The sequence below is a fragment of the Brevibacterium sp. CSND-B09 genome, from assembly GCF_052906525.1.
Genome location: NZ_JBREGI010000001.1, coordinates 3,960,593 through 4,018,263 on the forward strand (window position 1 = coordinate 3,960,593; position 57,671 = coordinate 4,018,263).

The following is a 57,671-nucleotide window of genomic DNA, read 5'->3' on the forward strand; positions in this document are numbered from 1 at the left end:
ATCAAGGCCGTGGGCGAGCCGGTCGAAGGCTCCTATGTGTCGACGACGAAGGCCGGCCATCCGCTCGAACGCGTCGCCGTCCACGGCCTGGGCATCCGTACTACCGGGGAACTCGTCGTCACCGACGGGGGAGTGATCATGGACCTGGCCGGACGAGAGGACTTCCTCATCCCGCGCCGCGACATCGTCTCCGTGGACACCACGAACGGGATGATCGGGAAATTCGTCGAACGCGGAGGCATCATCCGCATCACCTGGCACCTGGGCGACACCCTCGTCGACACGGGCTTCCGCGCCCGCTACGCCGCATCCACCACCCCCACCGTCGACCGCATCCGCGAAATGATCGAAGAGGCACAATGAGCTTTTCCACCACCCCCGCCGTCCTCGTCCTCGAAGACGGCCGGACCTTCCACGGATCCGCCTACGGACACATCGGCGAAACCACCGGTGAGGCCGTGTTCGTCACCGCCATGTCCGGCTACCAGGAGACGCTGACAGACCCGTCCTACCACCGACAGATCATCATCCAGGCCGCTCCGCACATCGGCAACACCGGAGTCAACCGCACCGATGACGAATCCGCCCAGATCTGGGCCGCCGGCTACGTCGTCCGCGATGCCTCCCGGATCTCATCGAACTGGCGCTCCGAAGGCGACCTGGCCGACTGGTTGACCGAGTCCGGGATCGTCGGCATCTCCGACGTCGACACCCGAGCCCTGACCCGCCACCTGCGCGACAAGGGAGCCATGCGCGTGGGCATCTTCTCCGGACCCGCCGCCGAGGCGCCCGAATCCGAACTCCTCGCCCGTGTCCAGGCGTCTCCGCAGATGGCCGGAGCCAACCTCGTCGACGAGGTCTCGATCACCGAACCCCGACTCATCCCCGCCCGCGGGGAGAAGCGCTTCAGCGTCGCCGCCGTCGACCTCGGCATCAAATCGATGACCCCCGAACGACTGAGCGAACGCGGAATCGACGTGCACCTGCTGCCGTCGACGATCAGCTTCGACGAGATCCGGGCCCTGGGCGTCGACGGAGTCTTCTTCTCGAACGGCCCCGGCGACCCCGCCACCGCAGACGACCAAGTCGAACTGCTGCGCGCCGTGCTCGACGCCCGAATCCCGTTCTTCGGCATCTGCTTCGGCAACCAGCTGCTCGGTCGCGCCCTGGGCTTCGGCACCTATAAGCTGCCCTTCGGCCACCGCGGGATCAACGTGCCCGTGATGGACCGGACCACGGAGAAGGTCGAGATCACCTCGCAGAACCACGGCTTCGCCGTCGACGCTCCGCTGACAGGCGAGACCACCGCCCCGCACAAGGCTGACTACGGCCGGGTGACCGTCTCCCATGTGTGCCTCAACGACGACGTCGTCGAGGGACTCGCCTGCCTCGACATTCCCGCCTTCTCCGTCCAATTCCACCCCGAGGCTGCGGCCGGCCCGCACGATTCGAGCTACCTGTTCGATCGCTTCGTCGACCTCATGTCCGCTTCCCAGGCCGATTCGGCTGCCCAGGCCTAAGGAGAACCCCCAATGCCATTGAGACACGACCTCAAATCCGTCCTCGTCATCGGCTCCGGCCCCATCGTCATCGGCCAGGCCTGCGAATTCGACTACTCCGGCACCCAGGCCTGCCGCGTGCTGCGCTCCGAGGGCCTGCGCGTCATCCTCATCAATTCGAACCCGGCGACGATCATGACCGACCCGGACATCGCCGACGCCACCTACGTCGAACCGATCGATCCGGACGTCATCGAGACGATCATCGAGAAGGAACGCCCCGACGCGCTCCTGCCCACCCTGGGCGGACAGACCGCACTCAACGCGGCCATCGCCCTCCACGACGCCGGAGTGCTCGAGAAGTACGGCGTCGAACTCATCGGTGCCGACGTCGACGCCATCCAGCGCGGCGAGGACCGCCAGAAGTTCAAAGACATCGCCGAGGCCTGCGGCGCCGAAGTGGCCAGATCCGCCATCTGCCACACCCTCGACGAAGCCCTTGCCGCCGCCGAGGAGCTCAACTACCCGGTCGTCGTCCGCCCCTCGTTCACCATGGGCGGCCTCGGCTCGGGTATGGCCTATGACGAAGCCGATCTGCGCCGCATCGCCGGCGCCGGCCTGTCCGATTCCATCACCCACGAGGTGCTGCTCGAGGAATCGATCCTCGGGTGGAAGGAATACGAGCTCGAGCTCATGCGCGACAACAAGGACAACGTCGTCGTCGTGTGCTCGATCGAAAACGTCGACCCCGTCGGCGTGCACACCGGCGACTCGATCACAGTGGCCCCGGCCCTGACGCTGACCGACCGGGAATACCAGTCGATGCGCGATATCGGCATCGCCATCATCCGGGCCGTCGGCGTGGACACCGGCGGCTGCAACATCCAGTTCGCCGTCGACCCCAAGACCGGACGCATCATCACCATCGAGATGAACCCACGCGTCTCCCGGTCCTCGGCGCTGGCATCGAAGGCCACCGGCTTCCCGATCGCGAAGATGGCCGCGAAGCTCGCCGTCGGCTACTCGCTCGACGAGATCCCCAACGACATCACGAAGGTCACTCCGGCCAGCTTCGAACCGACCCTGGACTATGTGGTCGTGAAGATCCCGCGCTTCACCTTCGAGAAGTTCCCGGCCGCGGATCCGACCCTGACGACGACGATGAAATCCGTCGGTGAGGTCATGGCCCTGGGCCGCAATTTCACCACCGCGCTGCAGAAGGCGATGCGTTCACTCGAGCAGAAGGACTCCGCGTTCAGCTGGACCGACCTGCCCGACGTCTCCGACGACGACGTCCGCGAATCCGTCCTCGAAGCGATCTCGCACGCCACTGCCGACCGCATCCACTCGGTCCAGCGCGGACTCGCCGCCGGCCTGAGCGCCGAAGAGGTCTTCGACGCCTGCGAGATCGACCCCTGGTATCTCGACCAGATCCAGCTCATCAACGAGGTGGCCGCCTATGTCCGCGACGCCGACGAACTGGACGAGCAGGTCCTGCGGGTCGCGAAGAACCACGGTTTCTCCGACGAGCAGATCGCGGGACTGCGCAGCCTCGACACGAGTGTCGTCACCGGCATCCGCCATGCGCTGCGCGTGCGCCCGGTGTTCAAGACGGTCGACACCTGCGCCGGAGAATTCGAAGCGAAGACTCCCTACCACTACTCGAGCTACGACTCCGAGACCGAGGTCATGCCGCGCGAACGCCCGGCAGTGATCATCCTCGGTTCGGGACCGAACCGCATCGGCCAGGGCATCGAGTTCGACTACTCGTGCGTGCACGCGACCATGGCGATCGGGTCGGCCGACTACGAGACGATCATGGTCAACTGCAACCCGGAGACCGTGTCGACCGACTACGACACCGCCGATCGCCTGTACTTCGAACCCCTGACGTTCGAAGACGTCATGGAGGTTTACCACGCCGAACTCGCCGCCGGCGAGGTCCTCGGCGTCGTGTGCACTCTCGGTGGACAGACCCCGCTGGGCCTGGCCGACAAGCTCAAGGCCGCGGGTGTGCCGGTGCTCGGCACCCAGCCCGAAGCCATCGATCTGGCCGAGGACCGCGGAGAGTTCGGCGCCGTGCTGGAGAGGGCCGGACTCACCGCGCCCAAGCACGGCACCGCAGTGACCGCAGCGGAAGCCGCAGCGATCGCGGAGAACATCGGCTACCCGGTGCTCGTGCGGCCCTCCTACGTCCTCGGCGGACGCGGAATGCAGATCGTCTACGATCGCACCCAGCTGCTCGACTACATGGCCAGCGCCACCGAGATCTCGACCGATCGTCCGGTCCTCGTCGACCGGTTCCTCGAAGACGCCATCGAGATCGACGTCGACGCCCTCTACGACGGCAACGAGGTCTACATCGGCGGAATCATGGAGCACATCGAGGAAGCCGGAATCCACTCCGGTGACTCCGCCTGCGTACTGCCCTCGCTGACTCTGGGCGAGGACGTGCTCGAGCGCGTCCGCCAGGGCACGAAGGCCATCGCCGAAGGTGTGGGCGTACGCGGACTGCTCAATATCCAGTTCGCGATCGCCGCGGATGTCCTCCACGTCATCGAAGCCAACCCCCGTGCCTCGCGGACCGTGCCCTTCGTCTCGAAGGCGACCTCGACCCAGCTGGCCAAGGCCGCGGCGCTCATCGCCGTGGGCCGCACGATCGAGGATCTGCGCGGAGATCTGCTGGCAGCGGCCGGCGACGGCTCGACCCTGCCGCTCGACCATCCGATCGCCGTCAAGGAGGCAGTCCTGCCGTTCCGACGGTTCACCACCGTCGAAGGCAAGATCGTCGACTCGATCCTTGGCCCCGAGATGCGCTCGACCGGTGAGGTCATGGGCATCGACCACAACTTCCCGACCGCCTTCGCGAAGGGACTGCTCGGGGCATCTGTGAAGCTGCCGACCTCGGGCACCGTGTTCGTGTCGGTGGCCGATCGGGACAAGCGCGCCATGGTGCTGCCGGTCAAGGAGCTCGTCGATATGGGCTTCGACGTCGTCGCGACCACCGGCACCGCGGCCGTGCTCTCCCGCTACGGAATCAAGACCACACAGGTGCACAAGCACTTCGAGGCCGATGCCGAAGACCGCACGGTCATCGACTACCTCACCGCGGGCACCATCGACATGGTCATCAACGTGCCGTCGGGTCGGCAGGAACGCGCCGACGGCTATGAGATCCGAGCCGCGGCGACCGCGAACTCCGTGCCGCTGATCACGACGCTGGCCGAATTCGCCGCCGCCGTGACCTCCCTCGAGGTCATCCGCGACTCGAAGTTCGACGTGCGCAGCCTGCAGGATTGGAACGCCTGATGTTCGGCGCCCGACTGGCAGCCGCCATGGACGAGCACGGGCCGCTGTGTGTGGGCATCGACCCGCACGAGCATCTTCTCGCCTCCTGGGGGCTGCCCGCCAGCGCCGCAGGCGTACGGGAGTTCGCCCTCCGCACGGTCTCCGAGCTCAAGGGCTCGGTGGCCGCCGTCAAACCGCAGTCCGCGTTCTTCGAACAGTACGGCTCCGCCGGAGTCGCTGCTCTCGAAGAGACACTGGCCGCGGCCAGGGACGCCGGACTGCTCACCGTCCTCGACATCAAACGCGGTGACATCGGGTCGACCATGGGTGCCTACGCGAAGGCCTACCTCGACCCCGCCTCGGCGCTGGCCGCGGACTCGATCACGGTCTCGCCCTACCTCGGATTCGGCGCTCTGGAGCCGGCCTTCGAACTCGCTGCCGCTCACGGCAAGGGCGTGTTCGTCCTGGCACTGACCTCGAATCCGGAAGGGGCAGAAGTCCAGCATGCCGTGAGAGACCGCGAATCGGTGGCCGGATCGATCGTGTCCCGAGTCCGGCAGCGCAATGCTCAGGCACTGGGGACACCCGACGAGCTCGGTCCCTTCGGACTCGTCGTCGGCGCGACCATCGGCACCGCAGCGCGCGATCTGGGTTTCGATCCCAGTGACTGCGGGGGACCGATCCTCGCTCCGGGCGTCGGTGCACAGGGTGCGGGCCTGACCGAGCTGCGGGCGGTCTTCGGCGGCCGGGCGCTGGAATCGGGACAGGTGCTCGCCACCGCCTCCCGGGCGGTGCTCGGTGCCGGACCCGACGGTCTGGCCGAAACCGCCGCCGCGCTCAATCGTGCGCTGACGGTCGCCGACTGAACAGCGGTGTTCGGATCGCGGGGGCGGTCCGAACACCGGTTTCGGTGTTCCGTCGACGGGCGGATTCCGGCTCGCCACGACACAAATTTCTGCTCATATCGCCTCTCGGCAGGGATTTTGTCTTAGACTGAGACAACTTCCCTACCTGCCCGTTCATGGTGACAGAGGAGACAAAGTGGCACTCGAACCGTTGACCCCGCAACAGCGTTCCGCTGCGTTGGACAAAGCGTTCAAGGCACGTCAGGCACGAGCCGAAGTGAAGTCGGCGCTGAAGACCGGCGATACCGATCTCGCGGCCGTGCTCAAGAAGGCAGCAGACGACGAAGCACTGGCGAAGATGCGTGTGCTCGATCTGCTCAGAGCTCTGCCCGGAGTCGGCGACCGGCGCGCCGAAGCCGCCATGGAAGAGGTCGGCATCGCCACCTCCCGTCGGATCAAAGGTCTGGGCGTCCACCAGAAGTCCGCCCTGTTGGAGAAATATTCCTGAGTGTGACAACCTCAGATCTGTGAATAATCGACTCACCGTCCTCGCGGGTCCGACCGCCGTCGGAAAAGGCACCATCAGCACCTATATTCGGCAGAACCACCCCGAGGTCTGGTTCTCCGTGTCGGCCACGACCCGACCCAGACGCCCCGGTGAGATCGATGGTGTCCATTATCACTTCCTCACCGACGACGCCTTCGACACCCTCATCGCCGAGGATCGCCTGCTCGAATACGCCGTCGTCCACGGACGCCACCGCTACGGCACGCCTTCGGCCCCGGTGGAGGAGAAGCTCGACCAGGGGATTCCCGCGCTGCTGGAGATCGATCTGCAGGGAGCCCGCCAAGTCAAAGAGAAGATGCCCGATGCCCGCTTCGTCTTCCTCGCCCCGCCCAGCTGGGACGAACTCGTCTCCCGACTGACCGGTCGAGGCACCGAAACGGAGGAGGAGCAGGAACGACGACTGGCCACCGCGAAACGCGAATTGGCCGCCGAATCGGAGTTCGACGTGACCATTGTGAACGACCACGTTCGCACTGCGGCCGAAGAACTCCTATCATTGATGGGTATATCCACTTCCGATTAGATGGGAATCTCCTTGCCCGCACAGCCTGAAGGCATCACCAACCCTCCGATCGACGATCTGCTCAACGTCACCGGTTCGAAGTACGAACTGGTCTCGATCGCGGCAAAGCGCGCCCGTCAGATCAACTCGTACTACGCCCAGCTGCAGGAGGGACTGCTCGAGAACGTCGGTCCGCTCGTCACGCCGGGCACCAACGAGAAGCCTCTGTCGATCGCTCTGCGTGAGGTCAACGAGTCGAAGATCGTCGCCCGCGAGGTCTCCGAAGCCGACTTCATCCAGGCCGCACCCGAGGCCGAAGCCACCGCTCCTGTGAGCAACGACGGCGCGATCGACTTCAGCGACCAGTGAGAATCGTACTCGGCGTCGCCGGTGGGATCGCCGCCTACAAAGCGGCACACATCATCCGGCGACTCCGGGAACTCGACCACAGCGTCAAGGTCGTTCCGACGGCCAACGCACTGAAATTCATCGGTGCCCCCACTCTCGAGGCACTGTCCGGCCAGACCGTGACCACCGATGTCTTCGACGAGATCGACACCGTCAATCACGTTCGCATCGGACAGGAAGCCGAACTCGTCATCATCGCCCCGGCGACCGCCGATCTGATCGCGAAGATCGCCGCCGGACGAGCCGATGATCTGCTCACCGCCTCCGTGCTCACCACCACCGCCGAGGTGGTCGTGGCCCCGGCCATGCACACGGAGATGTGGCTCAACCCCGCCACAGTCGCCAACATCGCGACCCTGCGCTCCCGCGGCGTCCATGTCCTCGACCCTGCTGTCGGACGCCTCACCGGCCCCGATTCCGGTCCCGGACGACTGCCCGAACCCGAAGCGATCGTCGACTTCGCGCTCTCGGTCAAGGACGGCACCGCCGGCGACTCGGCAGATGCGTCCACTGACCCCAGCGGTGCTCTGTCCGGTCGTCGCATCGTGATCAGCGCCGGCGGCACGCGGGAAGCACTCGACCCCGTGCGCTTCCTCGGCAACCGCTCCTCAGGCAAACAGGGCATCGCGCTGGCCAAGGCCGCCCATGCCGCGGGCGCATCAGTCGAACTCGTCGCCGCGAACATCGACACCGGTCTGCTGACGGGACTGCCTGCGGGCATCACGATCACTCCGGTCGAATCCACTCTTGAGCTGCAGTCGGCGATGCATTCGGCCCAGGTGTGGGCTGATGCCATCATCATGGCCGCTGCCGTCGCCGACTACCGGCCGGCCGAGTCGACGGACTCGAAGATGAAGAAGTCCGGAGACGACGGTCTGACTCTGCGTCTCGTGCAGAACCCGGACATCCTCCGCGGACTCGTCGACGAGCGCAGCCGTCAGTCCAGCCTCCGCCATCAGATCATCGTCGGATTCGCCGCCGAGACCGGGGACGCCGCCACCGCAGCCCTCGACTACGCTCGAGCCAAGTTCCAGCGCAAGGGCGTCGACCTTCTCGTATTCAACGACGTCTCCGACGACCGCGCCTTCGGCCACGATAAGACCATGGTCCAGATCATCTCCGCCGACCGCGGCGAGATCGTCGTCGGTGAGGAATTCCACGGGTCGAAGGACCATGTTTCACAAAAGGTCATCGCGGCCGTCTCCGACCAAATCACCCACGTAGAATCGACAACGTGACACACACAAATCTGCGTTTCTTCTCATCCGAGTCCGTCACCGAGGGACATCCCGACAAGATCTGCGACCAGATCAGCGATGCGGTGCTCGACGACCTGCTCCGGCAGGACCCCAACGCCAAAGTGGCCGTGGAGACCATGGTCACCACCGGTCTCGTCCACGTCGCCGGTGAGGTGAATACGGCCGCCTACGCCGACGTCGCCGGAATCGTGCGCAGCCTCATCACGGGCATCGGCTACGACTCCTCGGACACCGGCTTCGACGGACACTCCTGCGGAGTCTCAGTGTCCATCGGAAGCCAGTCCACGGACATCCACTCCGGTGTGACGAATCCGCTGGACTTCCGCGAGGCCGTCGAATCTTCCGACCACGGCACCAGCCTCGGCGCCGGAGATCAGGGACTGATGTTCGGCTATGCCGACAACTCCACCGATGTGCTCATGCCGCTGCCCATCCACTTGGCCTCCCGGATGGCCGAGCAGCTCTCCGCGGTGCGCAAGTCCGGTCGGCTCGAATACCTGCGCCCCGATGGGAAGACCCAGCTGACGCTGGGCTATGACGGCGATGAGGCAGTGTCGATCGAGAACGTCGTCGTCTCCACCCAGCACTCGGCGGAGACCAGCCAGTCTCAGCTGCACACGGAGATCAAGGAACTCGTCATCGATCCGGTGATCGCCGATTCCGGTCTCGACACCTCGGGCGCGAACATCCACATCAACCCTGCCGGCCCCTTCGTGACGGGCGGGCCGATGGGCGATGCCGGTCTGACCGGACGGAAGATCATCGTCGACACCTACGGCGGGTTCTCCCGTCACGGTGGCGGTGCGTTCTCCGGCAAGGACCCATCGAAGGTCGACCGTTCGGCGGCCTACGCTATGCGCTGGGTGGCGAAGAACGTCGTCGCCGCCGGTCTGGCAGACCGTGCCGAGGTGCAGGTGTCCTATGCGATCGGCCGAGTCGATCCGATGGGGCTCTACGTCGAGACCTTCGGGACGGAGAAGGCGGACCCGGCGGCCATCTCGGCTGCCATCCGCGAGGTCTTCGACCTCCGCCCTGCGATGATCATCCAGGAACTCGACCTGCTGCGCCCGATCTACTCGCAGACCTCGACCTACGGCCACTTCGGCCGTGAGCTGCCCGATTTCACCTGGGAGGTCACGGACCGCGCCGAGGATCTGCTGCGCGCCGTGTCCTCCAGCTAGTCTGCCGTCGGCGTGGACGAACCCCTCCCGATCGACACCGGCACCTCGGCCGAGGGCCAGGTTCCCCTGGCCCCGATCGAACCGGTCGCCCGAGTGCTCATCGACCATCCCGTCCCGCACCTGGCGCGGACCTTCGACTACGCGGTGCCGGAGAAGCTCGCCGAGGCTGCCCTGCCCGGAGTGCGGGTGCGGGTGAAGTTCGCTGGAAAGCTGCGCGACGGCTATCTGCTCGAACGTGTCGAGAGCTCGGACCACTTCGGTCCGCTGGCGACGATCCAACGCATCAGCGGTCCCATTCAGGTGCTGAGTGCGGATCTGCTCGCCTTGAGCGAAGCCGTCGCCCGTCGCTACGGCGGCACCCTCGCCGATGTGCTGCGCCTGGCCATCCCACCGCGTCATGCCCGTGGCGAGAAAGCAGTGCTCAAGGCGGAGAAGGCGGGTCAGTCGGCCGCACAGGCCGATGCGGACGCCGCGGACCCAGCGACCGGACCGAACGACGGGCCGGCGGATGATCCGCAGCTGCTCGGCCGCCTCGGCGAATGGGTTCTCGCAGCGGGGACGGAACCCACGGTCGACAACGTCTCGGGCCCGCCTCGGCGCAGAGCCGTGGCGTGCACACCCGGGCCGACGCCGGGTCTCAGCTGGATCCGTGCCGGCCTCGATGCCGCACGGGCGAGTCTCGAAGCCGGCCGGTCCGTGCTCTGGCTTGTGCCCGATCATCGTGAACTCGCCGTGCTCCATTCGACTCTCACCCACGCTGGGATCGCGGAGGTCTCGGTGCTCAGTGCCGACCAGTCACCGGAGCTGCGGTGGCAGGCCTGGCTGCGCGGGCTGCTCGGACACACGCGGATCACGATCGGCACGCGGGCGGCGGCCTTCGCCCCCGTCGCGGACCTCGGACTCATCATCTGCACCGATGACGCGAACCTCAACTACCTCGATCAGCACGCCCCGTACCCGCACGCCCGAGAGGTCTGCCTGCTGCGGTCGACGATCGAGGACACCGAGCTGCTCTTCGTCTCCACCGACCGCAGCGCCGAAGTGCAGCGCCTCGTCGAGATCGGCTGGCTGGCCGACGTCACACCGGTCGGACCCGCCAGGCGGCATGCCGCCCCCGTCGTCTTCGTCCCCGATGAGGACCGGGACCCCTTCGCCTGGCAGCGCATTCCCAGCCGCGCCTGGCAGATCATGCGAACGGCGCTGCGTCCGCGTCCCCGGGACGGCGGAGTGCCCGGTCCGGTGCTCGTGCAGGTGCCGCGCTCCGGCTACTATCCTGTCTTTGCCTGTGCCCGCTGCCAGGAAGTCGCCCGCTGCCCGCAATGTCAGGCGACGCTGACCACACAGTCGGAAGTCGGTCCCTTCGCCTGCCGGTCCTGCGGCTTCCACTCGGAGACGTTCAGCTGCCTGCGCTGCCGGTCGAACCGTGTGCGATCGATCGTGCGCGGCCGGGCCCGCACCGTCGAAGAGCTTGCCCGGGCGCTGCCCGATATCGAGATCGTCGAATCCGGAGGCGACCACATCTCCACTGCCCTCGACGAGACCCCGCGACTCGTGGTCGCCACCACCGGAGCCGAACCCTATGTGCTCGGCGGTTACGCCGCGGCGATCCTCTTGGACTCGCTATGGCCGGGACCCTGGATGCGCTCGATCGACGAAAGCGTGGCACGTCGACTGCGAGCCGCCTCACTCGTGCGTTCCCGCGATGACGGAGGAGCCGTCTACCTCGGCGACGAAGACGAACTCATCCGGCAGACCCTGACCGCCTTCGACCCCACGACCTTCATGTCACGACAGCTGAGCGACCGGAAGGCACTCGGCTTCCCGCCCTACCGACGGATCCTCGAACTCACGGGAGCAGGCGCCGACATCGACGAGGTGCTCGAACTGATCGGCGAGGTCGAGGAACTCCTGCGTGAGGACGCCGAGGACGGACAGCGCAGCGTCAGCGCCTACCCGTTCTCCGCCGGAGACCGCGTCGGAACGAGAGCGGCCGAGATCATTGCCTCCCGGTCCGCCAAGAAGCAACGGCAGGTGCGTGTGCGCATCGACGATCCCCGGTCGCTGTGACGGCGCGGCGAACCAGTAGAATCCAAGTCGTGGATATCGTCTTCGCCGGCACCCCTGATGTCGCAGTTCCCGCCCTCGAGGCCTTTGCCGAATCGAGCCACCGCATCCGTGCGGTGCTCACCCGACCTGATGCGCCCGTCGGACGGAAGAGAGTCCTCACCCCGTCACCGGTGAAGACCCGCGCTCTCGAACTCGGACTGCCCGTCATCGAAGCCGGTCGTCTGCGCGGCGATGTCATCTCACAGCTGCAGGCACTCGATGTCGACGCCGTCGCCGTCGTCGCCTTCGGCGCCATCGCCGGACCCGCCGCACTGGCCACCGCCCGACTCGGCTGGTTCAACCTCCATTTCTCACTGCTGCCGGCCTACCGCGGAGCCGCCCCCGTCCAACGCGCACTCATCGGCGGTGAGACCACGAGTGGGATCAGTGTGTTCCGCATCGACGAGGGCATGGACACCGGCCCCGTGCTGCGCCGACTCGAACTGCCGCTCGACCACGCGGACGTCGCCGAGGCACTTGAGGACTATGCACGCCGCGGGGCACCCGAACTCGTCGCCGCCTTCGACGATCTCGCCGCCGGCACCGCCGCCCCGACCCCGCAGACCGGCGAGTCCAGCCATGCGGAGAAGATCACCGTCACCGACGCCCACCTCGACCTGTCCGCTCCGGCCGCCCGGGTCATCGACAGGGCCCGCGGAACCAGTCCCGCACCGGGACCATGGGTGGAACTCGACGGAAAGAGGACGAAGCTCTTCGGACTCTCACCCGCATCCGAAGTGACAACACCTGGGGCCGTCGGCGAATTGACCACCTGGCAGCAGCAACCGGTGCTGCGCTGCGGTGACGGCTGGGTCCGGGTCGAGCAGATCCAGCCCTTCGGCAAGGCCCGGATGGCCACGGCCGACTTCCTGCGCGGCCGCGGAGACGTGACCTTCGACCCCTATACCGAGAGGCAAGCATAAGAGCCATGGCTGAGTCAGCAGGCAGAGACCGCCGAGGCGGCCCCCGAGACACCGACCGACGCGCCGGCCACGGCCGCGGACGCAGCGATCACGGTCGTCAGGGTCGCGACCGCCCACGTCAGGACCGCGGAGCATCGCAGGGCGAACGAGCGGGTAAGAACCTGCCGCGGCGCATCGCCTGGGAAGTCCTCCTCGACGTGGCGACGAAAGACGCCTACGCGAACCTGCTGCTGCCGGCCAAACTCTCCCGCACCCATATGGGCGCTCAGGACGCTGCCTTCACCACCGAGCTCACCTACGGAACCCTGCGTCGGCAGAAGTTCTACGATGCGGTCATCGAAATCGCCTCGTCCCGAGCCGTCGACAAGATCGATCCCGAACCCCTGGCCGCAATGCGGCTCGGCGCCCACCAGCTGCTGTCGATGCGGGTGCCCAACCATGCTGCACTGTCCGAAACCGTGGCCGTGGTCAAACGATCGGCGGCGAAGACCGCCGGATTCGTCAATGCCGTGCTCCGCCGTATCTCGGAAGCCGAACCCACCGAGTGGCTCGACCGCGTCACCGCCGAGGCCGACGAGACCACCCGACTGGCGATCGAACACTCCCATCCCGAATGGGTCGTCCGGGCATTGAACCAGGCGCTCAAGGGACATGGCCGCGACGCCGCCGAGCTCGAAGCTCTCCTCGAAGCCGACAACGCACCCGCAAAGGTCGGAGTGACCGCCCTGCCCGGACTCATCGACCGCACCGAACTGCCGGGGGAACCCACCCCGCTGTCACCGATCGGCGTCACCCTGGAGACCGCGGTTCCCCGGGACGTGGCAGCTGTGGCCGACGGACGTGCCCGCGTCCAGGACGAAGGTTCCGCGCTTGTGGCCCTCGCTTTGGCCGATATCGACGCACCCACCGGAACCTGGGCCGACCTGTGCGCCGGACCCGGCGGCAAGGCCGCCGTCCTCGCAGCCAGAGCCGCCGGCGAATCGACGACATTGGAGGCCTTCGACTCCAGCGAGCACCGTGTCGACCTCGTCCGCGACTCCACCAAGGCGCTGACCAACGTCATCGCCGCCGTCCGCGACGGACGCGACGCCCGCGGACCCTACTCGAAGATCCTCGTCGACGTACCCTGCTCCGGACTCGGTGCCCTGCGCCGCCGCCCCGAAGCCCGCTACCGCAGACGGCCCGAAGACATCACCTCCCTGACCGGACTGCAGCGCGAACTGCTCGCCGCTGCCCTCGATGCCTGCGCGCCCGGGGGAGTGGTCGCCTACTCGACGTGCTCACCGCACTACGCCGAAACCGTGCTCATCGTCGACGAGGTTCTGCGCCTGCGAGCCAAGTCGGGAAGCGCGGACATCGAGGTCCTCGACACCCCGGCCGCGCTGTCGGCGATCACCGGCACCGAGGCGGAGTCGTTCGCGTCGGTGACCCGGGAAGGCGGGCGATACGCCCAGCTCTGGCCCCATGTCCACAACAGCGACGGAATGTTCCTGGCTCTCCTGCGAAAGGCGAAATGACCCATGTCGATCGACATCAACCCCTCCATCCTGTCCTCGGACTTCTCCGATCTGCGCGGTGAGCTTACGAAGATCAGCACCGCCGATATGGCCCATATCGACGTCATGGACAACCATTTCGTGCCGAACCTCACCTTCGGCCCGCCCGTCGTCGAACGCATCCAGGCGATCTCACCGATCCCGCTCGACGCCCACCTCATGATCGCCGACGCCGACCGCAACGCTCCCGTGTACGCGGAGATCGGCTGCGCCTCGGTGACCTTCCACGCCGAGGCGGCTGCCGCCCCGGTCCGTCTCGCCCGGGAACTGCGCCGTCTCGGGGCCAAGGCCAGCCTCGCCCTCAAACCGGCCACCCCGATCGAACCCTTCATCGACCTCCTCGGCGAATTCGACCAGATCCTCATCATGACCGTCGAACCCGGATTCGGCGGTCAGAAGTTCCTCGACGTGTGCCTGCCGAAGATCACGCGGACCCGCGAAGCGATCTCTGCTTCCGGACTCGAGATCAAGCTGCAGGTCGACGGGGGAGTCTCCGCGGCGACGATCGACCGTGTCGTCGACGCCGGCGCCGACGTCCTCGTCGCCGGCTCCGCCGTCTACGGAGCCGACGATGCGGCAGCCGCCATCAGCGAACTGCGCACCCTCGCCGCCGCACACACCCACTGACCGAACCGGGCCGAACTATGCTTACGGCCCACACCTGAAGAGAGCCTGCGATGGACCTGTTCGACTGGTTGAACACCCCGGCATTCGAACTGCTGGGAAAGCCTGTGCCGTACTCCGACCTGTTCGGCAACATCTGTGCGCTGGCCACGGTCGTCCTGGCGCTGCGCCGGAACATCCTGTCCTGGCCGGTGCAGATCCTCGGCTCCATCCTCCTCTTCTCCGCAAGCCTCTCCGCCGGCCTCGGCGGCAACGCCTCTCGGCAGGTCGTCATCATCGTCGCCGCGGTCTGGGGATGGACGCAATGGAAGAAGTCCAAGGCCGCCGCCGGTGAAGTCCTCGTCCGCTGGGCGAGCTGGAAGGAACGGGCGATCCTGCTCGGAGCTCTCGTCATCGGCACCGGAGTCTTCGGCTGGGTCCTCGCCCTGGGCGGATGGTCCTGGAACCCCTACCCCGACGCCTATATCTTCATCGGTTCGATCGTGGCCATGTACGCCCAGGGCCGAGCCATCGTCGAATTCTGGTTCGTCTGGCTCGCCGTCGACCTCGTCGGCATCCCGCTGGCGATCTCCGGCGGACTCGTCTTCTCCGGAGCCGTGTACCTGTTCTTCCTCGTCATGGTCATCCTCGGACTCATCGACTGGTCGAAACGGTCACGCCAGACGATCTCTGCGCCTCACCGTCCGGCCACCGACATCGGCCGCGACCCCGAGGACTGAGGTCAGCCGACGGCAGCACCAGTGAGACCCGGCCCGCCGCGTTCTAGAACATGAGACCCCGAATGCTGCGGCCGATGCAGATGCATTAGGCTGGAGAAGTGAAGACCTTTGAGACTCTCTACGCCGAACTCCAGCAGAAATCCCTCGATCGCCCCACCGGTTCGAAGACCGTGGCCGAACTCGACGCCGGAGTCCATGCGATCGGCAAGAAGGTCGTGGAAGAGGCCGCCGAAGTATGGATGGCCGCCGAATACGAAACCAAGGAAGAGCTCGCCGAGGAGATCTCGCAGCTGCTCTACCACGTACAGGTGATGATGATCGCCAAGGGACTGACCCTCGACGACGTCAACACCCACCTGTAAGACCCTCCCACGAACCTGACCGACCCGACGCCATCGAACTCCAAAGGGACCCCATGCTGCGTGTAGCCGTGCCCAACAAGGGCGCACTGTCCGAAGCCGCCTCCGACATGCTCAGCGAGGCCGGATACTCCACTCGACGCGGAACCAAGACCCTGGTCCATCAGGACGAGGTCAACGGAGTCGAATTCTTCTACCTGCGTCCCCGCGACATCGCCATCTACGTCGGCTCCGGAATCCTCGACGCCGGAATCACCGGCCGTGACCTGCTGCTGGAGTCACAGGCCGAAGCCGAAGAGGTGCTCGGACTCGGATTCGGTGCCTCGCGCTTCTTCTACGCCGGCACCGCCGGCTCGTTCACCTCGGCCGAGCAGCTGGCCGGTGCCCGCATCGCCACGAGCTTCCCGAACCTCGTGGATGCCGACCTGCAGCGACGCGGAATCGCGGCAACCACGGTGCAGCTCGACGGGGCGATCGAGGTCTCCATCCAGCTCGGAGTCGCCGACGCCATCGCCGATGTCGTCGAGACCGGCTCCACGCTGCGCGCCGCGGGACTCGAAACCTTCGGTGAGCCGCTGCTCGAATCAGAAGGTGTGCTCATCCAGCGCGCCGGAGCCGAATCCCGCATCGGCGTGCTCAAACGCCGCCTCGAATCGGTCATGGTCGCCCGCCAGTATGTGCTCGTCGACTACAACATCGAACAGCGCCTGGTTCCCGAGGCGATCTCGCTGACCCCGGGGCTCGAATCCCCGACCGTGTCCCCGCTGCAGGAGACCGGGTGGGTCGCTGTGCGCGTCATGGTCGAAGCGAAGGAAGTCAACAACGTCATGGACCGGCTCTACGGAGTCGGGGCGCGTGCGATTCTGGTGACGAACATTGGCGCCTGCCGAATCTGATCTGGCCGTGTTCCGGCCCCGACAGGTGCGCGTCGTCAGCATCGTCGGTGCCGTTGCCGTGACCGCTGGGTTCGCGGTCCTGTCCGTGGCGCTGTTCGTCGTGGACTGGGAACCGTGGACAGTGCTCGACATGATATGGATGAACCTGCTGGGCATTCTCTTCGGAGCCGCCCTGCTGCGCATCTCCGATATCCAGGCCCGGCCCACCGAGGACGGTCTGGTGGTCAAGAACATGGTGCGCACCCGTCGGCTCGACTGGGGACAGATCCTCGGTGTGACGTTCTCACCCGAGGGCGATGATCCGTGGCCCCTGTTGGACCTCACGGACGGCACCACCTGCGCGGTGATGGCGATCCAGCACGCAGACGGTCGCCGCGCCCATGCGGAGGTCGCACGATTGCGTATGCTCATCAAGAGACGCACCCACTTCAAGGAGGATTAGGAATGGCGAACGAGACACCCGAGGCAGGCCCCCTGACCGGATACACCGTCGTCGATCTCTCTCGTGCCCTGGCCGGCCCTCATGCGGGAATGATGTTCGGCGATCTCGGCGCGCGGGTGATCAAGGTCGAGAACCCCGGCAAGGGCGATGATTCGCGGTCGTGGGGACCTCCCTTCGTCGGGCCTGCGGACAATCCTCAGGCCACCTACTTCTTCTCGTGCAACCGCAACAAGGAATCCATCGCCCTCGACCTCAAATCCGACACGGGCAAGGACACCCTGACCGGACTCATCGCACGCGCCGATGTTCTCATCGAGAACTTCCGCTCCGGTGTCCTCGACCGACTCGGCTTCTCCACCGCCCGCTGCATGGAGATCAACCCGCGCCTGGTCATCCTGTCCATCACCGGATTCGGCCACGACGGTCCGGAAGCCTCCCGCGCCGGCTATGACCAGATCGCCCAGGGCGAAGCCGGGCTGATGTCGCTGACCGGCTCGGGACCCGATGATATGCAGCGCGTGGGCGTGCCGATCGCTGACCTGCTGGCCGGAATCTACGGCTCATACGGCGTGCTGGCGGCCCTGCTCGAACGCGAACGCACCGGCAAGGGCAAGGTCGTGCGCACCTCGCTCATCGCGGGAATGGTCGGCGTCCACGCCTTCCAGGGCACCCGGGCCACGGTCGCCGGTCAGGAACCGCAGCCCGGCGGCAACCACCACCCTTCGCTGTCGCCCTACGGACTCTTCAACTGCCGCGACGGCGCCGTGCAGATCTCCGTGGGCAACGAGAACCTGTGGCAGAAGTTCTGCACTGCCTTCGACATCGATCCCGCCACCGAGGGCATGGCCGTCAACTCCGAGCGCGTGGACAACCGCGCCGCCGTCATCGAACTCATCGAAGACCGCTTCTCTGCCTACGACGCAGCCGATCTGCTGAACAGGCTCACCGAGGCGGGAATCCCGTCCGGCACGGTGCGCACCCTGCCCGAGGTCTACCAGTGGGAGCAGGCACTCAGCCAGGGACTCAAGGTCTCCGTCGACCACCCCGTGCTCGGCGACATCGACCTGCCCGGACCGCCGCTGCGCTTCTTCGACTCCGATTCCTCCGGTGAGGTCGAAACCACCCGCACCGCTCACGATGCCCCGCCGCTGCTCGACGAAGACGCGGAATCCATCGTGGCGTGGCTCGCCGACGGAAACTGAACGGAATCGCCATGACGCGTCTCAACGCTCTCGAGCTCGTCGACATCGTCCTCGACGAAGGATCCTATCTGTCCTGGGACACCACTCCCGTCCAGCCCGCCGGCGGGATCTCTGACGCCTACGCTGCTGAACTAGAAGCCGCGGCGCAGAAGTCCGGAGTCGACGAATCCATCATCACCGGCGAAGGCACCATCGCCGGCCGTCGCGTGGCCGTGATCGCCGGCGAATTCCGCTTCCTCGCCGGGTCGATCGGCGTGGCCGCGGCCGAACGCCTCGTCGATGCCATCGAACGTGCGACCCTCGAAGGGCTGCCCCTGCTGGCCGGTCCCGCCTCGGGCGGCACCCGCATGCAGGAGGGCACCATCGCCTTCCTGTCGATGGTGAAGATCACGAACGCCGTCATCGCCCATCGCAAGGCCGGACTGCCCTACCTCGTCTACCTGCGCCATCCCACCACCGGAGGAGTCTTCGCCTCCTGGGGATCGCTGGGGCACGTCACAGTGGCCGAACCCGGATCCCTCATCGGGTTCCTGGGCCCTCGAGTATTCGAGGCCATCTACGGAGAGAAGTTTCCGGAGAACGTGCAGACCGGGGAGAACCTGCACAAGATGGGCATCGTCGACGCCGTCATCGGACCCGAACGCATCGCCGGTACGGTCTCCCGCGTCCTCGACGTGCTCATGGGCGCCAAGGAGGTTCCCAGCTCGGTGCCGGACCCGGACACGGCCCCGGACAGCGTCGACCCGAACTCCGATGCCTGGGCCGCGATCACCAGCTCGCGTCGCCCCGAACGACCCGGGGTCCGTGATCTGCTGCGCACCGCAGCGAACACCGTGCTGCCGCTCAACGGCACCGGCGAAGGGGAGAAGGACCCCGGACTGCTGCTGGCCCTGGCGAAGTTCGGTTCCGCACCGTGCATCGTCCTCGGCCAGGACCGATTCCGGCAGGACTCCCGCGAACCGATGGGCCCGGCGGCCCTGCGTGAGGCCAGACGCGGAATGCGATTGGCCGCGGAGCTGCACCTGCCGCTCGTGACCGTCATCGACACCCCCGGCGCGGCTCTGTCGAAGGAAGCCGAAGAAGGCGGCATCGCCGGCGAGATCGCGCGCAGCCTCGCCGACCTCGCCAACCTCGACGCTCCGTCCGTCTCGCTCATCCTCGGTGAGGGATCCGGGGGCGGAGCACTGGCCCTCATCCCGACCGATCGGGTGCTCAGCGCCGAACACGGCTGGCTCTCGCCCCTGCCACCCGAAGGCGCCTCGGCGATCGTGCACCGCACGACCGAGAGAGCCGCCGAGATGGCTCAGAGCCAGGGCGTGCACGCTCCCATGCTGCAGGCCAACGGAGTCGTCGACCGAATCATCGCCGAACATTCCGACGCCAGCGACGAACCGCTCGACTTCGTCGCCAGGGTCGGTGAGACACTCGAATACGAACTCATCTCGCTCATGCGCGAACCTTCGGCCAGGCGCCTGGCCCGCCGAATGGATCGCTACCGGGGCCTGGGAATCTAGGAGGACTGCGTGGTAGCTGTCAGAGTCATCCCCTGTCTGGACGTGGACGGCGGACGCGTCGTCAAGGGAGTGAAGTTCGCCGACCTCAGGGACGCCGGCGACCCCGTCGAGCTCGCCCGCCGCTACGGCGAGTCCGGAGCCGACGAACTCACTTTCCTCGACGTCACGGCCAGCAGCGGTGACCGGGAGACCGTCCACGACGTCGTCCGCGCCTGCGCCGAAGAGGTCTTCATCCCGCTCACCGTCGGCGGCGGGATCCGCAGCGTCGACGACGTCGACCGGCTGCTGCGCGACGGAGCCGACAAGGTCTCGGTCAACACCTCGGCGGTGAAGAACCCGGAACTCATCAGCGAGATCTCCCGACACTTCGGCAACCAGGTCCTCGTCCTCTCCCTCGACGCACGGCGCGCACAGGGCGCGAGCACGGAATCCGGCTTCGAGGTCACCACTCGCGGCGGCCGCGAAGGCACCGGCCGCTGCGCCATCGACTGGATCCGGGAAGCCGCCGACCGCGGGGTCGGCGAGATCCTGCTCAACTCCATCGACGCCGATGGCACACGTGAGGGGTTCGACCTCGAACTCATCCGCGCCGCCCGCGCCGCCGTCGACGTACCGCTCATCGCCTCGGGCGGCGCCGGAAAGGTCGAACACTTCGCTCCGGCAGTGGAAGCCGGAGCCGACGCCCTGTTGGCTGCCAGCGTCTTCCACTTCGGCACCCTGAGCATCGCCGAGGTCAAGGACGCCCTGCGCGCGGAGGGAATCGACGTCCGATGAGCAGGGACATCGACGCGACTCCGGAGAACTGGCGGGAGATCATCCGAACGAACGACGACGGGCTCATCCCTGTCATCGTCCAAGAGGCCACGAGCGCAGAGGTGCTCATGCTCGCGTGGATGGACGTCGAAGCCGTCTCCCGCACACTGGAGACGAAGCGGGCCACCTACTGGTCCCGATCCCGGCAGGAATACTGGGTGAAGGGGGAGACCTCGGGTCATGTCCAGCACGTCCGCTCGCTCAGCCTCGACTGTGATGCCGACGCCCTGCTCATGCTCGTCGACCAGACCGGACCCGCCTGCCATACGAACACCCCGACCTGCTTCACCGGAAGGACCATCAGTGTCGACTGACCCAGCGGCGAACCCCACCGACCTGCCGATTCGACCCAGCCTCGACGAGTTCCGCGCCCTCGGCGCCGAGCATCGTCTGGTGCCGGTCCACACCCAGGTGCTCGCGGACTCGGAGACCCCGCTGAGCCTCTACCGCAAACTCACCGACGGCGGGCCGGGCAGCTTCCTCTTCGAATCCGCCGTCGCCGGATCCTGGGCCAGGTACTCCTTCATCGGCTCGGCGCCCGTGGCCACCCTCATCTCGACCGCAGAGGGATTCCACTGGACCGGCACGCCTCCGGTCGGCGTCCCCACCGACGGCGACGTCCTCGACGCGGTCACCGCCACCCTCGACCTCCTCGCCGTGGCCGAAGCGGAATCGGAGCTGCCGCCCATGGTCTCGAGCTTCGTCGGCTACTTCGGATGGGACATCGTCCGTCGCTTCGAGAGGCTCGGGCCGCCGCGGCCCAACGAACACCACCTGCCGACCGTGCAGTTGATGATCCCCGGCGATATCGCCGTCTTCGACCACTATTCGGGAATGGTCACCCTCGTGGCCAACGTATTCAACGTCAACGGCACCGATACCGGCATCGACGACGCCCACGCCTCGGGAGTCGCCCGCATCGCCGCGATGTGCGAGCGTCTGCAGCAGCCCAGCCCGGCAGATGTCCTGCGCCCCCGGAAGGCCGACCCCGAGGTGTCCACCCGCACCCAGCCGCAGGTGTACCTCGACGGTGTGGAGACGGCGAAGCAGAAGATCGTCGACGGTGAGATCTTCCAGGTCGTCATCGGCCAGCGCTTCGACACACCGTGCGAGGCCGATGCGCTGAGCGTGTACCGGATGCTGCGGCATGCGAACCCGAGCCCCTTCATGTACCTGCTCAACCTCCATGACGACGGAGGGGAACCGGTGAGCATCATCGGCTCCTCACCCGAAGCACTCGTGACCGTCCGGTCGGGAGAGGTGGTCACCCACCCGATCGCCGGTTCCCGCCCCCGCGGGACTACACCGGAAGCCGATGACTCTTTGGCCCGAGAGCTCCTGGCCGATGAGAAGGAACGAGCCGAGCACCTCATGCTCGTCGACCTCGCCCGCAACGACCTGGCGAAGGTCTGCGCGGCCGGAACCATCGACGTCAGCGAGTTCATGGACATCGTCCGCTACAGCCACATCATGCACATCAGCTCGACCGTGCGCGGCGAACTCGAACCCGGAACCACCGCCATCGATGTGCTGCGGGCGACGTTCCCCGCCGGCACGCTGTCGGGTGCGCCCAAACCCCGGGCGCTGCAGATCATCGACGAACTCGAACCCGTCGGACGCGGAATCTACGGGGGAGTGGTCGGCTATATGTCCTTCACCGGCGACCTCGACCTCGCCATCGCCATCCGCACCGGGGTGCTCCGGAACGGCACGATGAGCGTCTACGCCGGAGGCGGACTCGTCGCCGACTCCGTGCCCGAGACCGAGTACCAGGAATCCGAGAACAAGGCCGCAGCGGTGCTGCGTGCCGCCGCCGCAGCCGACGCATTGGATGCGGCGGAGGGAAGTCAGAGGTGAGGCCATGACGAAATCACGTGGAGTCCTCATCATCCTCGTCATCGCCGCTGCCCTGTGGGCGCTGACGATCTCCGCCTGGCAGGCCGGTGCCGGAGGCGACACGCTCGGACCCAGCGGAGTGGCGAAGGTCACCGAGGATCCGAGCTCCCAGACCTCACCCGTGGCCACCGCGTGTGTGGCGATCATCGCGGTCTCGGGACTGCTCGCCGCAATGCTCGGACGGATCGGCCGCTTCGTCGTCCTGGGACTGGCCGGCATCGCCGGAATCGGCTACGGGATCACTGCACTGAGCGCCGCCTCGGCGCCGGGAGCCACTTCCTGGGCGATCATCGCCGCAGTGGCCGCAGGCATCGGCGTCATCGGCATCGTCTGGGTCGCCGTCGCCTCGAACGGGTGGACGAACTCCAACCGCTACGCCCGCACCGCCGAATCCGCTTCCGGGGAATTCGATTCCGCCGCGACCTGGGACGCACTGTCCCGCGGAGAAGACGTCGAAGACGCACCCGACGACGAAACGTCGACCGACCCGGATTCGAAATGACCTTGTGACCGGGTCGGTGTCCGGTCAGCCGAAGAAGCGTGACACAATGGAGGAAAGTTTCCACACGCGTGTCACGCACTCACACAAAGGAGCGCCATGTCGCAGTCCCTCGCCCGCAACGGAGCCGCAGATCTCGACAAATCCACGATCGACTACGCAGCGATCGCCGATCCCGGTCACGGCAACTCGGTGGCGGGATGGACCGGAGTCGTCATCATGCTCATCGGCGTCACGGTCGGCTGTGTGGGATTCACGATCCACAACCCCACGATCACCTACATCTCCATCGGCATCGTCGCCCTCGGCGTCGTCGTCGGCCTGATCCTGCGCGCCATCGGACTGGGCAACAAGCCGAAGAAGAAATGACAGTCCTCATCGACATCATCTCCGGCGTGCGGGAAGATCTGCAGGCACGCCGGAACGAGGTACCGCTGAGCGAGATCACCGCGCGGGCCGCTGCGGCCGAACCGGTCCGCCCCTTCGACCTGTCCTCCGACTTCGGCGTCATCGCCGAGGTCAAGCGGAAGTCACCCTCCCGCGGTGACCTCGCCGAGATCCCCGACCCGGGCACGCTCGCCGGTCTGTACGCCGCCGGGGGAGCCCGGGCCATCAGCGTGCTCACGGAATCCCGCCGCTTCAACGGCAGTCTCGCCGACCTCGACTCGGTGCGCGCGGCCGTGGACATCCCGGTCCTGCGCAAGGACTTCATGGTCGACGAATATCAGTTCCACGAGGCCCGCGCTCATGGCGCGGACATCGTTCTGCTCATCGTCGCAGCACTCGATCCCGTGCAGCTGGGCGAGTTCCATGCCCTGGCCACGGAACTGGGGATGACGGCGCTCGTCGAGACCCACAATCGCGAAGAGCTGGAGACCGCGACGGAACTCGGTGCCGAACTCATCGGCGTGAACACCCGCAACCTCAAGGATCTCAGCGTCGACACCGACCGGTTCGCGCCCCTGGCCGAACTCGCTCCCGCCGGCTGCACCCTCGTGGCCGAGTCCGGCGTTGCCGGAGCCGCCGAGGTGTCGAAGTACGCGGACTCCGGAGCCGATCTCGTGCTCGTCGGCGAAGCCCTCGTCACCGGCGGCCGTCCGCAGGCCGCAGTCGAGGAGTACACCGCACTCGGCCGGGAACGCCGCTCCCTGTCCGTATCCTGAACCCTGCCCGCGTCGGCCGCTGCACGTGGCCGACGATGGGCTGACACTGCACCCATTCCGGCGTCCGGTGAGGCGGAGTCTCTCCGCCCCACAGGCCGGCGCCACGAGGAGATCGAGAAGGACCGCAATGACCGATTTGAGCGAGGAGACCGGACCGTACTTCGGCGAGTTCGGAGGCAGGTTCATCCCCGAAGCGCTGATCCCGGCACTCGACGAGATCGAAGAGACCTGGCGCAAATCCCAGGTGGATCCGGCCTTCACCGACGAACTCCTCACTCTGCAGCGCAGCTACATCGGCCGGCCCTCTCTGCTCACTGAGGCCACTCGCTTCGCCGAGCACTGCGGCGGTGCTCGAGTGTTCCTCAAACGCGAAGACCTCAACCACACGGGCAGCCACAAGATCAACAACGCCCTGGCGCAGGCTCTGCTGGCCAAGCGGATGGGCAAGACCCGTCTCATCGCCGAGACCGGAGCCGGACAGCACGGAGTCGCCACGGCGACCGCCGCGGCCCTGCTCGACATGTCCTGCGTGGTCTACATGGGCGAGGAGGACACTCAGCGCCAGGCCCTCAATGTCGCACGCATGCGTCTGCTCGGAGCCACGGTCAACGCCGTGACCAACGGCACCCGCACTCTCAAGGACGCGATGAACGAAGCCATGCGCGACTGGGTGGCCAACGTCGATGACACCCACTATGTCATCGGCACGGTCGCCGGTCCTCACCCGTTCCCGGCGATGGTCCGCTCCTTCCAGAACGTCATCGGGGTCGAAGCCCGCGAACAGATCCAGGACATGGCCGGTCGCCTGCCCGACGCCGTCTGCGCCTGCGTCGGCGGCGGATCGAACGCGATGGGACTCTTCGCCGCTTTCCTCGGCGATGCGGACGTGAAGATCTTCGGCTTCGAAGCCGGCGGCGAAGGAGTCGACTCCGGCAATCACGCCGCCCGGTTCTCCGGCGGACGCCCCGGTGTCCTCCACGGCTCCGCCACCTACATCCTCCAGGATGCCGACGGTCAGACGCAGGCCTCCCACTCGGTCTCCGCCGGACTCGACTACCCATCGGTCGGCCCCGAACACTCCCACCTCCACGACACCGGGCGCGTGACGTACGAACCCGTCGTCGATGAGGAGGCGATGGAGGCCATGCGACTGCTCTCCCGCACGGAGGGCATCATCCCCGCCATCGAATCCGCTCACGCCCTGGCCGGAGCCATGCGCATCGGCCGTGAACTCGGACCCGACGCGGTCCTGCTGGTCAATCTCTCCGGCCGCGGCGACAAGGATATGACGACCGCCGCGAAATGGTTCGACTACATCGACGAAGGAGCGGTGCAGGTATGACGCACTCAGGTCCACGCACAGGAACCACCCTCGACGCCGTCGCCGAGGCGGGCCGCAAGGCCGCACTCATCGCCTACCTGCCCGTCGGCTTCCCGACCGTGGCCGGTTCGACAGAGGCGATGGTCGAACTCGTCCGCAACGGCGTCGACATCATCGAGGTCGGTCTGCCGTACTCCGACCCCGGAATGGACGGCCCCGTCATCCAGCGCGCCGGTGAGGCTGCATTGGACAACGGTGTGCGCACCTCCGATGTCTTCACCGCAGTCGAAGCCATCGCCGACGCCGGCGGCACCGCCGTCGTCATGAGCTACTGGAACCTCGTGCTCCAGTACGGCATCGACAGCTTCGCCCGCGACCTGGCCTCGGCCGGAGGCGGCGGAATCGTTACCCCCGACCTCATCCCCGATGAGGCGGCACCGTGGCTGGCAGCCTCGGAGAAGCACGACCTCGACCGCATCTTCCTCGCCGCACCCTCGTCGACACCCGAGCGCCTGGCCCGAATCGTCGAGCACAGCTCCGGATTCGTCTACGCCGCCTCGACCATGGGCGTCACCGGCGTCCGCTCCGAAGTCGACAACCATGCCCGCGATCTCGTCGCCCGGCTGAAGGAAGCCGGAGCCGAACGCGCCTGCGTCGGCCTCGGCGTGTCGAACCGCGAACAGGCGGCCGAGGTCGCCGAATACGCCGACGGCGTCATCGTCGGCTCCGCCCTCGTTCGGGCGCTGGACTCCGAAGGAGTCGCCGGAGTCGGTCGACTCGCCGCCGAGCTCGCAGAAGGGTGTGCATGAGCTTCAGCCCGGCATGGGTCGTCTTCACCGTCCTCGGCATCGGACTCGCGCTGTGGATGACAGGCATCCAATGGCGCGCCCGCGGCGGCCATAAGGGAGACCTGTGGGCCATCACGGTCGTCGGTCTGCCTGCAGCAATCATCGGCGGACGCCTCGGACATCTGCTCTCGGCGCCGGACACCTACTTTGGCCCCGACGGCAGCCCGCTGCGGGCGCTGGCGGTCTGGGACGGCGGATTCAGCTTCTGGGGCGCCACCATCCTCGGCTTCCTCTCCGTCTGGGTGCTCACTCGCATCCAAGGCATCAGGTTCCGACCACTGCTCGACTCGGTCGCACCGGGGCTCATCCTCGGCCACGTCGCCGGAGCCTTCAGCGACTGGTTCGATGGTCGCCTCGAACTGGTCACGGTGCTCACCGAATCGGCGTGGAACCTCATCGCCTGTGTTGTGCTCATCATCGTGTCCAAACGCCTCCGGCTCGGCTACGGACAGGTCTTCGCCCTGTATCTGTGCCTGTTCGGCCTCGGCCGCATTCTGCTCGAGGCCCTGCGGATCGGCACCCCCGCCGCCGAGGACGCGCGCCTGCTGTTCGGACTGCCGTTCAACGTGTGGACGGCCATCCTCGCTCTGCTCATCGGCCTCGGCTGGCTCATCGTCTCCCGACTGCGTCACCGCACCTATGAGACCGGTGTCTACATGCACGGGTCCCGGACTCTGCTGCGCCGCCATCGCCGCGGAAAGCACACCTTTGAGATCAATGCACCCAATATCGCCGAGGCGGCCGCCGCCTCCGGAGCCCCGTTGCCTTCGGTAGCGCGGGTGGCCGATCCGGACGATCAGCACGGTCACGACGGAGGCGGGGCACCGACATCACGGCGCTCGACCGTGACAGCGTCCCCCACCTCGGCTTCCGACTTGACTGCCGATGCTTCTGCGCGCCGTGCAGACGTCGACGATGCGGCGTCTGCGACAGGGGACAGCACCACGACTGGCGCCGACCCGGACGACTCGGAGCCCGAGGACGAATCCGGAATCGATCTCAGCGGTCGCCACAGCTTCGGATTCTTCGGGGCGGTCACCTCGGCGATCTCGATCGTGCCGGATGTGCGCGGGAAGTCAGCCCCCGCAGCGCACGATGTAGAGCCTCGAACGTCCGATACTCAAGACAAATAGGTTCGCACTTCGTTCCTTTTTCTGCTTTTTCTCAAATTGCACATGGTGTAAGTTGATACTCCGGCTGTGAGAGTCATCTCACAGCCGGGTCCGGGGACACCCTTTCCGGACTCGTCCAAACCGCAGAGGACAGCGCCGTCTTTTCGGGAAGCACTCAACACCGAGAAGGCAGTATATGAACCACAGCGCTCAGTCGACCCCCAAGACCACGGCCCCACCTGGCCGCATCGGGCTCTACGATCCGGCGCTCGAACACGACAACTGCGGTCTGGCCCTCATCGCCCGTTACAGGGGCGGAGCCGACCACACGGTCATCACGCAGGCCCTCGACGCTCTGCGCAGGCTCGAACACCGCGGCGGAATCGGTTCCGACGATGGGACCGGAGACGGTGCCGGACTGACCATCCAGATCCCGCACGACTATTTCGCCGCCGTTCTCGGCGAATCCGGAATCTCTCTTCCGGCGCCGGGCAGCTATGCCATGGGCATCGGCTTCTTCGCTCAGGACTACGCCGCCGATCTCAACGCCGCCACCGCTCCGCTGACCAAGGAGACGCAGCCCGATTTCAGCGTCGACGCCGCAGGCGTCGACCAGGACGCACTCGTGTCCAGGATCGCCGCGGAAGAAGGACTGCAGGTCCTCCACGTGGAATCCGCGGCCGTCGACCCCGGAGTGCTCGGTCGGATCGCCGCCGAGACCATGCCGGCCATGCGCTACGTGTTCTTCGGCTGTGATGAGAACCATCCGGCCCGTGATGAGAACGATCTCGCTCGCCGGGCGTTCATCGTGCGGAAGCGACTCGACAACGCCGGCCTCTACTTCCCGTCGCTGTCGCCGACGACGCTGACGTTCAAAGGAATGCTCTCCACCGCCCAGCTCGACCGCTTCTTCACCGAACTCGGTGACGAACGCCTCACCTCGGCGATCGCTCTCGTCCACTCCCGGTTCTCCACGAACACCTTTCCCTCCTGGCAGCTGGCACAGCCGTTCGGCACGATCGCCCACAACGGCGAGATCAACACGGTGCGCGGCAACCGGAACTGGATGCAGGCACGCGAATCCGCCCTGGCCAGCGACCTCCTCGAATCTCCGGTCGCAGGGACGTCCAAGGGACTCGAGCGGATCTTCCCGATCATTCCTGCCGGAGCCTCGGACTCCGCCTCTTTCAACTCGGTCCTCGAACTCATGGTCGCCTCCGGCCGGTCGCTGCCGCAGGCCATGCTGATGATGATTCCCGAAGCCTGGGAGAACAACCCGGCCATGTCCGAGGAGCGGCGGGCCTTCTACGAATACCACTCGCTGCTCATGGAGCCCTGGGACGGGCCGGCCTGCGTCGCCTTCACCGACGGCCGACTCGCCGGAGCCGTGCTCGACCGCAACGGCCTGCGCCCGGCCCGGTACATCATGACCGAGGACACCGTCGTGCTCGCCAGCGAAGCCGGAGTCGTCGACCTGCCCGAAGCCGAAGTCACCGCCCGCGGACGACTGACCCCCGGCAGGATGTTCCTCGTCGATGTGGAGGCCGGACGCATCATCTCCGACACGGAGATCAAGAACAGCCTCGCCACCGAACATCCCTACCGGGAATGGGTCGACGCCTCGGCCACCCGACTGGCTGAACTGCCCACCCGAGTCCACGTCAGCCACCCCGGCGCCTCGGTTCGGAGACGACAGCGGACCTTCGGATACACGGAGGAAGAGCTGCGTGTGCTCATCGCCCCGATGGCCGAAACCGGGGCCGAGCCGCTGGGCGCGATGGGCAGCGACACCGCGATCGCGGCGCTGAGCACCCGCCCCCGGCTGCTCTTCGACCACTTCCACCAGAACTTCGCCCAAGTGACGAACCCGCCGCTGGACTCCATCCGCGAGGACATCGTCACGAGCATGTCGGCCGGAATCGGCCGCGAAGGCAACCTGCTGTGCTCCACCGGGCCGGACTCCGCCCATATCCTGCTCGAGCGGCCGGTGATCGACAACGACGAGCTCACGGCGATCGCGCACCTGTCCGGCAGCCACCTCGGCGAGGGAATCACCCGCCCCTCGGTGACGCTGTCGGGGCTGTACCCTGTCGGCGCCGGTGAGGACGCGATGGCTTCTCGCCTCGCCGATCTCTGCGCGGAGGCGAGCGCCGCGGTCGCCGAGGGCGCAGTGTTCCTCATCCTCACGGACCGGGAGTCGAACTCGGAATACGCGCCGATCCCGTCGCTGCTTCTCACCTCCGCCCTGCACCACCACCTCGTCCGCGAGCGCAGCCGCACGCAGGTGAGCATCATCGTCGAGGCCGGAGATGTTCGCGAGGTCCACCATGCGGCCACGCTCGTGTCCTTCGGCGCCTCGGCGGTCAACCCGTATCTGCTCATGGAATCGGCCGAGGATCTTGTCACGTCCGAACGGATCCGAGGCATCAGTGCCGAGGCGGCCGTGGCCAATGTGCTCACGGCGCTGAACAAGGGCCTGCTGAAGATCATGTCGAAGATGGGCATCTCGACCGTCCAGTCCTACCACGGGGCGCAGACCTTCGAGGCTCTCGGACTGGCGGATTCGGTCATCGAAAAGCACTTCACCTCGACCCCCCATCAGCTCGGCGGTAAGACGCTGGACGACATCGCGGCCGAGACGACGGCGCGGCACGCCGACGCCTATCGTGAGGACCATCCGCGTCCGGCTCACCGGAACCTGCTCGTCGGCGGAGAATTCCAGTGGCGGAGGGAAGGCCCGGGGCACCTGTTCAACCCGGAGACGATCTTCAAACTGCAGCACTCGACGGCCACCGGTCGTTTTGACATCTTCCGGCAGTACACGCGTGCCGTCGACGAACAGTCCGCCGAGCTGATGACTCTGCGCGGGCTCTTCGACCTGGTCCCGACCGAATCGGGTCCGATCGACATCTCCGAGGTCGAACCCGCCGAAGCCATCATGCGCCGGTTCTCCACCGGGGCCATGAGCTACGGCTCGCTGTCGGCCGAAGCGCACGAGACGCTGGCGATCGCGATGAACCGGATCGGCGGAAAGTCGAATACGGGCGAGGGCGGCGAGGACACCGAGCGCCTGCTCGACCCGGAGCGTCGGTCGGCGATCAAGCAGATCGCCTCCGGTCGGTTCGGCGTCACCAGCCACTACCTCACCGCCGCCGACGACCTGCAGATCAAGATGGCCCAAGGTGCCAAACCCGGCGAAGGCGGTCAGCTGCCGGGGGAGAAGGTGTACCCGTGGATCGCGAAGACCCGCCACGCCACTCCCGGAGTCGGTCTCATCTCGCCGCCTCCGCATCACGACATCTATTCCATCGAAGACCTCGCTCAGCTCATCCACGACCTCGGTCGGGCCAATGCGGCTGCCCGCGTCCACGTCAAACTCGTCTCCGGAATCGGAGTCGGCACGGTGGCCGCCGGAGTGGCGAAGGCCGGAGCCGATGTCGTGCTCATCTCCGGCCATGACGGGGGCACGGGTGCCAGCCCGCTCAACTCGCTCAAACACGCCGGAACCCCGTGGGAGCTCGGACTGGCAGAAGCCCAGCAGACCCTTGTGCTCAACGGTCTGCGCGAGCGGATCAGCGTCCAGGTCGACGGGCAGCTGAAGACCGGTCGCGACGTCATCATCGCCGCCCTGCTCGGGGCCGAGGAATTCGGCTTCGCCACCACCGCCCTCGTCGTCTCCGGATGCATCATGATGCGGGTCTGCCACCAGGACACCTGCCCGGTCGGCGTGGCCACGCAGAACCCGAAGCTGCGCGAACGGTTCCACGGTCAGGCCGACCATGTCGTGAACTTCTTCACCTTCATCGCCGAGGAGGTCCGCGGCTACCTCGCACAGCTGGGACTGCGCAGCCTCGACGAGGCGATCGGCGCCGTCGAACGTCTGCGCATCGACGCAGATCGGGCGGCCGCCTCGGGACTGGATCTCGACCTGACCCCGATCCTGACGGTTCCGACCGATCTCGACGGCGCTCCCGCCTCGGCGAGGGTGAGCCAGACGCGCACACCGCGTGACTTCGCGGGTGAACTCGACGTTCGACTGCTGGAGCAGGCGGGAGCGGCTGTCGCTGCCGGTTCCCCGGTGCACCTGAACGCCGAGGTGGAGAATACGGACCGGTCGGTCGGCACCCTGTTGGGCCACCGAGTGACTCAGGCCCACGGCGCGGACGGGCTGCCCTCGGGAACCGTGCGGGTGTCCCTGAACGGCACGGCCGGTCAGTCCCTGGGCGCCTTCATGCCGCGCGGTGTGAGCATCGATCTGCGCGGCGACGCCAATGACTACGTCGGGAAGGGACTGTCGGGCGGCACGATCAGCGTCGCGCCTCGCCCGGAGAACTCCACCCGACCGGAGCACAACGTCATCGCCGGCAACGTCATCGGCTACGGTGCGACGTCCGGGTCGATATTCCTGTCCGGTACGGTCGGCGAGAGATTCCTCGTGCGCAACTCGGGCGTCGAAGCCGTCGTCGAAGGCATCGGAGACCACGGACTCGAATACATGACCGGGGGAGTGGCGGTCATCCTCGGACCCACCGGACGCAACTTCGCGGCCGGAATGTCCGGAGGCACGGCCTTCGTCCTCGACTTCAACCCCAGTCGACTCAACCCGAAGGAACGAGCCGCGGGCGTCTTCAGATTCGGCGGCATCGGCGACTCCGATGTGCCGATCCTGCAGAGACTGCTGAGCGACCATGTCGCGGCGACCGGTTCTCCGCTGGCCGGCGAACTGCTGGCCGGACTCGACCGCGGGCAGGACATCCTGTCCCGTTTCACCAAGATCATTCCCGTCGCCTATGCGCGAATCAAAGACATCCAGGAAGAGCTCGAGAACAGCGGCGAAACCGCCGATTCCGAGAACACCTGGCAGACCATTCTGGAGGCCGCACATGGCTGATCCGCGAGGATTCCTCACCACCACCGAACGCGAACTCCCTGCCCGCAGGCCCGTGCCGATCCGGCTCATGGACTACTCCGAGGTCTACGAAAAGGGTGATCCGGCACAGCTGCGCCGACAGGCTTCTCGCTGCATGGACTGCGGAGTGCCCTTCTGCCACCAAGGATGTCCGCTGGGCAACCTCATTCCGGAGTTCAACGACGCCATGTATCGCGGGGAGCTCTCCCGCGCCGTGGAACTGCTCCACGCGACGAACAACTTCCCCGAATTCACCGGCCGGGCCTGCCCGGCACCGTGTGAGAACGCCTGCGTGCTCGGCATCAACCAACCCGCAGTGACGATCAAACAGGTCGAAGTCTCCATCGTCGACGACGGATTCGCCGCCGGACTCATCACCCCCGTCGTCCCCGACCGGATCACCGGGCACACCGTCGCCGTCATCGGCTCCGGACCGGCCGGACTCGCCGCCGCTCAGCAGCTGACCCGAGCCGGGCACACGGTCGTCGTCTTCGAACGCGAGGACCGCCTCGGCGGACTGCTGCGCTACGGCATCCCGGACTTCAAACTCGAGAAGCACCATATCGACCGCCGCCTGACCCAGATGCGTGCCGAAGGCACTCGGTTCGAAACCGGAGTCGAGATCGGCCGCGACATCGACTTCGCCGCACTGCAGACTCGCTTCGACGCGGTGCTGGTGGCGACCGGAGCCACCGTGCCGCGCGATATGGAGCTTTCCGGGCGCGGACTGGACGGAATCGAATTCGCGATGGACTACCTCGTACCGTCCAACCGGGCACAGGCGTTCGACGCGGCCTCGGCGGCAGACTCGGCACCGTTCATCGACGCGGCCGGCAAGCACGTCGTCATCATCGGCGGCGGCGACACCGGAGCGGACTGCCTGGGCACGGCTCTGCGCCAGGGAGCCGCCTCGGTGACGACCCTGGCCATCGGCGCCCAGCCGCCGGTCGACCGCGATGCCGACTCGCCGTGGCCGACGGTGCCGCGGATCTTCGAGGTCCAATCCTCACACGAGGAGGGCGGAACCAGGCGGTATCTGGCCTCGACGACACGGTTCGTCGGAGACGACTCGGGCAAGGTGAGCGGAATCGAAGTCGCACAGACGCAGTTCGCCGACGGCCGCCGCATCCCGACACCGGGCACCGAGCACGTCATCCCCGCCGATCTCGTGCTGCTGGCACTGGGATTCAGCGGACCGGAGACCGCGCAGATCGATCTCGAAGCCGGTGCAGGTGGGGCATTCGACCGGGCTGAGGACTATGCGGCGCAGCCGGGAGTCTTCGTCGCCGGCGATGCCGGACGCGGACAGTCGCTCATCGTCTGGGCCATTGCGGAAGGCCGTGCCGCGGCCGCGGAAGTCGACCGGTTCCTGACCGGGTCGACGCGACTGCCGGCACCCGTGCGGCCCACCGACGAAGGGTTCAAATGCTAAGATAATGCATGTCAGAGATTGAGAATGGGCGGTGGGGCGGCACAGCGAAGTGCCGCACTCTCACCGCCCGTGACCAGCGTAGAGCGGTGGAAACCGCCCGCTGAGACTTTAGGTAGGGTGGAGCGTATGAGGCGTGCAAAGATAGTCGCAACTTTAGGTCCGAACCAGAACTCCTATGAAGAGATCCGCGAGCTCGTCGATGAGGGCGTCGATGTCGCCCGATTCAATCTGAGCCACGGAAAACGAGAAGAGCACGAAGAGAAGTTCGCCTGGGTCCGCCAGGCGGCCCTCGACACCGGACGCCCCGTCGCCGTCCTGTTGGACCTGCAGGGTCCGAAGATCCGCGTGGGCACCTTCGCCAACGGGAAGGAAGAGCTCGTCGAAGGGGCCACCTTCACCATCACCAGCCGTGACGTCCCCGGTACCGCAGAGCTCGTATCCACGACCCTGCCGACCCTGGCCGAAGACGTCTCCGTGGGCGATCCGCTGCTCATCGACGACGGGCGCCTGCGCCTGCGCGCCACCGAGGTGACCGACACCGATGTGGTCACCGAGGTCGAGATCGGCGGAACCATCTCCAACCACAAGGGCATCAACCTCCCCGGCGTCCCGGTCTCCGTCCCCGCCCTGTCGGAGAAGGACGTCGACGATCTCAAATGGGGGCTTCAGCTCGGCTTCGACTGGGTGGCCCTGTCCTTCGTCCGCAGTCCCGAGGACATGAACGATGTGCGCGCGGTCATGGACGAGGTCGGCATCACGGCTCCGGTCATCGCCAAGCTCGAGAAGCCGCAGGCCGTCGACCAGCTCGATGAGGTCATCGATGCCTTCGACGGAATCATGGTCGCCCGCGGCGACCTCGGCGTCGAACTGCCGCTCGAACAGGTGCCGATCGTGCAGAAGCGGGCCGTTGAGATCGCCCGCCAGCAGGCCAAGCCCGTCATCGTTGCCACGCAGATGCTCGAGACGATGATCGATGCGCCGCGGCCCACCCGCGCCGAGGCCAGCGACTGCGCGAACGCCGTCCTCGACGGCGCCGATGCGCTCATGCTCTCCGGTGAGACCTCGGTCGGTGCGCACTGGGTCGAGGCGATCCGGACGATGAGCCGGATCATCGGCTCCACCGAAGAGCACGGTCTCGAGCGGATCCCGGCACTGGGCACAGTCCCGCACACGAAGGGCGGAGCCGTCACCGCCGCCGCCGTGCAGATTGCTGAGCAGCTCGATATCGACCTCCTGTGCACCTTCTCACAGACCGGCGACTCCGTGCGGCGCATGTCGCGGCTGCGCCCGGCCTGGCCCATCCTCGGCTTCACGCCCGACCCGCAGGTCCGCCACCAGTTGGCGCTGACCTGGGGAGTGCGCCCGTACCTCGTGAAGACCGTGCGTCACACCGACCAGATGGCGCGTCAGGTCGACGCAGTTCTGCTCGCGGACGGCACCGCCCGCGAAGGCGATCAGAGCATCCTCGTGGCCGGTTCGCCTCCCGGGATCCCCGGTTCGACGAACGCCCTGCGCATCCATACCATCGGTGATGCCGCCAAGGGTGTGACGGCCGCCTATCAGGATGCCTCGGATTCCGAGGAGGACCCGCTGGCCGGATACGGAGTCGTGGCCGAAGCGCCGATCACCCGTGAAGTGCCGATCGTGCGCGAGGGCCACTCTCCCCGCCACTGACCGCTACGAGGCTCAAACGCCGGCGGCGCCTGCCCCATGATCACGGGGCGGGCGCCGCCGGCGTCTCTGTGTCCGGGGCCGCGCGTGGACCGATTCCAAACTGCGAGACAGATCACAGGTGGCCCGGGAATTTTGCCGATTGCTCAACAGTTGTGCTCTCTGTTGCCTAATCCTCCCTGCGGATCTGTCAGGGGAGGACCCGCTAGGAGAGGAATTCAATGAGACTGCCCGCGTGGAGCAAGTCCTTCGGAGTGCAGGTGACCATCGCACTCGTCGCCGGTGTCATCCTCGGGCTCATCGCCCGCTCATGGGGACCGGTCAGCGACACCGCTGACAACTGGCTCGGCCAGACCCTGGACACCATCGGCTCGTCGTATGTCACACTGCTCAAGGCCGCCGTCGTCCCACTGGTCATCACCGCGATCATCGCGAGCATCGGCAACCTGCGCAAGGTCACCAACGCCGCCAGGCTGGCGATGTCGACCCTGCTGTGGTTCGCCCTCACCGCTCTCATCGCCGTCGTCCTCGGTCTCATCATCGGCATCGTCATGCAGCCCGGCGCCCACGCCGATGCCGCTTCGCTCAACGCCGGTGCACCCGACTCCCAGGGCAGCTGGCTGGGCTTCCTCACCGGACTGATCCCGGTGAACTTCCTCGGACTCGAGGTGGCCACCGCACCCGATGACGCCGGAGCCATGACCTCCGAGGTCAACTTCAACATCCTCCAGCTCATCATCGTCTCCGGCGCCATCGGCATCGCCGCGGTCAAGGTCGGCAAGGCCGCAGAGCCGTTCCTCCAGTTCACCGAGGCGGCCCTGGCCGTGGTCCAGAAGGTCGTCTGGTGGATCGTGCGCATCGCCCCGATCGGCACGCTCGGCCTCATCGGCAACGCAGTGAACTCCTACGGCTGGTCGACGATGGGTTCGCTGCTGTGGTTCGTCGTCGCCGTCTACATCGGCCTCGCGATCGTCTTCTTCATCGTCTATCCGGCCCTGGCTCGCGCCAACGGGCTGTCGGTGCGCCAGTACTTCTCCGGAGTCTGGCCGGCCACTCAGATGGGCTTCGTCTCCCGGTCGTCGATCGGCACCATGCCCGTGACGCAGAAGGTCGCCACCGACAACTTCGGGGTGCCCCACTCCTACGCCGCCTTCGCCGTGCCCTTCGGTGCGACGACGAAGATGGACGGCTGCGCTGCGATCTATCCGGCCATCGCCGCCGTGTTCGTCGCCCAGTTCTTCGGCATCGATCTCTCCCTCATCCAGTACCTGCTCATCATCTTCGTCGCCGTCATCGGCTCGGCCGCAACTGCCGGCACGACAGGTGCGACCGTGATGCTCACCCTGACCCTGTCGACCCTGGGTCTGCCCCTCGAGGGCGTCGGACTCCTGCTGGCCATCGAGCCGATCGTGGACATGGGCCGCACCGCGCTCAACGTCTCCGGTCAGGCGCTCGTCCCGGCCGTCGTGGCCAAGCGGCATGAGATCCTGGACGTCGAACGCTACGATGCCCCGCGCATCAACGGCTACGTTCCGACCGAGGAGGACGCAGATGTCGACGAGACCCGCACCGAGGACGCCCGCAGTCAGAGTTGATCTCCTCCCCGCCGAGGGGGTGGCCGAGCACGATGTCCTGCAGGTGACATCGCTGCTCGGCCGCCTCGTCGATGCAGGTGCCGCGCTCGGCTGGGTCTCAGCTCCGCCTGCCGAAGAGATCGCGGATCTCATCGGCAGCCTGGCCGCGGGCACTGACACCGGAAATTCCGCTGCGGCAATCGCTCGCACCGGAACCGTGGTCACCGGCTTCGCGTACTGGAATCGGTACGCTCGCCCGACGTTCCGCCCCCATGTCGACATCGAAAAGGTGGCCGTCGCCCCGGACGCTCAAGGTCAGGGCGCGGGCAGGAAGCTGATGGAGGCGCTCATTCGGGCGGCACGTCATCACGGCACGGAAGTGGTCACTCTCGACCTGCGCGGAGACAATGCGGCCGCCATCGGCCTTTATGAATCCCTCGGCTTCACCCGATACGGACGACTCCCGGACTTCGTGGCGGTGGGGGAGAAGCGATACGACACGCTGCTGTACTCCCTCGACCTGCGCGCAGGCCGCTGATCTTCGGTCGCCCATCGGCTCCCGGGGAAACGCAGAAGGCACTGTCGACATCACGTTCGACAGTGCCTTCGTCTGTACCGGATGCGGGACTCGAACCCGCACGTCTTTCGACAATGCATTTTGAGTGCACCGCGTCTACCGATTCCGCCAATCCGGCGCGTCACGAGCTGTCCTGTCAGGACCGCCTGTGCAACGGGGACGATTCTACTGCGCGCGCGGACCGATTGCACAATCGCCACCCGCCGAGGATGCCCTCCGGTGGCCACCGTCACCGCCCGTGGCCACCCTCACAGAATAAACTTCCGGGTCCGCTGGCCATGACGCTGAGCGCCTGGTCTAGACTGGTGCCGTGCTTTCAAACAGCGAAGAATCAACTTCAGATGAGTCCGTGCCGGTCCGCCGCGTAGTCGTGGCCGAAGACGAGGCCGTGATTCGTCTCGATATCGTAGAAATGCTCCGCGAGGTCGGCTATGACGTCGTCGGTGAGGCGGCGGACGGCGAATCCGCCATCCGCCTGGCTGAGGAGCTGCGCCCGGACCTCGTCGTCATGGACATCAAGATGCCCATCCTCGACGGAATCTCCGCCGCCGAGCGCATCGCCAGGGCTCGCATCGCGCCGGTCGTGCTGCTCACCGCCTTCTCGCAGAAGGAGCTCGTCGAGCGGGCCCGCGATGCGGGTGCCATGGCCTATGTCGTCAAGCCGTTCACCTCGGCCGACCTCATCCCGGCCCTGGAGATCGCGCTCTCGCGTCATGCCGAGATCAGCTCGCTCGAGTCCGAGATCTCCGATCTCACCGAACGCTTCGAGACCCGCAAGCTCGTCGAGCGCGCCAAGAGCCTGCTGCAGACCTCCATGGGTCTGAGCGAGCCCGAAGCCTTCCGCTGGATCCAGAAGACGTCGATGGACCGTCGCCTGACGATGCGCGAGGTCGCTGAGACCGTGCTCAAGCAGATCGGCACGAAGAAGTAATCACCTCCCGGACCGGTCACGGTCCGGACCCGGAACCCGAGAGGGCCGGCGAATCCCGAGATGGATTCGCCGGCCCTCTGCTTTCGCTGTGGACTTTCGGCTTTCGCTGTGGACTTTCGCCGAGGCGGCGCTGTGCCTCAGCCCTTCGGCTCGGTCTTCAGGATCATATTCGTGATCCGCACGATCGAGAGCAGGCGCCCCGCCTCGTCGGTCATCTTGACCTCATGGGAGACGATCGTGCGTCCCTGGTGGAGCACCTCGGCGCGACCGGTCACCACGCCCTCTCGCGCGGCACGCAGGTGAGTGGCGTTGAGATCGACCCCGACGACGTTCTTACCGCCGGAGAGCAGATACGAATGCATCGACGCCAGGGATTCGGCGAGAACGACGTGGCCGCCTCCGTGGAAGAGACCCATCGGCTGCCGATTGCCGACGACCGGAGCGGTGGCCACGACATGATCGTGAGCGAGCTCGACGAACTCGATTCCCATCCTCTCGGCCAGCTCACCCCCGGACCCCGTTGTGCGCAGCTGTCCGAGCAGCGTGTCGATCTCCTCAGGGGAGGTGTGAGCGGTCAGGGACACGTCGGGACGCAGCATCGGTTCTCCTTCAAGTCAGCTTCGAACGCTAGGCTATGCCATGTGAGTCACTCAAACGAATCCCTCCTGCTCATCGACGGACACTCCCTGGCCTACCGGGCATTCCACGCCCTGCCGGTCGAGAACTTCTCCACCAGCACCGGCCAGACGACGAACGCCATCTACGGCTTCATCTCCATGCTCATCAACGTCCTCCGCGACGAAGAGCCCAGCCATGTGGCCGTGGCCTTCGACCTCGGACGCCAGACGTTCCGCCTCGAGGAATACCCTGAGTACAAGGCCGGACGGGCGAAGACTCCGCCCGAGTTCCACCCGCAGATCGACCTCATCAAGGACATCGTCACGGCGATGGGCATCCGGGTGGTGACGAAGGAGGGCTTCGAGGCCGATGACGCTCTGGCGACGATGGCGAAGATGGGCACGGATGCCGGCTCGTTCGTCGAGGTGATGAGCGGAGACAAGGATTCGTTCCAGCTCGCCTCCGACCGGGTGACGATCCTCTACCCGAAACGCGGAGTCAGCGACCTCAACCGGATGACGCCGGCCGCGGTCGAGGAGAAGTACGGGGTGAGCCCCGCGAACTACCGGGGGCTGGCCGCGCTCGTCGGTGAGAAGGCCGACAATCTGCCCGGTGTGCCCGGAGTCGGTGACAAGACCGCCGCGAAATGGCTCACCGCACACGGAGATCTGCCCGGGGTGTTGGACAACGCCGACAAGATCGGCGGCAAGGTCGGTGAGAAGCTGCGCGACCATATCAGCGAGGTGGAGCGGAACTACCGACTCAACCGCCTCCTCGACGACGTCGACTTGGGACTGGAGTTCGACGATCTGGCCTGGGGCGAAGGCGACCCGGCCGAGCTGTCGAGCCTGTTCGACCAGCTTGAGTTCCAGGCCCTCGGCAAGCGTCTGGCCGCGATCTTCCCCGAGGCCGGAGCCGAGTCCGAGCCGGCACCGACACGCGAGACGACCATCGAGACCGTCGACATCGACACTCTGCTGACGAAGATCGCCGACCACGATGTGCTGGCGCTCGATTCCGACGCCTCCTTCGAGCTCGGCCACGGTCAGGCACGGACCCTGGCGGTCTCCGCCGAACCCGGCCGGGCCTGGGTCGTCGACCTCGCCGAGGCGGGGCAGAAGGCCGTCGGCGCGCTCGGTTCCGCCCTGGGCGGGCATTCGCTCATCCTCCACAGCTCGAAGCTGCAGATCAAAGCGTGGGAGTCGATGGGACTGTCCGTGACGGATATCGCCGGGGACACGGCCCTGGCCGCCTATCTCCTCGTTCCCGATGCCCGGTCCTACGAACTCGGTCAGATCGCCGCCGACCGCGCCGGAATCGATCTCAGCGAACCCGAGGCCGATTCCGGACAGCTCGCCCTCGACCTCGACTCCGATGCCGCGGTGACCACGCACGGCCAACGCGCCGCCGCCCTGCTCGAGGTCCACGAGGTGCTCGCGAAGGCCGTCGAGGACGCGAACATGACGCAGGTCTATCGCGAGATCGAACTGCCGCTCGTGCCCGTGCTCGCGCGCATGGAAGCGACCGGGATCGCGGTCGACGAGACCGGACTGTCGAACCTCATCGACGAATTCACGAAACAGGCCGAAGCCAGCGCGGGCGAGGCCTATGAGGCGATCGGCCACGAGGTGAACCTCGGTTCTCCCAAACAGCTGCAGACCGTGCTCTTCGACGAACTCGATATGCCCAAGACCAAGCGGACGAAGACCGGCTATACGACCGATGCCGACGCCCTGGCCGAACTGTTCGTCAAGACCGAACACCCCTTCCTCCAACACCTGCTGGCCTACCGGGATTCGACGAAGCTCAAGCAGACCGTCGTCGGACTGCTCAAGACTGTTGCCGACGACGGCCGCATCCACACCACCTACCAGCAGACCGTGGCCGCCACCGGACGGCTTTCGTCCCTGGACCCGAACCTGCAGAACATTCCGGTGCGGACCGAATCAGGCCGCCGCATCCGAGACATCTTCATCGCCGACCCCGAGGTGGCTGAGGGGACTCTGCTCACCGCCGACTACTCGCAGATCGAAATGCGGATCATGGCTCATCTGTCCGGCGATGCCGCGCTCATCCAGGCGTTCAAGGATGGCGAGGATCTCCACTCCTATGTCGGCTCGAAGGTCTTCGGAGTCGGCATCGACGAGGTTGACTCCGAGATGCGCTCGAAGGTCAAGGCCATGTCCTACGGGCTGGTGTACGGGCTCTCCGCCTACGGCCTTTCCCGGCAGCTTGCGATCGGCGTCGATGAAGCCAAGGGGCTGATGGACCAGTACTTCGAACGCTTCGGTGCAGTCAAGGACTACCTCGACGACATCGTCGAGCAGGCTCGCGCCAAGGGGTTCACGGAGACCATCATGGGCCGTCGTCGTTATCTGCCGGCGCTGCACAGCGACCGTCGGCAGCTGCGGGACATGGCCGAACGCGCCGCACTCAACGCTCCGATCCAGGGTTCGGCAGCCGACATCATGAAGATCGCCATGCTCAAGGTGGCCGCCCGTCTGGACGGTCTCCGCTCGCCGATGCTGCTGCAGGTCCATGACGAGATCATCGTCGACGTCCGTCCGGAAGAGATCGATGAGGTGAAGACGATCGTCACGGAGGAGATGGGGTCGGCGTTCGAACTCGATGTGCCTCTGGACGTCAACGTCGGCACCGGACGCTCCTGGCACGCCGCCGCCCACTGAGCTGCTGCCCGCTGTCCCGTCGAACTCGTTCAAGCGCAAGCGCAGAAAACGGTCTCGCCCACGCTCGTTCAAGCGTCCCCGCAGTTTGCGCGCCGTGTACCACACGACATCCGCGCTAGCGCTTGAACGAGAGCGCGACGGGTGAGTTGCGCGGTCCTGTCCCAGCCGGGAGTCGATGATGTCGTCCGTGAACGCGGCGTCGCCTCGGGGGAGGCGCACACGGACCTTCGAGCTCGTCGTCCACGGCATCGACATCGCCACGACACTCGGTGCCGAACCACTTGTTCCGGAGGCCGCGCTTCGGGAATCATTGGCGATCGCAGCGGGGCTGGCGATGCAGAGCGGGAAAGGAAGTTCAGTGCTCGCCGGGCTGACCGGGCGCGGGGGACTGGCCGAGGACTTCACAGTCCTCGGCTGAGGATCGTCCCCGTTCCGGCCCCGTCAGTCCTTGGTCAGGGTGGTGGAGAAGATCGCGGTACCGGGCATGAGCGCACCGCGCAGCGGTGACCAGCCGCCCCAAGCGGTCCGATTCTCCTCGGGCCATTCGGGTTCGGTCACCGAATCGAGCGTGAAGCCGGCTTCGACGAGGAGACGGACCCAATCGCTCATCGTCCGGTGATGCTCGGCGTAGACCGGCTGACCGTCCGAGGACAGCTCGACGTACGGAGTGCGATCGAAGTACGAGTACTCAACCGTCAGGCCGGCCTCACCCGGAACATCGGGGAACATCCACCGCATCGGGTGAGTCGTCGAGAAGACCCACTGTCCGCCGTTGCGCAGCACTCGGGCCACCTCGGCGAAGACGACCTCGGCATCCTTGACGAAGGGCAGGGCACCGTAGGAGGAGAACGCGCGATCGAAGCTGTTCGATGCGAACGGCAACTGTCGGGCATCGGCGAGGAGGAACGTCGGGGGAGTCGCCTCGGCGCTCAGGGGATGTTCGCGCTGCAGACGCGAGGCCTGCTCGAGCATTCCGGCGGAGACGTCGACACCTGTGGTGATCGCGCCCTGCTCGGCCAGCCACCGGGAGCACTGACCGGCACCGCAGCCGACCTCGAGAACCTGCTTCCGGTCGACATCGCCGAGGAGGCGCACATCGGATTCGTGAATTCCTTCCGGACACCAGATGAAATCCGAAGCCCCGAGGAACGTGCCGTGTTCGGCGAGATACTCCTCGGCCGAGTTGTCCCAATAGCTGCGATTGGCCCGGACGGAAGCCTCTTCGTCGATCGGGAGATAGCCACCGCTGATGACCTCGGCTCCGTCAGTTCCTTCGCTCATGGTTCCTCCGTGGCCCCAGGTGGTGATGATTCGTCTCTTCGGCGTGCATTCACACCCGAAAAGGTGCTAGCATTGACAACCGTATGCGCCTGTGCATACAAGTCCAAATTCGCAATCGAGACCGGATTCGGTTCTTGCGGCAACTTACACGACCTGCCGCCAGGGTACCGGATCTGGACCAATATTCCATCGGAGTCCCTACCTATATGACCACCACCACGCCGGAATCGGTGCAGCCGAAGCAGGTCGCTGTCAACGACATCGGAACCGCTGAGGATTTCCTCGCCGCCGTCGATGAGACCATCAAGTACTTCAACGATGGCGACATCGTTGAGGGCGAAGTCGTCAAGGTCGACCGTGACGAAGTCCTCGTCGACATCGGATACAAGACGGAAGGCGTCATCCTCGCACGTGAGCTTTCCATCAAGCACGATGTCGATCCCGGCGAAGTCGTCGAGGTCGGGGACGAAATCGAAGCCCTCGTTCTTCAGAAGGAAGACAAAGAGGGTCGTCTCATGCTGTCGAAGAAGCGCGCTCAGTACGAGCGTGCCTGGGGCGACATCGAGAAGATCAAGGAAGACGACGGCGTTGTCACCGGCACCGTCATCGAGGTCGTCAAGGGCGGCCTGATCGTCGACATCGGACTGCGCGGCTTCCTGCCCGCGTCCCTCGTCGAGATGCGCCGCGTCCGCGACCTCGCCCCCTACATCGGCCAGCAGGTCGAAGCCAAGATCATCGAGCTCGACAAGAACCGCAACAACGTGGTCCTGTCGCGCCGTGCCTGGCTCGAGCAGACCCAGTCGGCCGTCCGTCACGACTTCCTGCAGACCCTGCAGAAGGGCCAGGTCCGTCCTGGTGTCGTGTCCTCCATCGTCAACTTCGGTGCGTTCGTCGACCTCGGTGGTGTCGACGGACTCGTCCACGTCTCCGAACTGTCCTGGAAGCACATCGATCACCCGGGTGAGGTCGTCACCGTGGGCGACGAAGTCACCGTCGAGGTTCTCGACGTCGACATGGACCGTGAGCGCGTTTCGCTGTCGCTCAAGGCCACCCAGGAAGATCCTTGGCAGCACTTCGCTCGCACGCACGTCATCGGACAGATCGTGCCGGGCAAGGTCACCAAGCTCGTTCCGTTCGGTGCATTCGTGCGCGTCGAAGACGGCATCGAAGGCCTCGTCCACATCTCCGAGCTGGCCGTGCGCCACGTGGATCTGCCCGAGCAGGTCGTCTCGGTCGACGAGACCATCTACGTCAAGGTCATCGACATCGACCTCGAACGCCGCCGCATCTCGCTGTCGCTGAAGCAGGCGAACGAAGGCGTCGACCCCGAGGCCGAAGAGTTCCTCGACCCCGCTCTGTACGGCATGCCGCAGGAGTACGACGAGGACGGCAACTACAAGTACCCCGAGGGCTTCGACCCCGAGACCAACGAATGGGTCGAGGGCTACGAGGCTCAGCGCGAGACCTGGGAGCAGCAGTACGCCGCCGCTCAGGAACGCTGGGAAGAGCACAAGAAGCAGGTCGCCAAGGCCATCGCAGCGGATGCCGAGGCCTCCGCAGCCGATGCCGTCGGATCTGCCGAAGCCGCTCCGGCCACCGGATCGTTCTCCTCCGAAGAGGCGAGCGACGAGGGCACCCTGGCCAGCGACGAAGCTCTCGCAGCCCTGCGTGAGAAGCTTGCAGGCAGCTGATAGCAGCCACCAGAAGGGCTCCCGGTCGGAAGGCCGGGAGCCCTTTCTGTATGCCCCCACGGCTCGGGCACGCCTGCGCCCGTGGCTGTGGTACACCCTCATCCTCTGTGTCGGCAGCCTGACCGTCTTCGGCTCCGTCGCCGCGGACCCCGGCGGCAGCGTCGTCGCCTCCAACGACGACACCTCACTGTTCATCTGGTGGCTCGGGCACGGCGCGCAGGTTCTCGCAGACATCCTCGGATTCGGACCAGGGGAAACCGGCGGCCTGTTGTACACGGAATCGATGAACGCCCTCGGCGGGGGAGTCAACGGAGCCTGGAACACCTCGCTCGCAGGGTTTGCGATCCTGCTCGCTCCCGTGACGTGGGTGGCCGGCCCCATCGTGAGCTACAACCTCCTCATCCTCGCCTTCCCGGTGCTCGGCAGCCTGGCCACAGCTGTGCTCTTCCGCCGCTTCCTCGACCGCCTGCCCGCTTTCATCGCCGCTGCCGGAGTCGGCTTCTCCAGCTATGTCATCGCCCAGCTCGGCGGCCACCCGAACCTCGCCTATATCGTCACCCCGCCCCTGACCGCCTGGGCGATCCTCGCTCTCCTCGACCTCGGCCGCGCGACACAGGTGGATCCCGGCCGTTCTCTGCTGCGCAGCCGTCGCCTGTGGCTGCTCGGAGGAGGGTTCGGGCTCCTCCTCGGCTTCCAGTTCTACGTCTCCACCGAAGTTCTGGCCGGAACCTTCCTCGCCGCACTCTGCTTCCTGGCCAGCCTCGCCGTCTTCGGACGCCGCCTCTACCGCGCTCGGTCATGGGTCGTCCACGGTCTCGGTTCCGCAGTCGCCGGCTGTATCGCCATGCTGTGTGCGATCCCGCTGCTGGTGACCATGTCCGGACCGAACGCCCCACAGGGCGCCATCCGCCCACACGGAGTATGGAACACCGACCTGCTCGACCCGATCCTGCCCGCAGCCCCGGCCTGGCTGAGTTCCGGAGTGTCTCCTCTGCCCCGAATCATGGAGATCGACCCCGCCGAACTCGGCGCCTACGTCGGCGCACCAGCTCTGGCGGCGGCTGTGCTCATCGTTCTCGGCCTCGCCCACCGGTCCGCACACGCGGTGCCGGTGCGCATCGCCGCGGCAACCGGCATCCTCGTCGGCCTGCTGGCACTCGGCTCACCGATCCTCCTCGGCGGCCGAATCGCCCTCGCGACCGGTCCGTTCGCGCTCATCGAAGCCATCCCCGTACTCAACAACATCCTGCCCATGCGGCTCGTCCTCCACTCGACGATCGCGCTCTTCGCCGTGCTCGGAATCGGCCTCCAGTGGGCGCTGAGCCACCGGAAGCTGCTTCGCGCCCGCGCCCTCCTCATCCTGTTCGTCCTCGCCGCCGTGGCCATCCTCCCCGCTCCGCAGACCGCCCATGAGGTGACAGTTCCGGACTTCTACGAGCACTCCATCGCCGAGGTGATCCCCGCCGGATCCGTCGTCAAAACCTTCCCCCGCCCCCTCGCATGGGCTGAGCCCCACGCCGACGAAGCCATGGTGTGGCAGTCGGTCAGCGGATTCCGCTACCGCGAGACCGGCGGCTACTTCATCGGTTCGAGCCTGGAATCGCCGGTGACCTATTCCGCCCCCGAAGATGCCCTCGACGAACTCCTGCACGGCTCCGTCTTCGACGGGGAGCCCATGCCGGACGCGGACAGCCCGGAAGTCGCCTCGGCGATCGCCAAACTGAGGGAGACCGGGGTCGACTTCATCGTCCTCGCCCCCGAAGCTCCGCTCCTGCCGGGAGGCGACGGAGACTATGCAGCATTCCTCGATGCCGCCGTCGGAGATCCGATCTTCGCCGATGAGGGAGTGCGGGTCTACCGACTGGATCAGTAGGATGATCCCATGCTGAGAATCGGTCTCACCGGCGGAATCGGCGCCGGAAAGTCAACGGTGTCCGCAATGCTCGTCGAACACGGGGCAGTGCTCGTCGACGCCGACAGGATCGCCCGCGAAATCGTCGAACCCGGGCAGCCGCTGCTCGAGAAGCTGGCCGAGGCCTTCGGGCCGCAGGTGCTGCACTCCGACGGTTCGCTCGACCGGCCGGCACTGGCCGCGGCAGCCTTCGTCGATTCCGAGCACACAGCACGGCTCAACGGCCTCATGCATCCGGCGATCCGCGACCGCACCGCCGAACACTTCGCCATGTACGCCGACGCCGAGATCGTCGTCCACGACGTCCCGCTGCTCGTCGAGAACGACATGACACCGGCCTACCACCTCAATCTCCTCGTCGACGTGCCCGCCGAGGTGCGCCTGCAGCGGCTCATGGACTCCCGCGGAATGGACCGCGACGACGCCGCCGCACGGATCTCCCGCCAAGCCGATGACGACACCCGCCGAGCAGCCTGCGATGTCATCATCGACAACTCCGGTCCCGTCGAAGAGACGAAGGCCGCGGTCGCCCGGCTCATCGAATCGCGGATCCGGCCCTTCTCCGCCAATCTCGCGTCCGGGCAGCGGGCACCGAAGGCAGCCCTCGAACTCGTCGATCCCGCGGATGCCGACTGGATCGGTGACGCGCAGAGAGCGATCAGGAAGCTGCGACACGGCACGGGCGAGGAGTTCGCCATCGAACATATCGGCTCCACCTCTGTGCCGGGACTGCCCGCCAAGGACGTCATCGATCTTCAGCTCCTCGTCCCCGATCTCACCGCCGCCAGGGAGCTGGCACCCCGACTGGCCGAACTCGGTTACCCGGGAGCCGAGATGAGCGACCACCTCGGCGAAGAGTCGACCGAAGGGAAATGGTTCCACGCGAACACGGACCCGGGCCGCGCCGTCAATCTGCATGTGCGCACCGCGGACTCGGTCGGTGTGCGCTTCGCCCGCGCGTTCCGTGACCTGCTCATCGCAGACACGGGGGAGCGGGACCGTTACCTCGAGTTGAAGAGAGACCGTTTGGCCGAAGCCAAGGCTGCGGGCGGGACGAACGGGCGGATGATGCGAACATATGCGGAATCGAAGGAACCGTACTTCCTGCAGATGCGCCGCCGACTGGTGCCCGACAGCTTCGACTGACACGCTGACACATGTCGGTAGGCACTTCGCCGAGGCTGTCGTTCCGACTCCGGTCTGCCCAATGTCAGGGGCGGGGGCTAGGGTTGGACTATGAGCTCAGAACGCCCCCTGCCAGCGATCGGCCACCGCCCCGACGTCACCCGCGAGGTGGCGCCGTTCGAGGTCGTCTCCGAGTACTCTCCCTCCGGTGACCAGCCGACGGCGATCCGAGAGATCTCCGACCGGCTCGACGCGGGAGAGCGGGACATCGTCCTCCTCGGTGCCACCGGCACAGGCAAGTCGGCGACGACGGCATGGCTCATCGAGCAGGTGCAGAGACCGACCCTGATCATGGCGCCGAACAAGACTCTCGCCGCGCAGCTGGCGAACGAGTTCCGACAGCTGCTGCCCAACAACGCGGTCGAGTACTTCGTCTCCTACTACGACTACTACCAGCCGGAAGCCTATGTGCCGCAGACGGACACGTTCATCGAGAAGGACTCCTCGATCAACGACGAAGTCGAACGTCTCCGGCACTCGGCCACGAACTCGCTGCTGACCAGACGCGACGTCGTCGTGGTCTCGACGGTGTCGTGCATCTACGGTCTCGGCACTCCTGAGGAATACGTCGACCGGATGGTCACCCTTCACAAGGGCGACGAATGCGATCGGGACGAACTGCTCAAACGCTTCGTGTCGATGCAGTACGCCCGCAACGATATGGCTTTCACCCGCGGGACCTTTCGCGTGCGAGGAGACACCGTCGAGATCATCCCGCAGTACGAGGAGCTCGCGCTGCGGATCGAATTCTTCGGCGACGAGATCGAATCGCTGCAGACCCTCCACCCGCTGACGGGCGAGATCGTCCGCGACGAGGATACCATCCACGTGTTCCCGGCCAGCCACTACGTCGCCGGTGAGAACCGGATGGCCACCGCGATCAGCGGCATCGAGGACGAACTGCAGAAGCGGCTGAGCGAGTTCGAATCGCAGAACAAGCTGCTGGAAGCCCAACGGCTGAAGATGCGCACGACCTATGACCTCGAGATGATGGAGTCGATGGGTTTCACCTCCGGCATCGAGAACTACTCCCGGCACATCGACGGCCGCGATCCCGGTTCGGCACCGAACTGCCTGCTCGACTACTTCCCCGAGGACTTCCTGCTCGTCATCGACGAGTCCCATGTCACGGTCCCGCAGATCGGCGGAATGTACGAAGGCGATATGTCGCGCAAGCGCACCCTCGTCGAACACGGATTCCGCCTGCCCAGTGCCATGGACAACCGGCCGCTGAAGTTCGACGAGTTCCGGGAGCGCGTGGGACAGAGCGTGTATCTGTCGGCCACACCCGGCAACTTCGAACTCGGCAACGCCAACGGGTACGTCCAGCAGATCATCCGCCCCACCGGACTCGTCGACCCCGAGATCAAGGTCAAGCCGACGAAGGGGCAGATCGATGATCTCCTCGACGAGATCAAGACCCGAGTCGACGCGAACGAACGTGTGCTCGTGACGACGCTGACGAAGAAGATGGCCGAAGATCTCACCGACTACCTGCTCGAACACGATATCCGGGTCCAGTACCTCCATTCCGATGTCGACACTCTGCGACGTGTGGAGCTGCTCACAGAGCTGCGTGCGGGCGAATTCGATGTGCTGGTCGGCATCAACCTCCTGCGTGAGGGTCTCGACCTTCCCGAGGTCTCGCTGGTGGCGATCCTCGATGCCGACAAGGAAGGCTTCCTCCGGTCGTCGACATCGCTCATCCAGACGATCGGTCGTGCCGCACGTAACCTCAACGGCCAGGTGCACATGTACGCCGATACGATCACGGATTCGATGCGCACCGCCATCGACGAGACCGACCGCAGGCGCGCCATCCAGATCGCCTACAACGAAGAGCACGGAATCGATCCTGCCCCGCTGGTCAAGCGGATCGCCGACATCACCGAACGACTGCAGCGTGAGGACGAGGACACTCGAGAGCTGCTCACCGAATTCGACTACGGCAAGGGCAAGCACGGCTACAACTCGACCCTGACCGACGAACAGAGGGAAGCCGCCGGCAAACCCGGTTCGCTGCGCCCGCCGGCGGCCGACCTCACCGAACTCATCGAATCGCTGACCTCGCAGATGCATTCGGCCGCCGCGGAGCTGCAGTTCGAACTCGCCGCACGACTGCGCGACGAGCTCGCCGACCTCAAGCAGGAGCTGCGCCAGATGAAGGAGGCCGGGCACGCCTGATCCGCACCGGTGACGCGCGAGTGATGCTCGCGTGTTTATACTGGTGTGCTGGCGAAAGGGAGTATCCCGTCCATCCGCGGTCGTCACCACGACCCCACAAGGGGTCCGGCCGCGGAGCGCACGCAGCATCACCGCGTGGGAGAGACTTTCGACCTGGATACATCCTGTTCACCACGAAAGGCATCCATGGATATTCTGTCCTCCACGCTCGCGGCCGGCGGCAACGCCGCTGCTGCGAGCGAATCTCCGATTCCCGTCTGGTTCATGATCACCTCGGGAATCATCGTCGTTGCGATCCTCGTCTTCGACCTCCTGCTGGTCGTCAAGCGACCACACACCCCGTCGATGCGGGAAGCGAGCATCTGGGTCGCCTTCTACGTCGCCCTGGCTCTGGTCTTCGCCGGCGCGCTCTTCGCCATCGGCGATGCCCAGCACGGCAGCGAGTTCCTCACCGGCTGGCTGCTCGAGTACTCGTTGAGCATCGACAACCTGTTCGTCTTCATCATCATCATGGGCAGCTTCTCGGTACCGCGGAAGTACCAGCAGGAAGTGCTCATGGTCGGCATCATCATCGCCATCATCTTCCGCGGCATCTTCATCCTCGCGGGTGCGGCGATCATCAGCGCCTTCGTCGAAGTCTTCTTCATCTTCGGCATCTTCCTCCTCATCGTCGCCTACCGGCAGGCCTTCAGCTCCGAAGACGACGGCGACGGCGAAAACGGTCTCATCCGGTTCCTGCGCAAGCGGATCAACGTCGTCGACGAATACCACGGCAACAAGCTGCGGGTGACCCTCGACGACAACAAGAAGTACTGGACCCCGATGTTCATCGTGTTCATCGCCATCGGCTCGACCGATGTGATGTTCGCGCTCGACTCGATCCCCGCGATCTTCGGCGTCACTCAGAATGCGTTCCTCGTGTTCACCGCGAACGTGTTCGCTCTCATGGGACTGCGTCAGCTGTACTTCCTGCTCGGGGGACTCGTCGACAAGCTCGTCTACCTCCACTACGGAATCGCCGCGATCCTCGGCTTCATCGGCGTCAAGCTCATCATCCACGCTCTGCATTCGAGCGATTGGGAGTTCCTCTCGTGGGGTCACTCGATCCCCGAGGTGCCGACGTGGCTGTCCCTGACCGTCATCGTCCTCGCCATGGTGGTGGCCACCGTCGCCTCACTCGTGAAGATGAAGAAGGACGGCATCTCCTTCAAGGACGTCAGCTCGAACGAATCCGAAGAGGCCTGAGCCGATCGGACCCGGTCGCGCTGACACCGCCTCGGTGTCGGCACAGAACGAGCGGGGTCCGTCTCGATCTCTCGAGACGGACCCCGCTCGTGTCTTCCCGGTCAGGGCAGAACCGGACCGGCAGTGCGACGCTCAGCCCTGGGCGAAGGGGCCGAACACGGGAGTCCATTCGCGGATGTCCGTCGACTCGATGACACCGAGCGAGGCATAGGGATCGGCGGCGAGGTGGCTTTCGACCTCCGCACGGTCGGCAGCGTTGAGGATCAGCAGCCCTCCCGGCTGCGGATCGTTGTCCAGGGGACCGGAGGCGAGGATCGTACCGGTCTCATTCAGCTCCGCCTGCCAGCGGCGATGCGCGGGGCGATGTTCCATCCGCGTATCAGTATCGGGACCATAGTGGTAGGTGACGGCGAAGACCGGCATATGTGACTCCTCGGTGTCGAGCAATAGGATGGAATCAGTCTAATCGGAAAGGTCTGTGCATCAGCGTGGCCAGATTGCAGGAGATCCCAGCGGAATTCGCTGACGACGACACGATCTACGAGTCCTTCGGCGAATACTGCCGAGAGATCGGAGTCGAGCCTTACCCGGCTCAGGACGAGGCGTTCCTCACGATCCTCGCCGGAGATAATACGATCATGGCGACCCCGACCGGCTCGGGGAAGTCACTCGTCGCTCTGTTCGCTCTCTACCAGTCCTTCACTCGCGGGATCCGGTCGTACTACACGGCCCCGCTCAAGGCCCTGGTGAGCGAGAAGTTCTTCTCCCTCATCGACGCATTCGGCGCCGAGAACGTCGGGATGATCACCGGCGACTCCACCGTCAACCCGGAGGCGCCCGTCATCTGCGCCACGGCGGAGATCCTGGCCAACCAGGCGCTGCGCGAAGGCGGAATGCTCGACGCCGGAATGGTCGTCATGGACGAATTCCACTACGTCGCCGACCCCTCCCGCGGTTGGGCCTGGCAGGTGCCCCTCCTCGAGATGCCGCAGACCCAGTTCGTCCTCATGTCCGCCACCTTGGGCGACACCACCGACATCCGACGGACGATGACGGAGACGACCGGACGCGACTCCTCCGTGGTCACCTCGGCGACCAGGCCGGTCCCGCTCGACTACGAATATTCGACGGAGACGCTCTCGGACACTCTCCGCGGACTCGTCCGCAACGACAAGGCCCCGGTCTACGTCGTCTCCTACTCTCAGAACGGTGCCATCGACCTCGCCACCAACCTGCTCTCGGTCGACCTTGCCTCCAAGGAACAGAAGGCCGCCATCGCCGCAGCCATCAAGGGCTTCACCTTCGGCAAGGGATTCGGGACCAGTCTGCGCAAACTGCTGCTGCACGGCGTCGGCGTCCACCACGCCGGAATGCTGCCGAAGTACCGCCGCCTCATCGAACAGCTCGCGCTGAAGGGACTGCTGCTCGTCATCTCCGGCACCGACACCCTCGGTGTGGGCATCAATGTGCCCATCCGCTCCGTGCTGTTGACCGGACTGACGAAGTTCGACGGGCGGAAGATGCGCCGACTCAGCGTCCGCGAGTTCCAACAGCTCGCAGGCCGCGCCGGCCGCGCCGGATTCGACACCCGCGGCTACGTCATCGCCCAAGCCCCCGAACACGTCATCGACAACCTCAAGGCAGAAGCCAAAGCGGCCAATGATGACAAGAAGAAAAAGAAGAAGGTCAAGAAGAAGGCTGCCCCGGTCGGCTTCGTCGGCTGGTCCGAAGAGACCTTCGCAAAACTCATCGAAGGCGAATCCGAGACCCTGCGTCCGCGGATGAAGATCGACCATTCGACGATCCTCAACCTCGTCGCCCGCCCCGGCTCCGATGTGTCGACCATCAGCGACTTCATCGACAAGACGCATGAGACACGGGAACGCCGGCTCGACCTCAAACTCACCGCGATCAGCATCGGACGCTCCCTCATCGACGCCGGACTCATCGAGGTCCGCGGCAGCGAACTCATCGCCACCCAGGACCTCGGCCCCCAGTTCGCGCTCAACCAGCCCCTGGCTCCCTTCGTGCTTGCCGCACTGGAGCTTCTCGACGAGAACGACGACACCTACGCCCTCGACGTCGTATCCATCGTCGAGGCGACCACCTCGGTGCCGTTCCAGATACTGAAGGGCCAACTCGACCGGATCAAGGGAGAGACCCTGGCCGAACTCAAGGCCGAGGGCGTCGAATACGCCGAACGAATGGCGATCCTCGACGAGATCGAAAGTCCCGCACCCCTGGCCGAGATGCTCGACCCGGCCTTCGACCACTTCGTCGAGACTCATCCCTGGCTGCACCGAGGCGGCTTCGAACCCAAATCCGTCGTCCGCGACATGCTCGAGCAGGCCATGGGCTTCACCCAGTTCGTCGGCTACTACAGTCTCGCCCGGGCCGAGGGCAGCCTGCTGCGCTACCTCACCGACGTCTACCGCGCACTGCTCCACAACGTCCCCGCGGAGAACCGGACCGAGGAACTCGAGACCATCATCGAATGGTGTGGTGAGACCATCGCCCGGACGGATTCGTCGCTGCTCGACGAATGGCGCACCCTGCAGGGACTCGACCCCACCGAAGCTCCCGACGATCTGCCGGCACTCGACCGCCGCTTCTCCGAGAATACGAGGGTGTTCACCGCAGAGGTCCGCAATGCCCTGTTCCACCGAGTGCTGCTGGCCGAACGTGCGAACTACACGGAGCTCGGCCGCCTCGACGCCGAATCCGGATTCGACTCCCGGGCCTGGGAAGACGCGATCGAGGACTTCTACGACGAATACGGGGAGCTCATCGTCGACCAGAAAGCCCGCGGTCGGGAATATATCGACATCAGCCCCGGTTCAGACACATGGAGCGTCCGACAGATCCTCGCCGATCCCGACGACAACAGGGACTGGGCCATCGACGCCGAGGTGGACGTGGCCGCCAGCGACGAATCCGGAGATATCGTGCTCCGCATCCTCTCCGTCGGAGAGATCGGCAGATGAGCCGGAAACCGCTGCGAATACAGCAATGTCAGTGCCGAGTAATACAGTGGTCAGGTGATGAAAACCAATAACGGTGAGCAAGTGACAGGCGTCTCCCATCTCGACACCCTGTGGGTCAAGGGAGCGCGAGCACACAATCTCAAGAACGTCGAGATCGCGCTGCCGCGCGATTCGATGGTCGTGTTCACCGGCTTGTCCGGTTCCGGCAAGTCCTCGCTGGCCTTCGACACGATCTTCGCCGAGGGACAGCGACGCTACGTCGAATCCCTGTCCTCCTATGCCCGGATGTTCCTCGGGCAGATGGACAAACCCGACGTCGACTTCATCGAAGGGCTGTCTCCAGCGGTGTCGATCGACCAGAAGTCGACATCGCGCAATCCGCGTTCGACCGTCGGCACGATCACCGAGGTCTATGACTTCCTCCGCCTGCTGTGGGCGCGGATCGGCATCCCGCACTGTCCCGTCTGCGGTGAGGTCATCACGAAGCAGACCCCGCAGCAGATCGTCGACCAGCTGCTCGAACTCGAGGAGCGGACGAAGTTCCTCGTCCTCGCTCCCGTCGTCCGGTCCCGCAAGGGCGAATTCGTCGACCTCTTCACCGACCTGCAGTCCAAGGGCTTCTCCAGGGCCATCGTCGACGGCGAGCAGATCAGCCTGAGCGAACCGCCGACCTTGGAGAAGCAGTACAAGCACACGATCTCCGTGGTCGTCGACCGCCTCGTCGCCAAATCGGGAATGCGCCCGCGGCTGACCGACTCCGTCGAGACCGCCCTGGGGCTCGCCGACGGACGCATCGACATCGAACTCGTCGACGAAGGCACGACCCGCACTTTCTCCGAGCACATGTCGTGCCCGAACGAGCACCCGCTGACGATCGACGAGATCGAACCCCGCTCGTTCTCCTTCAACTCGCCCTTCGGTGCCTGCCCCACCTGCGACGGCATCGGCACACGCCTGCAGGTCGACGAAGATCTCGTCGTCCCCGACGAGGACCTCAGCCTCGGCTCCGGGGCCATCGCCCCCTGGTCGGGAGGCAAACAGGTCTCGAAGTACTTCAACCGTCTGCTCAAGGGCCTCGGCGACGAACTCGGCTTCGATATGAAGACGCCGTGGAAGAAGCTGCCGAAGTCCGCGAAGACCGCGATTCTGACGGGCAAGGACTACAAGGTCCATGTCAAGTACAAGAACCGCTTCGGGCGTGAACGCACGTACTCGACGGGCTTCGAAGGCGTCTACCAATACATTCAGCGCAAGCACGAGGAAACAGAATCCGAGTGGTCGCGGGAACGCTACGAGTCCTATATGCGCGAGATCCCGTGTGCCAGCTGTGACGGTACGCGCCTCAAACCGGAGATCCTTGCCGTCAAGGTCGGAGACAGGTCCATCGCCGAGGTCTCCGAACTCGCCCTCGACGAAGCAGCTTCCTTCCTCGGTTCCCTCGAGCTGAGCTCCCGCGATGCCGCCGTGGCGGCGCAGGTGATGAAGGAGATCAACGCCCGACTCGGGTTCCTCCTCGACGTCGGCCTCGACTACCTCAGCCTCAACCGGGCAGCCGGTACGCTCTCCGGCGGTGAGGCCCAGCGCATCCGCCTGGCCACGCAGATCGGCTCCGGCCTCGTCGGCGTCCTCTACGTCCTCGACGAGCCGTCGATCGGACTGCATCAGCGAGACAACCGCCGACTCATCGAAACACTCAACAAGCTCAAGGATCTCGGCAACACCCTCATCGTCGTCGAACACGATGAGGACACCATCGAATCCGCCGACTGGATCGTCGATATCGGACCCGGCGCCGGCGAGCACGGGGGAGAGGTCGTCTACTCCGGTCCCGTCACCGGCCTCAAGGATGCCGAAGGATCGATCACCGGCGACTACCTCTCCGGCCGACGGGCGATCCAGATCCCGCCGACCCGCCGCCCCGTCGACAAGGACCGGATGGTCACCGTCGAGAAGGCCGTGGAGAACAACCTGCGCGACGTCACGGTGTCCTTCCCTCTCGGTGTGCTCACCGCAGTCACCGGCGTGTCCGGTTCGGGCAAATCGACTCTGGTCAACGAGATCCTCTACACACAGATGGCCAACGTCCTCAACGGCGCCTCGCGGGTGCCCGGACGGCACAAGCGCGTGACCGGCCTGGACAATCTCGACAAGGTCGTCCACGTCGATCAGTCGCCGATCGGTCGCACCCCGCGATCGAATCCCGCGACCTACACCGGCGTCTTCGACCATGTGCGCCGACTGTTCGCCGAAACCGAATCGGCGAAGGTCCGCGGCTATCTGCCCGGTCGATTCTCCTTCAACGTCAAGGGCGGACGCTGCGAGAACTGCAGCGGCGACGGCACGATCAAGATCGAGATGAACTTCCTGCCCGACGTCTACGTCCCCTGTGAGGTCTGCCAGGGCGCTCGGTACAACCGGGAGACCCTGGAGGTCACGTTCAAGGGCAAGAACATCGCCGAGGTCCTCGATATGCCGATCGAGGAGGCCAACGACTTCTTCGCCGCGATTCCTGCGATCTCTCGACACCTCAAGACCCTCGTCGAGGTGGGGCTCGGCTATGTCCGACTCGGCCAGCCGGCCACGACTCTCTCCGGTGGCGAGGCACAGCGTGTCAAGCTTGCCGCCGAACTGCAGAAGCGCTCCCGCGGTCGCACCGTCTACGTGCTCGACGAACCGACGACCGGTCTGCACTTCGAGGACATCTCGAAGCTGCTCATGGTCCTCCAGGGACTCGTCGACAAAGGCAATACGGTCATCGTCATCGAACACAACCTCGACGTCATCGGCAATGCCGATCACATCATCGACCTCGGACCCGAGGGCGGCCGCGGCGGTGGGCAGATCATCGCCCAGGGCACTCCCGAAGAGGTCGCCGAGGTGGCCGAATCGCACACCGGAAGGTTCCTCAAGCCGATGCTCAAGTCCTGATCCGAATGCCTGATCCATCCACCTACCGTCCGGCCACCGGGTCGATCCCCACATCGGCCGGGGTCTACAAATTCCGTGACCCCGACCGGCGGGTGATCTATGTCGGAAAGGCGAAGAACCTCCGCAACCGACTCAACTCGTACTTCGCCAACCCTGCCCAGCTGCACCCGCGCACCTCGACGATGGTCCACACCGCGAACTCGGTGGAGTGGACCGTCGTCGACACCGAGGTCGAAGCTCTGCAGCTCGAATGGACGTGGATCAATGAGTTCAACCCGCGGTTCAACGTCATGTTCCGCGACGACAAGTCCTACCCCTA

47 protein-coding genes and 1 tRNA gene (2 of these 48 running past the window's edge) are annotated in these 57,671 nt (G+C 65.8%); 44 read left to right on the plus strand and 4 right to left on the minus strand.

Going from position 1 to position 57,671, the window contains the following annotated elements; all coding sequences use genetic code 11:
- The 33 genes from ACU4IU_RS17650 to ACU4IU_RS17810 form a co-directional block, all read left to right on the plus strand.
- Window positions 1-363: the 3' portion of a PH-like domain-containing protein gene (locus ACU4IU_RS17650; RefSeq protein ID WP_139467332.1), read on the plus strand. Its footprint begins 132 nt before the window's first position; 363 of the gene's 495 nt are visible here — the last part of the coding sequence; its start codon lies off the left edge, out of view; it ends in the stop codon at window positions 361-363.
- Window positions 360-1,520: a glutamine-hydrolyzing carbamoyl-phosphate synthase small subunit gene (gene carA / locus ACU4IU_RS17655; protein WP_139467331.1), complete on the plus strand. Its 1,161-nt coding sequence runs from the start codon at window positions 360-362 to the stop codon at window positions 1,518-1,520. Before ACU4IU_RS17650 ends, carA begins: the two co-directional genes overlap by 4 nt.
- Before the next feature lie 12 nt (window positions 1,521-1,532).
- A complete protein-coding gene (gene carB / locus ACU4IU_RS17660; RefSeq protein WP_446657473.1) occupies window positions 1,533-4,808 on the plus strand; it encodes a carbamoyl-phosphate synthase large subunit in 3,276 nt (1,091 codons plus the stop codon).
- Window positions 4,808-5,653: an orotidine-5'-phosphate decarboxylase gene (pyrF, locus tag ACU4IU_RS17665; protein ID WP_446657613.1), complete on the plus strand. Its 846-nt coding sequence runs from the start codon at window positions 4,808-4,810 to the stop codon at window positions 5,651-5,653. Before carB ends, pyrF begins: the two co-directional genes overlap by 1 nt.
- 175 nt (window positions 5,654-5,828) lie before the next feature.
- Complete coding sequence (gene mihF / locus ACU4IU_RS17670; RefSeq protein WP_025777825.1) at window positions 5,829-6,140, plus strand: integration host factor, actinobacterial type; 312 nt, start codon at window positions 5,829-5,831, stop codon at window positions 6,138-6,140.
- 19 nt (window positions 6,141-6,159) lie between these two features.
- Entirely contained in the window at window positions 6,160-6,723 is a 564-nt protein-coding gene (gene gmk, locus ACU4IU_RS17675; protein WP_139467329.1) for a guanylate kinase, read from the plus strand.
- Between the two features lie 12 nt (window positions 6,724-6,735).
- Window positions 6,736-7,071 (plus strand): DNA-directed RNA polymerase subunit omega, encoded by a 336-nt coding sequence (gene rpoZ, locus ACU4IU_RS17680; RefSeq protein WP_228281215.1) that lies wholly within the window; start codon window positions 6,736-6,738, stop codon window positions 7,069-7,071.
- Window positions 7,068-8,348: a bifunctional phosphopantothenoylcysteine decarboxylase/phosphopantothenate--cysteine ligase CoaBC gene (gene coaBC / locus ACU4IU_RS17685; protein WP_446657474.1), complete on the plus strand. Its 1,281-nt coding sequence runs from the start codon at window positions 7,068-7,070 to the stop codon at window positions 8,346-8,348. Before rpoZ ends, coaBC begins: the two co-directional genes overlap by 4 nt.
- Window positions 8,345-9,550, plus strand: coding sequence for a methionine adenosyltransferase (gene metK / locus ACU4IU_RS17690; protein ID WP_446657475.1), 1,206 nt, complete (start codon window positions 8,345-8,347; stop codon window positions 9,548-9,550). Before coaBC ends, metK begins: the two co-directional genes overlap by 4 nt.
- 12 nt (window positions 9,551-9,562) lie before the next feature.
- Window positions 9,563-11,617: a primosomal protein N' family DNA-binding protein gene (locus ACU4IU_RS17695; protein WP_446657476.1), complete on the plus strand. Its 2,055-nt coding sequence runs from the start codon at window positions 9,563-9,565 to the stop codon at window positions 11,615-11,617.
- 29 nt (window positions 11,618-11,646) lie between these two features.
- On the plus strand, window positions 11,647-12,579 hold the full coding sequence (locus tag ACU4IU_RS17700) for a methionyl-tRNA formyltransferase (RefSeq protein WP_139908105.1): 933 nt from the start codon (window positions 11,647-11,649) through the stop codon (window positions 12,577-12,579).
- A 5-nt stretch (window positions 12,580-12,584) separates the two neighbouring features.
- A complete protein-coding gene (locus ACU4IU_RS17705; protein WP_446657477.1) occupies window positions 12,585-14,096 on the plus strand; it encodes an RsmB/NOP family class I SAM-dependent RNA methyltransferase in 1,512 nt (503 codons plus the stop codon).
- 3 nt (window positions 14,097-14,099) lie between these two features.
- The gene (gene rpe / locus ACU4IU_RS17710; protein WP_139467323.1) at window positions 14,100-14,762 is read left to right on the plus strand and encodes a ribulose-phosphate 3-epimerase; all 663 of its coding nucleotides are present in this window, start codon (window positions 14,100-14,102) and stop codon (window positions 14,760-14,762) included.
- A 50-nt stretch (window positions 14,763-14,812) separates the two neighbouring features.
- Window positions 14,813-15,478 (plus strand): nicotinamide mononucleotide transporter family protein, encoded by a 666-nt coding sequence (locus ACU4IU_RS17715; RefSeq protein ID WP_139908102.1) that lies wholly within the window; start codon window positions 14,813-14,815, stop codon window positions 15,476-15,478.
- A 98-nt stretch (window positions 15,479-15,576) separates the two neighbouring features.
- Complete coding sequence (locus tag ACU4IU_RS17720; protein WP_101544371.1) at window positions 15,577-15,840, plus strand: phosphoribosyl-ATP diphosphatase; 264 nt, start codon at window positions 15,577-15,579, stop codon at window positions 15,838-15,840.
- A 53-nt stretch (window positions 15,841-15,893) separates the two neighbouring features.
- Complete coding sequence (hisG, locus tag ACU4IU_RS17725) at window positions 15,894-16,733, plus strand: ATP phosphoribosyltransferase (RefSeq protein ID WP_172169683.1); 840 nt, start codon at window positions 15,894-15,896, stop codon at window positions 16,731-16,733.
- Between the two features lie 7 nt (window positions 16,734-16,740).
- The gene (locus ACU4IU_RS17730; protein ID WP_229663936.1) at window positions 16,741-17,175 is read left to right on the plus strand and encodes a PH domain-containing protein; all 435 of its coding nucleotides are present in this window, start codon (window positions 16,741-16,743) and stop codon (window positions 17,173-17,175) included.
- Window positions 17,176-17,177: 2 nt separating this feature from the next.
- Window positions 17,178-18,377: a CaiB/BaiF CoA transferase family protein gene (locus ACU4IU_RS17735; RefSeq protein ID WP_446657478.1), complete on the plus strand. Its 1,200-nt coding sequence runs from the start codon at window positions 17,178-17,180 to the stop codon at window positions 18,375-18,377.
- An 11-nt stretch (window positions 18,378-18,388) separates the two neighbouring features.
- On the plus strand, window positions 18,389-19,891 hold the full coding sequence (locus ACU4IU_RS17740; protein WP_139467319.1) for a carboxyl transferase domain-containing protein: 1,503 nt from the start codon (window positions 18,389-18,391) through the stop codon (window positions 19,889-19,891).
- A gap of 9 nt (window positions 19,892-19,900) precedes the next feature.
- Window positions 19,901-20,665, plus strand: a complete 765-nt coding sequence (gene hisF, locus ACU4IU_RS17745) for an imidazole glycerol phosphate synthase subunit HisF (RefSeq protein WP_446657479.1) — start codon at window positions 19,901-19,903, stop codon at window positions 20,663-20,665.
- The gene (gene hisI / locus ACU4IU_RS17750; RefSeq protein ID WP_434589640.1) at window positions 20,662-21,018 is read left to right on the plus strand and encodes a phosphoribosyl-AMP cyclohydrolase; all 357 of its coding nucleotides are present in this window, start codon (window positions 20,662-20,664) and stop codon (window positions 21,016-21,018) included. Before hisF ends, hisI begins: the two co-directional genes overlap by 4 nt.
- Window positions 20,921-22,561: an anthranilate synthase component I gene (trpE, locus tag ACU4IU_RS17755; RefSeq protein ID WP_446657480.1), complete on the plus strand. Its 1,641-nt coding sequence runs from the start codon at window positions 20,921-20,923 to the stop codon at window positions 22,559-22,561. Before hisI ends, trpE begins: the two co-directional genes overlap by 98 nt.
- Window positions 22,562-22,565: 4 nt before the next feature.
- Window positions 22,566-23,102 (plus strand): Trp biosynthesis-associated membrane protein, encoded by a 537-nt coding sequence (locus ACU4IU_RS17760; protein ID WP_446657481.1) that lies wholly within the window; start codon window positions 22,566-22,568, stop codon window positions 23,100-23,102.
- A gap of 96 nt (window positions 23,103-23,198) precedes the next feature.
- A complete protein-coding gene (locus ACU4IU_RS17765) occupies window positions 23,199-23,468 on the plus strand; it encodes an HGxxPAAW family protein (protein ID WP_139467314.1) in 270 nt (89 codons plus the stop codon).
- Entirely contained in the window at window positions 23,465-24,262 is a 798-nt protein-coding gene (gene trpC, locus ACU4IU_RS17770) for an indole-3-glycerol phosphate synthase TrpC (RefSeq protein ID WP_446657482.1), read from the plus strand. The genes ACU4IU_RS17765 and trpC overlap by 4 nt, the downstream gene beginning before the upstream one ends.
- Window positions 24,263-24,389: 127 nt before the next feature.
- On the plus strand, window positions 24,390-25,604 hold the full coding sequence (gene trpB, locus ACU4IU_RS17775; RefSeq protein ID WP_446657483.1) for a tryptophan synthase subunit beta: 1,215 nt from the start codon (window positions 24,390-24,392) through the stop codon (window positions 25,602-25,604).
- Window positions 25,601-26,392 (plus strand): tryptophan synthase subunit alpha, encoded by a 792-nt coding sequence (gene trpA, locus ACU4IU_RS17780; protein ID WP_446657484.1) that lies wholly within the window; start codon window positions 25,601-25,603, stop codon window positions 26,390-26,392. Before trpB ends, trpA begins: the two co-directional genes overlap by 4 nt.
- Entirely contained in the window at window positions 26,389-27,564 is a 1,176-nt protein-coding gene (locus ACU4IU_RS17785; RefSeq protein ID WP_446657485.1) for a prolipoprotein diacylglyceryl transferase, read from the plus strand. Before trpA ends, ACU4IU_RS17785 begins: the two co-directional genes overlap by 4 nt.
- 175 nt (window positions 27,565-27,739) lie before the next feature.
- A complete protein-coding gene (gltB, locus tag ACU4IU_RS17790) occupies window positions 27,740-32,434 on the plus strand; it encodes a glutamate synthase large subunit (protein WP_446657486.1) in 4,695 nt (1,564 codons plus the stop codon).
- Window positions 32,427-33,884, plus strand: a complete 1,458-nt coding sequence (locus tag ACU4IU_RS17795; RefSeq protein WP_446657487.1) for a glutamate synthase subunit beta — start codon at window positions 32,427-32,429, stop codon at window positions 33,882-33,884. Before gltB ends, ACU4IU_RS17795 begins: the two co-directional genes overlap by 8 nt.
- Before the next feature lie 126 nt (window positions 33,885-34,010).
- Window positions 34,011-35,558, plus strand: coding sequence for a pyruvate kinase (gene pyk, locus ACU4IU_RS17800; RefSeq protein ID WP_139467307.1), 1,548 nt, complete (start codon window positions 34,011-34,013; stop codon window positions 35,556-35,558).
- A gap of 218 nt (window positions 35,559-35,776) precedes the next feature.
- Window positions 35,777-37,150 (plus strand): dicarboxylate/amino acid:cation symporter, encoded by a 1,374-nt coding sequence (locus tag ACU4IU_RS17805; protein ID WP_446657488.1) that lies wholly within the window; start codon window positions 35,777-35,779, stop codon window positions 37,148-37,150.
- The gene (locus ACU4IU_RS17810; RefSeq protein ID WP_446657489.1) at window positions 37,107-37,667 is read left to right on the plus strand and encodes an N-acetyltransferase family protein; all 561 of its coding nucleotides are present in this window, start codon (window positions 37,107-37,109) and stop codon (window positions 37,665-37,667) included. The genes ACU4IU_RS17805 and ACU4IU_RS17810 overlap by 44 nt, the downstream gene beginning before the upstream one ends.
- Before the next feature lie 75 nt (window positions 37,668-37,742).
- Here ACU4IU_RS17810 and ACU4IU_RS17815 read toward each other — a convergent pair.
- A tRNA-Leu gene (locus ACU4IU_RS17815) sits at window positions 37,743-37,824 on the minus strand.
- Between the two features lie 192 nt (window positions 37,825-38,016).
- Between ACU4IU_RS17815 and ACU4IU_RS17820 the strand changes: the two genes are divergently transcribed.
- Window positions 38,017-38,637, plus strand: coding sequence for an ANTAR domain-containing response regulator (locus ACU4IU_RS17820; RefSeq protein WP_373284070.1), 621 nt, complete (start codon window positions 38,017-38,019; stop codon window positions 38,635-38,637).
- 137 nt (window positions 38,638-38,774) lie between these two features.
- Here the strand turns inward: ACU4IU_RS17820 and ACU4IU_RS17825 are convergent, their stop codons facing one another.
- Window positions 38,775-39,236, minus strand: a complete 462-nt coding sequence (locus ACU4IU_RS17825; protein WP_446657490.1) for a PaaI family thioesterase — start codon at window positions 39,234-39,236, stop codon at window positions 38,775-38,777.
- A 42-nt stretch (window positions 39,237-39,278) separates the two neighbouring features.
- Here ACU4IU_RS17825 and polA point away from each other — a divergent pair, with 42 nt between their 5' ends.
- Together polA and ACU4IU_RS17835 are read left to right on the plus strand one after the other, a co-directional pair.
- On the plus strand, window positions 39,279-41,942 hold the full coding sequence (gene polA / locus ACU4IU_RS17830) for a DNA polymerase I (protein ID WP_446657491.1): 2,664 nt from the start codon (window positions 39,279-39,281) through the stop codon (window positions 41,940-41,942).
- Between the two features lie 178 nt (window positions 41,943-42,120).
- Window positions 42,121-42,360 (plus strand): hypothetical protein, encoded by a 240-nt coding sequence (locus ACU4IU_RS17835; RefSeq protein WP_446657492.1) that lies wholly within the window; start codon window positions 42,121-42,123, stop codon window positions 42,358-42,360.
- Between the two features lie 23 nt (window positions 42,361-42,383).
- On the opposite strand, the gene ACU4IU_RS17840 is transcribed toward ACU4IU_RS17835, so the two are convergent.
- A complete protein-coding gene (locus ACU4IU_RS17840) occupies window positions 42,384-43,223 on the minus strand; it encodes a class I SAM-dependent methyltransferase (protein WP_446657493.1) in 840 nt (279 codons plus the stop codon).
- 206 nt (window positions 43,224-43,429) lie between these two features.
- On the opposite strand from ACU4IU_RS17840, the gene rpsA reads away from it, so the two are divergent.
- The 5 genes from rpsA (at window position 43,430) to ACU4IU_RS17865 (ending at window position 51,440) form a co-directional block, all read left to right on the plus strand.
- Window positions 43,430-44,914, plus strand: a complete 1,485-nt coding sequence (gene rpsA / locus ACU4IU_RS17845; RefSeq protein WP_139467300.1) for a 30S ribosomal protein S1 — start codon at window positions 43,430-43,432, stop codon at window positions 44,912-44,914.
- A complete protein-coding gene (locus tag ACU4IU_RS17850) occupies window positions 44,892-46,787 on the plus strand; it encodes a hypothetical protein (RefSeq protein ID WP_446657494.1) in 1,896 nt (631 codons plus the stop codon). The genes rpsA and ACU4IU_RS17850 overlap by 23 nt, the downstream gene beginning before the upstream one ends.
- 9 nt (window positions 46,788-46,796) lie before the next feature.
- Complete coding sequence (coaE, locus tag ACU4IU_RS17855) at window positions 46,797-47,972, plus strand: dephospho-CoA kinase (protein ID WP_446657495.1); 1,176 nt, start codon at window positions 46,797-46,799, stop codon at window positions 47,970-47,972.
- Window positions 47,973-48,062: 90 nt separating this feature from the next.
- Window positions 48,063-50,195, plus strand: coding sequence for an excinuclease ABC subunit UvrB (uvrB, locus tag ACU4IU_RS17860; RefSeq protein ID WP_446657496.1), 2,133 nt, complete (start codon window positions 48,063-48,065; stop codon window positions 50,193-50,195).
- 186 nt (window positions 50,196-50,381) lie between these two features.
- Entirely contained in the window at window positions 50,382-51,440 is a 1,059-nt protein-coding gene (locus ACU4IU_RS17865; protein ID WP_139908084.1) for a TerC/Alx family metal homeostasis membrane protein, read from the plus strand.
- Window positions 51,441-51,572: 132 nt separating this feature from the next.
- Here the strand turns inward: ACU4IU_RS17865 and ACU4IU_RS17870 are convergent, their stop codons facing one another.
- Complete coding sequence (locus ACU4IU_RS17870; RefSeq protein WP_376905637.1) at window positions 51,573-51,863, minus strand: YciI family protein; 291 nt, start codon at window positions 51,861-51,863, stop codon at window positions 51,573-51,575.
- A gap of 65 nt (window positions 51,864-51,928) precedes the next feature.
- Here ACU4IU_RS17870 and ACU4IU_RS17875 point away from each other — a divergent pair, with 65 nt between their 5' ends.
- The 3 genes in view from ACU4IU_RS17875 to uvrC are tightly spaced (at most 57 nt apart) and all read left to right on the plus strand, a layout consistent with a single transcriptional unit that may run on beyond the window.
- A complete protein-coding gene (locus tag ACU4IU_RS17875) occupies window positions 51,929-54,424 on the plus strand; it encodes a DEAD/DEAH box helicase (protein WP_446657497.1) in 2,496 nt (831 codons plus the stop codon).
- A 57-nt stretch (window positions 54,425-54,481) separates the two neighbouring features.
- The gene (uvrA, locus tag ACU4IU_RS17880; RefSeq protein ID WP_139909772.1) at window positions 54,482-57,352 is read left to right on the plus strand and encodes an excinuclease ABC subunit UvrA; all 2,871 of its coding nucleotides are present in this window, start codon (window positions 54,482-54,484) and stop codon (window positions 57,350-57,352) included.
- Window positions 57,353-57,357: 5 nt separating this feature from the next.
- Window positions 57,358-57,671: the 5' portion of an excinuclease ABC subunit UvrC gene (gene uvrC / locus ACU4IU_RS17885; RefSeq protein WP_446657498.1), read on the plus strand. It continues 1,546 nt past the right edge of the window; only the first 314 of its 1,860 coding nucleotides appear in the window; it begins with the start codon at window positions 57,358-57,360; its stop codon lies beyond the right edge, outside the window.

Excerpts from the sequence above, each read along its gene's own strand:
- carA (WP_139467331.1), top strand. The coding sequence starts at position 360 with ATGAGCTTTTCCACCACCCCCGCCGTCCTCGTCCTCGAAGACGGCCGG.
- carB (WP_446657473.1), top strand. The coding sequence starts at position 1,533 with ATGCCATTGAGACACGACCTCAAATCCGTCCTCGTCATCGGCTCCGGC.
- pyrF (WP_446657613.1), top strand. The coding sequence starts at position 4,808 with ATGTTCGGCGCCCGACTGGCAGCCGCCATGGACGAGCACGGGCCGCTG.
- ACU4IU_RS17705 (WP_446657477.1), top strand. The coding sequence starts at position 12,585 with ATGGCTGAGTCAGCAGGCAGAGACCGCCGAGGCGGCCCCCGAGACACC.
- rpe (WP_139467323.1), top strand. The coding sequence starts at position 14,100 with ATGTCGATCGACATCAACCCCTCCATCCTGTCCTCGGACTTCTCCGAT.
- ACU4IU_RS17715 (WP_139908102.1), top strand. The coding sequence starts at position 14,813 with ATGGACCTGTTCGACTGGTTGAACACCCCGGCATTCGAACTGCTGGGA.
- hisG (WP_172169683.1), top strand. The coding sequence starts at position 15,894 with ATGCTGCGTGTAGCCGTGCCCAACAAGGGCGCACTGTCCGAAGCCGCC.
- ACU4IU_RS17735 (WP_446657478.1), top strand. The coding sequence starts at position 17,178 with ATGGCGAACGAGACACCCGAGGCAGGCCCCCTGACCGGATACACCGTC.
- ACU4IU_RS17740 (WP_139467319.1), top strand. The coding sequence starts at position 18,389 with ATGACGCGTCTCAACGCTCTCGAGCTCGTCGACATCGTCCTCGACGAA.
- hisI (WP_434589640.1), top strand. The coding sequence starts at position 20,662 with ATGAGCAGGGACATCGACGCGACTCCGGAGAACTGGCGGGAGATCATC.
- trpE (WP_446657480.1), top strand. The coding sequence starts at position 20,921 with ATGCCGACGCCCTGCTCATGCTCGTCGACCAGACCGGACCCGCCTGCC.
- ACU4IU_RS17760 (WP_446657481.1), top strand. The coding sequence starts at position 22,566 with ATGACGAAATCACGTGGAGTCCTCATCATCCTCGTCATCGCCGCTGCC.
- ACU4IU_RS17765 (WP_139467314.1), top strand. The coding sequence starts at position 23,199 with ATGTCGCAGTCCCTCGCCCGCAACGGAGCCGCAGATCTCGACAAATCC.
- trpC (WP_446657482.1), top strand. The coding sequence starts at position 23,465 with ATGACAGTCCTCATCGACATCATCTCCGGCGTGCGGGAAGATCTGCAG.
- trpB (WP_446657483.1), top strand. The coding sequence starts at position 24,390 with ATGACCGATTTGAGCGAGGAGACCGGACCGTACTTCGGCGAGTTCGGA.
- trpA (WP_446657484.1), top strand. The coding sequence starts at position 25,601 with ATGACGCACTCAGGTCCACGCACAGGAACCACCCTCGACGCCGTCGCC.
- ACU4IU_RS17785 (WP_446657485.1), top strand. The coding sequence starts at position 26,389 with ATGAGCTTCAGCCCGGCATGGGTCGTCTTCACCGTCCTCGGCATCGGA.
- gltB (WP_446657486.1), top strand. The coding sequence starts at position 27,740 with ATGAACCACAGCGCTCAGTCGACCCCCAAGACCACGGCCCCACCTGGC.
- ACU4IU_RS17795 (WP_446657487.1), top strand. The coding sequence starts at position 32,427 with ATGGCTGATCCGCGAGGATTCCTCACCACCACCGAACGCGAACTCCCT.
- pyk (WP_139467307.1), top strand. The coding sequence starts at position 34,011 with ATGAGGCGTGCAAAGATAGTCGCAACTTTAGGTCCGAACCAGAACTCC.
- ACU4IU_RS17805 (WP_446657488.1), top strand. The coding sequence starts at position 35,777 with ATGAGACTGCCCGCGTGGAGCAAGTCCTTCGGAGTGCAGGTGACCATC.
- ACU4IU_RS17810 (WP_446657489.1), top strand. The coding sequence starts at position 37,107 with ATGTCGACGAGACCCGCACCGAGGACGCCCGCAGTCAGAGTTGATCTC.
- ACU4IU_RS17825 (WP_446657490.1), bottom strand. The coding sequence starts at position 39,236 with ATGCTGCGTCCCGACGTGTCCCTGACCGCTCACACCTCCCCTGAGGAG.
- ACU4IU_RS17835 (WP_446657492.1), top strand. The coding sequence starts at position 42,121 with ATGTCGTCCGTGAACGCGGCGTCGCCTCGGGGGAGGCGCACACGGACC.
- ACU4IU_RS17840 (WP_446657493.1), bottom strand. The coding sequence starts at position 43,223 with ATGAGCGAAGGAACTGACGGAGCCGAGGTCATCAGCGGTGGCTATCTC.
- rpsA (WP_139467300.1), top strand. The coding sequence starts at position 43,430 with ATGACCACCACCACGCCGGAATCGGTGCAGCCGAAGCAGGTCGCTGTC.
- coaE (WP_446657495.1), top strand. The coding sequence starts at position 46,797 with ATGCTGAGAATCGGTCTCACCGGCGGAATCGGCGCCGGAAAGTCAACG.
- uvrB (WP_446657496.1), top strand. The coding sequence starts at position 48,063 with ATGAGCTCAGAACGCCCCCTGCCAGCGATCGGCCACCGCCCCGACGTC.
- ACU4IU_RS17865 (WP_139908084.1), top strand. The coding sequence starts at position 50,382 with ATGGATATTCTGTCCTCCACGCTCGCGGCCGGCGGCAACGCCGCTGCT.
- ACU4IU_RS17870 (WP_376905637.1), bottom strand. The coding sequence starts at position 51,863 with ATGCCGGTCTTCGCCGTCACCTACCACTATGGTCCCGATACTGATACG.
- uvrA (WP_139909772.1), top strand. The coding sequence starts at position 54,482 with ATGAAAACCAATAACGGTGAGCAAGTGACAGGCGTCTCCCATCTCGAC.